A 56,781-nucleotide genomic window follows, 5' to 3' on the forward strand; every position below is an offset into this window, starting at 1 on the left:
GCGGCAAGGCCGTGTTCACGCGGAACGAGTTCACGATGCCGCACGTGCCGGAGGGTCACCTGCTGCTGCAGACACTGCGCTCCCACGACCAGTGGAACACCATCTGGTACGCGCCCAATGACCGCTACCGGGGCATCCACAACGCCCGCCGCGTCGTCCTCGTCAACCCGGCGGACCTCGACGAACTCGGCCTCGCCGACCGGCAGTTGGTGGACCTCGTCAGCGTGTGGCACGACGGGCGCGAGCGGCGCGCGGAGAACTTCACCACCGTCGCCTACCCGGCGAGCCGGGGCTCGGCCGCCGCGTACTACCCGGAGACCAACGTCCTGGTGCCCCTCGACAGCGTCGCCGACATCTCCAACTGCCCCACCTCCAAGGGCGTCGTGGTCCGCCTGGAGCCGACCGCCGACGCCGCCTAGCCCCCCGAGGAGAGGAGTTCCCCATGGGACGCGTGACCGCACGGCGGCGCGTACTGCGCATCCGCGACGGCAAGGGCTCGTACCGGCCCGACACGTTGGCCGCCGAGGAGCCGCTGGAGATCCGCGTCGGCGGCCGGCCCCTGACCGTCACGATGCGCACCCCCGGCCACGACTTCGACCTCGCCGCCGGGTTCCTGGTGAGCGAAGGCGTCGTGCACGCGGCCGACGACGTGACCGGCATCCGGTACTGCGCGGGCGCGACCGCAGACGGGAGCAACACGTACAACGTCGTCGACGTCGGCCTCTCCCCCGGCGTGGCCGCACCCGATCCGTCCCTCGAGCGGAACTTCTACACCACGTCCTCGTGCGGCCTGTGCGGCAAGGCCAGCCTCGACGCCGTACGCACCCAGGCCGCGTGGTCGGTCGCCGAGGACCCGCTGCGGATCTCACCCGGTACCGTCGCCGAACTGCCGGAACGGCTCCGCGAGCAGCAGCGGGTCTTCGACACGACGGGCGGGCTGCACGCCGCCGGGCTGTTCGGCGGCGACGGCGAACTGCTCTGCCTGCGCGAGGACGTGGGCCGGCACAACGCCGTCGACAAGGTGATCGGACACGCCCTGCGCAGCGGGCTCCTGCCCCTGCGCGAGACGGTCCTGATGGTGTCGGGCCGGGCGTCCTTCGAGCTCGTGCAGAAGGCGGTGATGGCCGGCATCCCCATGCTCACGGCGGTGTCCGCGCCGTCGTCCCTCGCCGTGGACCTGGCCGACGAGAGCGGCCTCACCCTCGTCGGCTTCCTCCGCGGCGCCTCCATGAACGTCTACACGCACCCCGAACGCCTCCGCCCCGCCCCGGCCTCCTGATCCGGCAACACGGCCGCCCGCTCCGATTGGCAGAACGACCGATGGTCCGGTACACCCGTGGAGTGCTTCTCCGCCAACTCGAGTACCTGCTCGCGCTCTCCCGCGAACGCCACTTCGCGCGGGCCGCCCAGTCCTGCCACGTCTCCCAGCCCGCCCTCTCCGAAGGCCTCCGCAAGCTGGAGGACGAGCTCGGCGTGCCGCTGGTGCGGCGCGGCCACAAGTACGAGGGCCTCACCCCCGAAGGCGAACGCATCGTCGTCTGGGCGCAGCGGATCCTCGCCGACCGGGACGCCATGAAGAGCGAAGTCGGCGCCCTGCGCACCGGGTTGAGCGGCAAGCTCCGCATCGGCGCCGTGCCGACCGCCTCCGGGGCCGTCGCCCAGCTCACCGCGCCGTTCTGCACCGCGCACCCGCTGGTGTTCGTCGAGGTGGCCGCCGACCTGACGTCCGACGAGATCCTCCGCCGGCTGCAGAGCTTCGAGATCGACGCCGGAGTCACCTACCTCCACCAGGAGTTGCCGGCCGCCTTCCGCACGGTCCCGCTGTACGAGGAGCGGTACGTGCTGCTCAGCGACGCCTCGGACCGGCTCGCACACCGGGCGACGGTCGCCTGGGAGGACGCCGCGCAGCTGCCCCTGTGCCTCCTCGGCCCGGAGATGGCGGGACGGCAGGTCCTGGACGCCCAGTTCGCCGAGGCCGGGGTGCTGCCCTCGCCACGCATCGAGACCGACTCGGTCGCCGCGCTCTTCGCCCAGGTCAGGGCCGGACGGTGGGCGAGTATCGTGCCGCAGACCTGGCTGCACGTCTTCGGCGTCCCGTACGGCATGTGTGCCGTGCCCATGGCCGAACCGACGCGGAGTGTGCCCGTCGGGCTCGTCACGCTCGCACGCGAGCCGGAGTCCGCACTCGCGCGTGCGCTCACCGGGATCGCCCGGGACACCGACATCGCGTCCACGCTGGAACGCCTGCCGCACGGCCCCGGCCTGGCCTAGGCCGGCGGAGGCGGAGGCGGTAGCGGTAGCGGTGGCGGTTGTCGGCGTGCGCGAGGCGCGGCCTCGTTGATCGCCCTCGCCTATCGCATGTTCGGAACTACCACTTTGACCGTTTCTGCGAATGCGGTGAAGCTGACCACACCTCGGCGGCGACCTTCAGACCGCCGATCCGCACTGCCACCACCGCCACTGCCACGCCACCGCCAGGAACCGCTCATCACGAATGGTGATCCCGACCATGCCTCCCCTGAACCGCTCCTCGTCCGCCCGGTCCAAGGGTGGTTGGCGGCCTGCCGTGGCGGGCGCCACGCGCGTGCTCGCGCCCCGCGGGGTCTTCACGGTGCACCGGGTGGACGGTGCGCTGTTCTTCGCCGTACGGGCCGCTCTGGCGATGGGCGTGGTGGCGTTGCCGGTGGCGCAGGCGGGGCGGCCCGATCTCGCGGTGTACGCGATGTTGGGGTCGTTCACGACCACGTTCGGGCGGAACCTGCCGTATCCGCGCCGTGCCCGCGTGCTCGCGCTGGTGGCCGTGGCCATGACCGCGAGCGTCGGCTGCGGCTCGGCGTTCGCGGTGTGGGCACGGCCCTGGGAGGGCGGGGCCGGTGAGATCGCCGTGGTCGCGGGGACGGCGCTCGTCGCCGGGCTGTCGAAGTTCGCGTGCGACGCGGCACGGCTGAGCGGGCTCGGCGCGGTGCTGCTGCTGTTCTCGTTCGCCGTGGCGGCCAACAGCCCGGCGGCCTGGTCCGAGGTGCCGGTGCAGACGGGGCTGGCCGCTGCGGGTGCCGCTGCCGCGTGGGTGTTCGGCGTGTCCGGGTGGCTCGTGCATCCGGACCGTCCCCAGCGGTTCGCCGTGGCCAACGCGCTCCAGGAACTCGCCGTACTCCTGGAGGCGACGGCCGCCGGGGGAGGCGTCCAGCAGGTGCGGCAGGTCCGGCAGCGGACGACCGTCGCGGTCCTGCAGGCCTACCACTCGCTCGGGCTCAGGCCGCCCACCGAGCCCCGGCAGGCGGACCGCACCGGACTGTTCGTACGTCTCACCGACCTGTCGTGGGCGTTGCTGATCGGTTCGGGGCACGACTCGCCGCGTCATCTCCTCGACACGGCACACCACTTGCGGCGTCAGGCTCGGCTGCTCACGCGGCGGCGCAGGAAGCTTCCCCCGCTGCTGACCGAGCTGCCGTTCCTGCACCAGGAGCACCGCGGCAGCACCGATCCCCTGCACCCGTCGCAGGCGGCCCGGGTCACGCATCGCGCCGCGGACCTCCTCGTGGGCCGGTACCACGGCGAACCGCACCGGAAGGCCGCCGTCCTCGCCGTGCCCGCCCTGCGGATGGTGCTGGGCACGGGCGCGGCGGGCGGTCTGGCCGCGGCCCTCGACCTGGAACACGGCTACTGGGCTTCGGTGTCGGCGGCGGCCGTGCTGCACTCCGTCAATCTGCGGACCACGGTCGAGCGGGCTGTCCAGCGGACGTTGGGCACGCTCGTCGGGTTGCTCATCGCCCTCGGTGTCCTGGCCGTGGACCTCGCGCCGGTGACGCTCGCTCTGGTCGTCGTACTCCTGGAGTTCCTCCTCGAGTACTACGTCGCCCGCAACTACGGACTCGGCGTCGTCTTCCTCACACCGCTGGCGCTGCTCCTCAGCGACCTGGCCGCGCCGGCCCCGGCGGGACAACTCGTGTACGCCCGCGTCGTCGGCAGCGTCGACGGGATCGTCGTCGGACTGCTCTGCGCGCTGCTGGTCGTGCACGGCCACTCGGCGGTCAGGGCCGCCCGCGCGCTGGCCGCGTGCACGGAGGCGGCCGCGGCGGCGGAGCGTTGGCTGGCGGACCGCTCGGGCCCCGGCCTGCCCACGGTCCAACTGCGCCTGGTGGCCGCCGTGGTGGAGCTGCGCGAGGCCGACGACGCGGCGGCGGGCGAGCTGTGGCCCGCGGGCGTCGACCCCACCGAGCTGGCAGCCGCCGAGCAACACGCGTACGCGCTGCTCGAACGGCTGCACGTGGCCCGCTAGCTCGTGGTGTCCGCCGACTTGTCCTCGCCGCGCTCCACCGCCCGGTCGACGGCGGCCTGCGCCTCCTCGTACTGGGCTTCCGCGCTCGGTCCGGCGTCGGGGTTCAGTCCGAGGTCGCGTCGGTCCTCCTGGGTGCGCCGTTCGAGTTCGACCTCGTCGGGTCGTCGGGGCATCCCGCCGCCGTGCCGGGTGTCGGGGTTTCCTTCGACTTCGCGGTTGGTCTTGTGGTGTCCCATCACTTCTCCTCGGTGTCGGACGTGTCCCCGTCGTCCGCGGCCTGCTCGGGCTGGGGTGTCTCGTCCTTGTCCGGTCGGCGGATGGTGCAGTGCAGGGTGTCGTCCTTGACGTCCGCGACGATCGTGTCGCCCGGGTCGGCCTCTCCGCCGAGGAGGAGGGACGCGATGCGGTTGTCGAGTTCGGTCTGGATGGTGCGGCGCAGGGGGCGTGCGCCGAACTCGGGCTGGTAGCCGTGCGCCACGAGGAGTTTCTTCGCGGCCTCCGTGACCTCCAGCTTCAACCCCTGTGCGTGGACGCGCCGTTCACTGCGCTGCAGCAGGTGGTCGACGATCTCGGTGAGGTCGTCCTCGGTGAGGCTGTGGAAGACGATGATGTCGTCGATCCGGTTGAGGAACTCCGGCAGGAACCTGCCCCGCAGGTCCTCCATCAGCTCGTCCTTCAGCTCGGCGGCGTCGCCTTCGTGGGCGAGGATGCGGTGCGCGCCGATGTTGGACGTCATGATGACGACGCAGTGCCGGAAGTCGACCGTGCGCCCCTGCCCGTCGGTGAGCCGACCGTCGTCGAGGATCTGCAGGAGCGTGTTGAACACGTCCGGGTGGGCCTTCTCGACCTCGTCGAACAGCACCACGCTGTACGGGTGCCGCCGCACCTTCTCGGTGAGCTGGCCGGCCTCCTCGTAGCCGACGTATCCGGGAGGCGCACCGACCAGCCGGGCGACGGTGTGCTTCTCCTGGAACTCGCTCATGTCGAAGCGGACCATGCGGTCCTCGTCGCCGAACAGCAACTCCGCGAGCGTCTTGGCCAGTTCGGTCTTGCCGACGCCGGTCGGGCCGAGGAACAGGAACGAGCCGACGGGCCGGTTCGGGTCGCCCATGCCCGCGCGGTTGCGCCGTACGGCCTCGGAGACCGCGGTGACCGCCTCGTCCTGCCCGACGATGCGGGCGTGCATCTCCTCCTCCAGCTTCAGCAGCCGCTCTTTCTCGCTGGTGGTGAGCTGCGCGACCGGGATGCCCGTACGACGGGACACGACGTCGGCGATGTCCTTCGCCGTGACCGACACGACCCCTTCGCGGCGCTCCTCGATGCCCGCCAACTCGCCCTCGACTTCGGCGATTTCCTGCTTCAGCTGCCCCGCCTTGTCGTAGTCCTCGGCCGCGATGGCCTGGTCCTTCTCCCGCTTGAGCTTGGCGATACGGTCCTCGCGCGAGACGACTTCGGTGGAGCGGCCCGCGCTGCGCAGCCGGACCCTCGCGCCCGCCTGGTCCATGAGGTCGATGGCCTTGTCCGGCAGGAACCGGTCGCTCACGTACCGGTCGGAGAGTTCGGCCGCGGCCGCCAACGCCCCGTCCTCGAAACGGACTTGGTGGTGCGCCTCGTACGCGTCCCGGAGTCCTTCGAGGATCTGGATCGTCTCCTCGACGGTCGGCTCGGGGATCAGGACGGGCTGGAAGCGGCGTTCCAGGGCGGCGTCCTTCTCGATGTGCTTGCGGTACTCGTCGATCGTCGTCGCCCCGACCACATGCAACTCACCGCGCGCCAGGGCGGGTTTGAGCATGTTGCCCGCGTCCATCGAGCCCTCGCCGGTCGCGCCCGCGCCGACGACGGTGTGCAGCTCGTCGATGAACAGGATGATGTCCCCGCCCGCCTCCTGCACGTCCTCGATGACCTTCTTCAACCGCTCCTCGAACTGCCCCCGGTACTGGGCCCCGGCCACCATCCCGGACAGGTCGAGGGACACGACCCGCTTGTCCTTCAGCGTCTCCGGCACCTCGCCCGCCACGATCCGCTGCGCGAGGCCTTCGACGATCGCGGTCTTGCCGACGCCGGGTTCCCCGATCAGGACGGGGTTGTTCTTCGAGCGCCGGGAGAGGATCTCGACGGTCTGCTCGATCTCCTCCGACCGGCCCACCACCGGGTCGAGCTTGCCCGCCTTCGCCTCCTCGGTCAGGTCACGCCCGTACTCGTCCAGCGTCGTCGCGGCCGGCTTGGCCCCCGCCTGGGCTCCTCCCTCGGCTCGGGCCGCCTGCTCCGCCACGCCTCGCAGCTTCCGCGGGTCCACGTCCTCGGCGCTCAGGAACCGGCCCGCTCCCGAATCCGCGTCCCCGACGAGCGCGCCCAGGATGTGCTCGGGCCCGATGTACGAGACGCCCGCCTGCTGCGACAGCGCGTACGCGTTGCCGAGCGTGCGCTTCGCGGCGGGCGTCAGGCCGGGTTCCGCCGAGGGCAGCCCGGACTCGCGCGGCAACACCTTCGCGATCCGCTCGCCCAGCGCCTGCGGGTCCACCCCGGCCTGGGCGAGCAGGGACCGCGCCGGGTCCACCTGCGTGCAGGCCCACAGGAGGTGTTCCGTATCGAGGTCCGACGTACCGTCGTCCGCCGCGCGCTGCGCCGCCAGGTTCAGCAGCTCCTGCGACGACTCCGTCAGCAACCGCCCGATCGGCACCCGCTGCACCGCCGGCGGCGACGACTGCGGCGACATCCCGAAGAACCGGTTGAACATCTCACTGAACGGGTCGGAGGAACCGAAACCGAAGGAAGACATCGACATGACAGCTCCAGGTGCAGAGGCTCGTTTTCCTCACTGAATCCCGACACCCCTGCCCCCGCAACCTCAGCAAACGATCACTTCAGTCGAGCCCTCCGAGACGGCGGGCGTTCTTGATCTCGCTGATCCTGGCAGCCGTCATCGGCGTCCACTCCCTGCTCTCTCCAGCGGCAAGGAGGGCTGCTTCGACCTCGCTGAGCTTCCCGGAGGACAACACGCCCGCCCGCTCGATCAGGTCGTCCCGGGCCACGGTGGTCAGCCATGTGCACGGGGTGAGGCCGGGACGCGGGAACGCGAACCGCAGCACGCCGTCGAAAGGCAGTCCTTCCGGGGCTCCTACGGCCACTTCGACGCCCAGGCCGCTCATGTCGACGCCCGCCGGCGCGACGACCTGCATCGCCTGGAACCCGGACGACTCCTCGTCGGAGAGCAGCACGACCGGGCGTCGCTCGTCGAAATCGACCCACCAGACTTCACCGCGTTGCATGTGCCCTCCCGGCATGAGACAGCGGTGTGACGGCCGCGAGCCACAGCGTAGACCCCGCCTGCCGACAGGAGGCCTGCGGCTGCCGGAGCATCGCCGAGCGGGCCGGGCCTCGGGATACGTCCAGTCGTAGGCGCCACCAGGATGTGACACCTTCGATTCATGAATCCAGCACACACAAATGGAATTGACGGAACCACCGTGTACTACGGGGATCCGAACCACCCGCACACACTGGAGTTCTTTCTCGACCTGCGTGACAGATCGAGCCACAACGTGGCGGTGGGGCTTTTGAACACGATGCGTAAAGGCGCGGACGAAGGCCGTTACGTCATCGAATTCCATTTCGCCGCGTTGATGGACGACACGGTCGGAGGTTCCGGTTCGGTGCGTGGACTCGCCGCGCTGGGTGCGGCGAGCGACATGGGCCAAAGGCAGTTCGTCGAATATCTGGCCGTGCTGCTCGAAGCACAGCCGTATCCGCCGGGGTTCGACCGGTTCTCCGAGACCTCGGTCCTGCTTGACCTGGCGAGCAAGGTCGACGGCCTCAGGTCGGAGGAGTTCGACGGCAAGGTCACGGACGACACGTACATGGATTGGGCCGGAACCACCGTCGCCGCCTTTCCCTCCCTGAAGGTTCTGGAGACGCCCGTCGTGCGCTTCGACGGAAAGGACATCCGCGTCGCCGAGGCGGTGGAGGGGTTCGCGCGGGGACCTGCCGTCTCCGTGGCGGAGTTTCTGCAGCAACTCCCCCACTGAACGACGCGTGCGTGCGCACAAAACCGGCCGCGAAGATCCATACGTACGGAATTCTGGCCGGGAGAACAACGCTCCTTGTGCGGGCCGACAAGGGGGCCGGAGGCCCGGGCCCGACGCCCCCCCCGGGCGCGGGCCCGCATGCAGGAACTGGCCCTGCAATTGCGTGCCGAATCGGCGTCCGTGACCGACTCCCGGGAGAGAACGCTTTTCGCGACGACGGCCGACTTGTTGGTCGCACTCGACGAGGCGTTCGCCGACGCGGCTCGGCAGTCGAGGCGCGATCGCCGAGCATGAGCTGCCGCGACGGACGCTCGTACGTCAGGAACGCCTCGGCCGCGAGGAACGGCCCCACGTCAGGAACGACCAGACGGTCCCAAGGTCAAGGCGTCCACCGCGGCGACCAGTTCGGCGAGTTCTCTCGGCTCGGTGAGTGAGCGGCCGGTGAGTTCGCGGATGCGGTTGAGGCGGTACCGCACCGTGTTGGGGTGGCAGTGCAGCACCGCGGCGGCGCGGTCCGTGGAGCCGGAGTGGTCGACGAAGGCCCGGAGTGTGCGCACCAGAGGGTCGCGGTCCTCCTGAGGCAGGTCCAGCACCCGGCCGAGGACTTCCCGCGCGAGTCGACGGCCCTCGTCCCGGTCGTACGCGATGAGCGCGGCGAGCGGGCTCAGGCTGAAGCTGCGTACCTCGACCTCGCCCACGGGGATCTCGGCGAGCGCCGAACGGGCGAGGTGCAGGGCGCGGGGCGTCTCCGAGAGGGACGAGTACAGCGGGCTCACGCCGGTGCGGGCGGCGGCTGTCGCGTCGAGCAGCGTGAGCACCATGTCGCGCTGGTCCTCGCGCAGGGCGACAACTCCCGCCTGGAGGTGGGGAGTCAGCTGCCAGGCCGACACGATGCCCACCTGCCCCAGGACGCGTTCGACGCCGACGAGGCTCTCCTCGGCCAAGCCGGCGGTCTCGGCGGCCACCACCATCAGGTCGGTGTCGAGTGGCAGGCCGAGGAGCTTGCCGACCTCCCAAGCGCTTGCCTCGGGCACCAGTCCGCCCGTGAACAGGGCCTCGACCAGGGCGGAACGCCGTCGCTGCTGCGCGGTCAGCATGTCCGCCGTGGCCGCGCGGTACGCCTCGGTGAGCGCCAGGGCGTGTTCGTCGGACAGCCGCCACAGGGTGCTCGACGAGTCCACCAGCGCGTCGAGGACCTCCGGGCGGCCGTCGGCGCGTGCGCGGTCGAGGAGGAGGTCCCAGAGCATGGCGCAGGCGATGCGGTAGCAGCGCAGCACTTCGGGCAGGGGGGCGCTTTGGTGGGCGCGGCGTCGGCCGGTCTCGGAAGGCGCCGTCACGTCCGGGGTGGCGTCCGGCGCGGCGAGCCCGCGGACGACGAAGCGGAGATTCAGTGCGATGGAACGATGAAGGTCGTCCGGCGGCACAATGTCGTCGTCGCGGTAGAGCTGGATCCGCTCGCGGACCGTAGCGTCCACGTCGTCGGTCAGCTGCGGAAGCTGCGTCTCGACCCACGCGATCAGCTTGCCGAGAGCGGTGCTCCCCGTGTGCCCCGGCCTGCCGCCCGCTGCGTTTCGATCAGCCATGTGAACCCCGTCCGGCGCTGGAAAGGCGCCCTGGCCCGGCCCGTACTAACTGCCGCTCGGGGACTCGCCGATCGACACGACGACGGCTTCGGCCCGGCCGCCCGGAGTCCTGTACTCGACGCTGTCGCCGGGGCGGCTGCCGAGCAGGGCCTTGCCCAGCGGGCTGTCGGCCGTGACCATGTCGGGGTCCAGGGCTTCGGCGACTTCACCGATGTGCATGGTCTGCGTCGCGCCGTCCGCGAACCTCACGGTGACGGTGCTCCCGACGCCGACCTCCTCGGTGTCCGCGGCGCCCGCGAGGTCCGCCTGCTGCAGCCGTACGGTGATCTCGTCGATGCGCGCGTCGAGGTGCTTCAGGTCGTTCGAGCGCTGCAACTCGTCCGCCTCGTCGGCACGGTCGCCGACCTCCTGCGGCGTCTGCAGGGTCTTCGCGACCAACTCCCGCTCGGCGCGCAGGCCGGCCCTCTCCTCTTCGAGGGCGCGGCGGGCCTCGGCGCTGATCGGCTCGGGGTTTCCGTTCACTTCCGCTCCTGACGGTAGGGGTTCAGCCGGTGACGATGCCCATGACGAGGTTGATGGCGGTCGCCAGAATGCCGGTCCCGAACACGTACGACAGGACCGAGTGCCGGAGCACCACGGCGCGGATCCTGGTCGTCGAGACGTTCGTGTCGGAGACCTGGTAGGTCATGCCGAGGTTGTAGCTGAAGTACAGGAAGTCCCGGTACGTGGGCGGCTCCTTCGAGTTGAAGTCGATGCCGCCGCCGGAGTCGTAGTAGATGTACGCGTACCGCGTCGCGTACATGAGGTGCAGCGCGGCCCAGGACATGAACACGCCGGCCAGCGCGACGGCCGCCGCGGCGTGGCTGTCGCCGGAATCGCCGAGCAGCAGAAGCAGCACGATCGCGACGAGTCCGCTCGACGCCGTTCCGACGACCACCAGCTCGTCGGTGACCGGGCGGAAGTCCTCGCGCCGCGCGTTGGCCCGGGTGGCGTGCGCGTCCATCGGCCACAGCACGGTCCAGCCCGCCGCCGCGAACACCAGCTCGGTCGCGGCGATCGCGGCTAGTACCGCGAGCAGAGGCCCGGTCGTCACGCCGACGACCACGCCCACCACCACTCCGACGGCCACCGCGACACCGAGCCGCGGCACCGCGGAGACAGGCAGCCAGGTACTCATACGGACCACGCTATGCGGCAAGCCGCGGCTCAGCGCGTCGAGCGGACGGAGGGCGGTGGGGAACTCGCGACTACGACGTGACACGAGGTGACGTGCCGGGCGTCTGCTGTACGCACTGCACGCCCTGCCCCTGCTCACCGGCTGGCGATCAACGCCCGGTCCAGCGAGCCTGGGGGTGCGGAACTCTGCCCCCTGCTGCCGAGCCGAACAAGGGCACGCAATGGCTCAGAAAACCCAGAACGTCGCGTACCGCAGAATCTACGAGGATCCGTCGCCGCAGGACGGCAAGCGCATTCTGGTGGACCGCCTCTGGCCACGCGGAGTGAGCAAGGAGAAGGCCGACCTGGACGACTGGGCCAAGGGCGTCGCGCCGTCCACCGAGTTGCGCCGCTGGTACCACCACGACCCCGAGCGCTTCGAGGAGTTCCGTCGCCGCTACGTCGCCGAACTGGAGGACCCGGCGGATCCCGACGCCGTAGACGAACTGCGCACCCTGGCCGCCCAGGGAAAGGTCACCCTCCTCACGGCCACCAAGGACGCGAGTCACAGCGAAGCGGCCGTTCTCGCTCAGTGGCTCAACGGTCAGGGCTGAGCCGCAGGCGGGGACGCGACCGTCGACGGCCCGCTGCGGCGTGGGGCGGCGCATCGGGACAACTCCGGCTACCCCGAAGGGAGTTGGGGTGATGGTGCGGCCGTCCACCTGCGTCGGTGCCCCCATGAGGTAAGAAGACCCCGTGACCGCACCGCACGACGAGGCCCCCACCCAGCACGCCTTCATCGCCCTCGCGCCGCCCGACGAGGCGAAGAACGAGCTGGCGCAGGCGCTGAGCCCGGCCTACGCCGCCCACCCCGAGCTGCGTTGGAACCGCATCGAGGACTGGCACATCACCCTGGCCTTCCTCGGCGAGCTGCCGGTGCACACCGTCCAGCGGCTCCGGGCACCCCTCGCCGACCTCGCCGCTGCCCGCCCCTCCCTCGAACTGGCCCTGCTCGGGGGCGGGCACTTCGACGAGCGCGTGCTGTGGAGCGGCATCGGAGGCGACCTCGACCGACTGCACGAGCTGGCCGAAGCCGTACGAGCCCGGGTCAGGCACTGCGGCGTCACGTTCGTCGAGCGCCCGCTCCGCCCCCACCTCACGCTGGCCCGCGCCCGCCGCAACGACACCACGTCCGTCACCGCGGTGGCCGCCGCCCTCGACGGCTTCACCGGACGCCCGTGGCAGACGGAACGCCTCCACCTGGTCGGCAGCACCGTAAGAGGCCACGCGGGCCCGCGGCGCTATCGGGACATCGACGCATGGACCCTGGTCACACGGCCCTTGGTCACGCGGCCCTTGGTCACGGGGCCCTCGGTCACGCGGCCCCTGGTCAGCGGGCGGAGCCACCCCGGTCCACAGCCGCCACAGCCCGAATCAGCCGACTGCGGCTGAGCATCAGGACAAGCTCGCCTCTGCGTTGATCAGACCGTGCGCGACAGAGAGACTGTCCAGGACGGCACCGCTGCCGTGATCGGACCAGCCACCCGGTGTCATTCCAGCTCTCCTGTCGTCGCGGGCCCCAGTTCCTCGGCCCAGCGTCGACTCCAGGCGTCCAGCGGGCTCAGCGCCTCGCAGAGATCCTGGCCGAGCGGGGTGAGGTGGTAGCCGTCGCTGCCCAGGGCGAGCAGGCGGGCGCCGGACAGTTCCTCGATCCGGGTACTGAGCACGCTGGAGGACATGCGCTCGCATCGGCGCTGCAACTCGCGGAAGCCGGCCGGAGCTTGACGGAGTTCCCACAGGATCCGCATCGTCCAACGCCGTCCGAGCAGGTCGAGTGCGGCCATCACCGGACGACCCGATTCGGAACCCCGTACCGGCACACCCGGGCGTGGCGCTCTGGCTTCCATACTCACTCCTTGCGCTTCGATTCTCGAAGCAGCATAGTGATGCGAAAGTCGAAGCAGGAGGTGCCGGGACGCCACGCATCGAACCACTCACCACGCCTGCACCGCCGACGCCGACCGGGCGCTCCGCCGATGAAGCCGCCGGGTGTGCCGCACGAGCCACTCGCGCCGACGCTCGCCTGCGGCCAACCCGTAAACCGGATGCACTCCCCCCGACACTGGAGGTTCCATGCCCAAGGGCTACTGGGTCAGCTCCTACCGCACCATTTCCGACCCCGAGAAGCTGGCCGCCTACGACAAGCTGGCCGGTCCGGCCGTCGAGGCCGCGGGCGGTCGACTCCTCGCCGCCCGCGACAGTCGAGTCGTGGCACATGACGCCGGGATCGCCGAGCGCACCATCCTGATCGAGTTCGACAGCTTCGAGCAGGCCGTCGCAGCGCGCGAGAGTGCGGCCTACCAGGAGGCGCTGGCCGCCCTCTCCGACGGCGTCGAGCGCGACTTCCGCATCGTCGAAGGCACTGACTGACCGGGCGTCGTCGAACTCGCCGCCAGCAGCCGCAAGTTGAGCCGTGCGGTGCGGTCGCCTCGCCCGCCCGCCCCGAGAACCACGCACCCCCAAGCGCAAGAACGAACACCGCAGATCAGCGGTCGGATACCACGACTTGCAGCGGCGCGCGGAAGGACAGCAGGCCGAGCATCGGCGGCTCAGGGGCGTGGGCCGCCGGTCCCACCCGGGGCAGGACGCGGGCCGCCGTCCGGAGAGCCACCGCCGCTTCCGCTCGGGCGAGGGATGCGCCCGGGCAAAGGTGGTTGCCGATGCCGAAGGCGAGGTGACGGCGGGCGTTCGGCCGGTGCGGACACATCTGGTCCGGCTCGTCGAAGACCTCCGGGTCCGAGCCGGTGCCCATGAGCATCAGGAGGAGCTGTGCCCCCGCGGGCAGCCGCACCCCGCCCACGTCCACCGGCTGCGCCGTCACCCGCCGCCAGGTGGTCACCGGAGGTTCGCGCCGCAGCACCTCCTCCACCCACCGCTCCGCCCCGCCTGCCTCGTGGGCTGCGCGCGGCCACAGGCCAGGCTCGGCGAGCGCACGGCGCAGCACGGTGGCGATGAGCTGGCCGGTGGTCGACTGCCCGGCGATGAAGACGAAGAAGCACGCGCTGACGACCGTCTTCGGATCCAGGCGCTCTCCGTCGGGCAGACGATGGCGGACGAGTTCTCCGATCAGCGAGTCGGACGCGGCCGGGGTGGACCGTACGGTCTCAGTCAGCCAGGCGTGGAACTCGCCGACCAGTTCCGCCAGTTCGAGCTGCCGTTGGGCCCTGGGGCTGCCCCAGAACAACTCCAGGGCGGCATCGCTCCAGCGGATCAGCGTGGCCGGTTCGATGCCCTCGATACCGAGCAGGTCCATCAGGACCCGGCAGGGCAGGACCTGCGCGTAGGACGGGAACAGGTCGCACGTACCGCCGGCGTCGAGCTGCGCCCGGGCCGTACGCAGCAGCTCCTCGGCGATCCGCTCCATCGTCGGTACGGCCGCGGCGACGCGACGGGGGCCGAAGAAGCGCGCGACCACCTGGCGCAGCTGCGGATGGCTGTCGGTGCCGTTGTTGGCGAGCGCGGGCGGAAGCTGGAAACCGGCCCTGGCCAGCACCCGCAGCGCGGCCACCGGCAACGGGGTGACGGCGTCCTGGGCGTTGTCGGGCAGGAAGAGCTCGGGGTCGAGGAGGACCCGGCGTACGTCCCGATGGCGGCTGACGAGCCACAGGCCCGTGCCTGCGTCGTGGTGGACCGGCGCTTCGGCGCGCAGCAGGTCGAGCCACGGGTGCGGATCGCGTACGAAGGCGTCGCCGAACAAGTCGAGACGGTCGAGCAGGCCACCGCCGCCGGCTGGGGCGACGCGTGCATCAGGTTGAGGTAGGCCCACGGCCGGGGAGATCACGCGCGGACGCTAACACGCGCACCTCGGCCACGGGCCGCCCCTGTGCGAGGCATCACTTTCCCGCCGGACTGCCACGTCTCCGCCCGTCAGCGGTGCCTCTGCGGCGCCCCGCTCCTGCCGTCGGACGCCATCACCTGGCGTACTCCCACTGGCCTTCCCCGGGCGCCTAATCGAAGCTGCTCAGTACTTCGCCCCGTACCCGGAAGGGCCGAGATACGCATGGACGAGCCGTCCTCCATGGGCGACCCGCGCTCCCGTCTCGGGCTGCAGGCGATCCAGGAGTTGCTGGAGGCGCAGCGGCGACGGGTCAGGGCGTACGCGGAGCTCCAACGCGATGCCCGGCCTGCCCGGCCTGCCCGGCCCGCGGGTCCGGCCGCGTCGGCCGCACCCATGCCGTCGCCGTCGCCGTCGCCGTCCGCGCAGGAGGTGCTCGACGCCTTCCCCGTGGCCGCCCTGCTGGTGACCCCGGTGTTCGACGGCGACGGCGGCCTGCGGGACGCGGTGTACGTCACCCAGAACGCGGCCGCCCGCAAGATCGCGAGCACGCTGATCCCGCCGGGTGCCGTGCCCAGGTGGACCGGTCCCGTTTCGCTGTTCGAGCGGTTTCCCACGCTGACCCGCACGGCGATCCCCCGCATGCTGACCCGGGCGTTCCACGAGGGCACGCCTCAAGGCCCGGAAACGGTGGAATGGTTCCTCGACACCGACGCCGGGCCCGTACGGGTCAACGACGAGGTACGCATCGCCCCGTGCGGTGAGCAGTTCCTGCTCACCTGGGAGCGCGGCAGCCGCCTGGGCATGGCGGCCGCGGCGCAGCAACTGGTGCACACCTGCTGGGCGGAGTGGAACCTCGGCGACCACGGCGTGACACCGTCCCGCGGATTCCGACGGGTGCTGCGCCTGGCGGACGACGCCCCGGTGCCCAGCCTGTCCGACCTGGCCGCCGAGGTCGCGCCCGACAGCCTGCCGGACCTGTACCAGACCCTGTACGACGTCATCCTGCGCAAGCGGACCACCGAGTGCGAGCTGCGCCTGCGCCGCAGCAAGCGCGTGTTCCGCCTGGTCGCCGAACCCGTACGCATCGCTCCGGGCAGCCTCGTGTGGGCGCTGCGCGCGGTCCTCACCGACGTCACCGCGGACCGGCGGCGCCGCGAGGCGGCCGAGCGTGCCGAGCGCGAGGCGCGCCGCCAACGGGAGCGGGCCGAAGCCGTCGCGGAGGTCGCCGACGTCCTACGCGAGGCCGTACTGCCGCATTTCCAGGACGAGTTGGAGTCCTTCGGCCTCGAAGCGGCAGCGGTGTACCGTCCCGACGCCCGCGAGGCGGGCGTCGGCGGCGACTGGTACAAGGCCCGCAAACTGCCCGACGGCCGCCTCCTCGTCGCCCTGGGCGACGCGCGCGGGCACGGCCTGGAAGCGGCCACCCTCATGGCGAAGCTGCGGTACGCGCTCGCGGGCCTGGCCTACACCGAGGAGCCCGTCGAGCACCTGACGCAGTGGCTCAACGAGGTGGCGTGCGCCGACGGCACCGAGTCGACCGCCACCGCGATCATCGCCCGCTACCACCCCGAGCGCGGGCTGCTGCGCTGGACCTGCGCCGGCCACCCCCGCCCCGTCCTCGTACGGAACGGGCGCGCCGTGCAACTCCCGGATCCCGAGGACGGCCCGGGCCTGCCGCTCGGCGTGCTGCCCGGCTCGGCCTACACCGCTACGGAGGCCGAACTCCAGGTCGGCGACATCGTGTTGATGTACTCGGACGGGCTGACCGAACGCCGCGCCGGCGATCCCGAGCTGGACACGAACCGTTTCCTCGCCACGGCCGAACACTGCCTGCGCGAAGCTTCCCCGGGCGCCGGGCACCAGGCGCTCCAGGAGTACGTCGAATGCCTCGTCGCCGAACTGGACGGCTCCCACCGCACGGACGACGCGACACTCCTCGCACTGCGCCGCATCTCCTCGGAGCCCACGTAGCCCCCGCCCCGGGCCTCGCCCCTCCCGGCCGGGGAACTGCGCTCCGTCAAGGGGAGGTTCGCGCCAGTGGTCGCACGTCTTCCGGCTCTCCCTTTGGAGTTCAGGCGGAGTTGAAGAGCGAGGGTGGGTGAAAGGCGGGAGGCACGGATGGCGGGGTAGAGGCCGGCGATGGTGCCGATGACGAGGGTGGCCCCGAAGCCTACGGCGACGGCCCGCAGAGGGAAGGCCCAGGGGATGTCGCTGCTGAGCGTGGACACGGCAGTGGCGATGCCGAGCGCGGCCTGGGCCGACCGCCGGGGCAAAGGCGTCGGCAGCCGGGCGACGGCACCACCGATCTCCCGCGTCAGCCGGACTTCTCCGCCGCCGGTACGGGCGTGCCGGCGGCGGAGATCGACGCGTACAGGCGGTCCAGGTAGGCGCGCAGGCGCTCCGCCATGTCGACGTCGTCCGGCGCGATGGCCCACTGGAGCTGGATGCCGTCCATGACGGCGAAGACCTCGCGGGCCGTGGCGTCGCACGGGGCGTCCGGGCGGAGTTCACCGGCTTCGACCGATTCGCCGAGTACGGCGGCGAGTTGGGCGATGAAGCGCTCGTAGCGGCGGGAGAAGAAGGCGTGGGCGGGGTGGCCGGGTTCGGAGGACTCGCCGAGCAGGACGTTGAACATCCTGGTGCGGCCGGGGCGGCGGCTGTTGTAGTCGGCGAGGGCGATCAGGCTCCGGAAGGCGTCCGCGGTCGAGGTGAACTCCGCGGCGAAGAACTCCTCGACGTCCTGTTCCTCGCTGCGTTCGAGCACGCGGACGAGCAGGTCCTCCTTGCTGCGGAAGTGGTGCAGCAGACCGCCCTGGGTGACGCCGACGTCCTTGGCGATGCGGGCGAGCGAGGACGCGTGGAAGCCCCACTGTGCGAAGTGCTCGACGGCCGCGTCGAGGATGCGGCGGCGGCGCTCGTCGCCGACCGCGTAAGTACCGCGCGCCTTGGCCGTGTTCCGGCGAGGGGTGCTCGGGCTGCGGCGGCTGTTCGTGCGGTCCATGCAGGTCACAGTAGCCAAGCGACACCACCGCACACCGTCGCGTGACGCACGTCACATTTTGAAAACCTACTACCTACTCGGGTTTCGTGGTTGCCTGTGCGCGCCGACACGGCGGGGGAAGGGCCGCCCTCGTCGTGGGGCCCTCGACACGCACCTGTGCTGGTCCCGTCCGCGCGGTGTCTTCGCGACCGCCGTCCAGCTTCCGCCGCCGACGGCACCTCTCCCCCGCTCGTCCGTTCGTTCCGCCTGCCCGCCGGCGAGAGCCGCCGCCTCGAGGAGTTTGGCCATGAGCGCGTCCAGATCCGAGACCGAGCACATATCCGCCGTCCCCGAAAAGGAACCGCGACCACGCGCCGCAGTCACGACGGGCCGCCTCCTGTCGCTGCTTGCCGTCGGCCATACGGCGATGTACATGGTCTACATGGGCGTGGGCCAGGTGCTGTTGCCCGTACAGGTGGAAGCGCTCGACCCGGCGGACAAGGTCGCCAACCTGGGGCTGGTCTCCGGTACGGCCGCCGTCTTCGCGACGCTGTTCAACCCGCTCGCCGGGCTGCTCTCCGACCGGTCCCGGCGCCGCAACCCCTGGATTCTGGGCGGCGGGATCGCCGCCCTGGGCGCGCTTGCCCTGTTGGGGGCCGTGCGCAGCATCCTGCTGGTGACGATCGGCTGGTGTCTGGTGCAGGCGATGATGAACGTCTACCAGGCCGCGATCACGGCCGTCGTACCCGACCGGGTGCCCCAGGAGCGTCGCGGTCTCGCCTCCGCCATGGTCGGCGTGGGGGTGCCGGTCGGCACGATCGCCGGAGTCACGGTCGCGTCGTCGTTCGTGCCGAAGGAGGTGCGTACGGGCTATCTCGTGCTGGGCGCGGTCATCGCGCTCGTGGCCCTGCTGTTCACGTCGCTCGTACGGGAGCGGAGGCTGCCGGCCGTCGGGGCGGTGTCGTTCGGGCGGCAGCTCGCGGCGTTCGGTTCCGCGCTGAAGGCGGCCGACTTCCGCTGGGCGTTCATCGGCAGGTTCCTGATGATGCTCGGCTACTTCGCGGTCGTCCTCTACCAGCTGTACATCCTGCAGGACCACATCGAGCTGCCCGCCGGCCTCTCCCCGGCCGACGCCGTCGCGATCATCTCCCCCGTCAACTCCGTGTGCATGCTGGTCTCGACGGTGGTCGGCGGAGTTCTGTCCGACCGCATCGGCCGCCGTAAGCCGTTCATCGCGGTTTCCTGTGCGTTCACTGCGGTCGGCATGCTGATTCCGGTCGTCAGCCCCAGCTGGGCGAGCATGCTGGTCTTCAGCGTGCTTGCCGGGCTGTCCTTCGGCTGCTTCATGGCCGTGGACACCGCCCTGGTCACCCTCGTTCTGCCCAGCGCGGACGATGCGGCGCGCGACATGGGCGTCCTCAACATCGCCAACGCAGGGCCGCAGATCATCGCGCCGTTCATGGCCTCCCTGGTCGTCGGCTCGCTCGGCGGCTACGGCGCGCTGTTCGTCGTCGGCGCCGTGATCACCGTCCTGGGCGCACTCTCCGTCGCCTTGATCCGCGGCGTCCGCTGAACCTCCCGCCCCCTCGCCCCCTGCTCACCAACTCACCTTGCTCCACGAGGAGTTGTGCATGCCTCCCGCACCCCGTAACGAAGGCCACCCGTACCAGGACGCCTCTCGCGCAGTGGAGGACCGCGTCGCGGACCTGCTCGCCCGGATGACCCTGGAGGAGAAGGCCGGGCTGCTGTTCCACACCATGCTGGCGCTGCACCCGGACGGCAGTCCCGTCGAGGCCGGTGACGCGGCGTTCGCGCCCACCGACACCAGCGGCGCGATCGGTACGAAGCTGCTCAGCCACTTCAACCTGCTCGGCTCGGCCCGGCCCCGGCAGCTGGCTCAATGGCACAACGCGCTCCAGGAGTCGGCGGCCGGGACCCGGCTCGGCATCCCCGTCACCGTGTCCACCGATCCCCGGCACTCGTTCACCACCAACATCGGGGCGTCGTTCAGTGCCGGGGCGTTCTCTGCGTGGCCCGAGCCGACCGGTCTTGCCGCGACCCGCGACCCCGAACTCGTGCACCGCTTCGCCGACATCGTCCGCCGCGAGTACCTGGCCGTGGGGCTGCGCGTCGCCCTGCACCCGCAGGTCGACCTGGCGACCGAGCCCCGCTGGTCCCGCCAGGCCGGCACGTTCGGCGCCGACGCCGCGCTCACCGGCGAGCTCGTCCAGGCGTACGTGAAGGGCCTGCAGGGCGACGGGCTCGGGCCGGACGGCGTGGCCGCCATGGTCAAGCACTTCCCCGGCGGCGGCCCGCAGAAGGACGGCGAGGACCCGCACTTCCCGCACGGCAAGGACCAGATCTACCCGGGCGGCCTGCGCGAGCTGCACCTGGAGCCGTTCAGGGCCGCCGTCGCCGCCGGGGCCAGGCAGATGATGCCGTACTACGGCCGGCCGGTCGGCACCGGCTGGGAAGAGGTCGGCTTCGGTTTCAACAAGGGCGTGATCACCGGGCTGTTGCGGGACGAGCTCGGCTTCGACGGCATCGTCTGCACCGACTGGGGTCTGCTCACCGACCAGCCCGTTCTCGGAGAGCTGCACCGGGCCCGCGCCTGGGGCGTCGAGCACCTCTCCGTCGCCGAACGCGCGGCGAAGGCCCTCGACGCGGGCGTGGACCAGTTCGGCGGGGAGGCCTGCCCCGAGGTCGTGGTCGAGCTGGTCCGCTCCGGCCGGATCTCCGAGGACCGCATCGACACGTCCGTACGCCGTCTGCTGCGCGAGAAGTTCGTCCTCGGCCTCTTCGACCGCCCGTACGTGGACCCCGGTCTCGCCGAGGAGATCGTCGGCAGCAGCGAGTTCCGCGCCGTCGGCGACGCTGCGCAGCGCCGCTCGCTCACCGTCCTCGTCAACCGCGACCAGACCCTTCCCGTGGGCGCGGAACGCCCGAAGCTGTACGTCGAGGGGGTGGGTGCCGTCGCCGCCGGCGGGTACGGAGAAGTCGTCGGCGACCCGGCCGACGCCGATCTCGCCGTGCTGCGCCTGCACACCCCGTACGAGGAGCGGGGGAACCGCTTCGAGGCGCTCTTCCACTCCGGCCGGCTCGACTTCACCCCCGAAGAGCTCGACCCGATCCTGAAGTTGCTCGACACGGTGCCGACGGTGGTGTTCCTGAACCTCGAACGCGCCGCTGTCGTCCCGGAGGTCGCCGAGCGGGCCGCCGCGCTCGTCGCCGACTACGGAGCGAGCGACGAAGCCCTGCTCGACGTGGCCTTCGGCCGCGCCCGGCCGGAGGGTCGGCTGCCGTTCGAACTGCCGCGCTCCATGACCGCGGTCGAGGCCTCACGCCCGGACGTTCCGCACGACACCGCGGACCCGCTCTTCCCCTACGGGGCCGGCCTGCACCTCTGAACGACCGGCCCACCCCCATTCCCCGGGGGCGGAGCACCCAACCCTGCCCCGCTGTCTCCGCCCCCGGTCCCACCCGCAAGCGAAGGAACCCGCACATGCCGTCCCTCCTGCGCACCCGCCTCACGGCCACCGGTGCCACCGGTGCCGTCCTGACGCCGTTCGGAGCGGCCGCCGTGGTCGAGACCGCGACGACAGCCCACGGCACCGTCACCCACGACAACCCGCACGCCTGACCCCGGAGCCCCCATGCCCGACCCGTCCGCCCACGTCACCGTCCACACGCCCTACGGCCCCGTACGCGGCGAGCGCCGGCCCACCGGCGTCCGCTTCCTCGGTGTCCCGTACGCTCAACCGCCGGTCGGCGAGCTCCGGTTCGCGGCGCCCGTGCCGCCCGCGCCCTGGGCCGACGTCCTCGATGCCACCGCGTACGGGCCGACCGCGCAGCGCAGGCCGTTCGCCGAGGTCACCACCATCCCGGAGCCGACGATCCCGGGCAGCTGCACGCTCAACCTCAACGTCTTCACCCCCGACCCGGCCCCGGCGGCGCGCCTGCCGGTCCTCGTGTGGATCCACGGCGGCGGCTATGTCGCCGGTTCGGCGGCGAGCCCGTGGTACGACGGCCGCGCGTTCAACCGGGACGGCGTCGTCCTCGTCTCACTCGGCTACCGGCTCGGCATCGAGGGCTTCCTGCACCTGCCGGACGCGCCCGACAACCGGGGCGTACGCGACTGGATCGCCGCCCTCGAATGGGTCCGCGACAGCATCTCCCGCTTCGGCGGCGACCCCGGCCAGGTGACCGTCGCCGGCCAGTCGGCGGGCGGCGGCGCCGTGCAGACGCTGCTCGCCACGCCCGCCGCGCGAGGACTCTTCCGGGCGGCGATCTCCGTGTCCGGCGCCGTGATGGACCCGCAGGACCGCGAAACCGCCCTGGCCGTCAGCCGGTTGTTCACCGACCGCACCGGCGTCCCGGCGACGGCGGCCGCGCTCCGGGGCCTGTCCGACGCCGAGCTGCTCGCCCACCAGGACACGCTCGGCGCGCCCGGAGCGGACCGGGGAGCGCTGCCGCTGCTCGCCCTCGCACCTTTCGCCGACGGCGAGTTGGTCCCGCGGCCGGTCCCCGAGGCGCTGGCCAACGGTGACGCGGGAGCGGACGTACCGCTGATGGCCGGTTTCACGGCCCACGAATTCAACGCCCTGCCCACGCCCGGCGCCACCGAGGCCGACCTGCACGGCATGCTGGCCGCCCGCGGCCTGGACGCGCAGCGCACCCGCCTCTTCCTCGACACGCACGCGGACCGCGCGGGCGATCCGGCCGCACTGATGGGCCAGGCCGTCACCGACACCACGTTCCGCGCGCCCGCCCTCGCCCTCGCCGAAGCACGCGCCCGACGCGGACGCCCCACCTGGCTCTACCAGTTCGACCGCGGCAGCACCGCCCCGGAGTTCAGGGGCTCGGCGTTCCACTGCACGGATCTGCCGTTCGCGTTCGACCTCCTCGACGCCGAAGGCGTCACCGCGGCCGTCGGCGAGGACCCGCCCCAGCACCTGGCCGACGCCCTGCACGCCGCGTGGGTCGCCTTCGTACGCGACCAGGATCCCGGGCCGTCCTGGCCCCGCTACAGCCGCGCGGGCCGCGAAACGATGCTGTGGGGCGACACGGCCCGCGTCGAGAGGGACCCGCTGCGCCGGGTACGGGACATCTGGGCCCCCGCCCGCACCTGACAGCCATCCGTCCCCAAGACTCCCGACACCCCAACGTCCCCAACGCCCCCAACGCCCCCAACGCCCCCAACGCCCCCAACGCCCCCAACGCCCCAGCATCCCAACGCCCCTCTGCACTATCGGAGTTGATGCATGACCACCGATGTCCGGCGTCTCGACATCCCCGCCCTGCTCGCCGCGCTCACCCGCGAGGAGAAGCTCTCCCTCCTCGACGGCTCCGACTTCTGGCACACCCAGCCCGTGGAACGGCTCGGCATCCCCGCCGTGATGGTGTCCGACGGGCCGCACGGCCTGCGCAAACAGCCCGACGACGGCGACCACCTGGGCCTGTTCGGCAGCGTCCCCGCGACCTGCTTCCCGCCCGCGGCGGGCCTGGCGTCCAGTTGGGACACCGAACTCCTCGGCCGGGTCGGTGAGGCGCTCGGCCGGGAGTGCCGTGCCGAACGGGTCTCCGTACTGCTCGGGCCCGGCGTCAACATGAAGCGCTCGCCGCTGTGCGGCCGGAACTTCGAGTACTTCTCCGAGGACCCGTACCTCGCGGGCGAGCTCGGCGCGGCCTGGGTGAACGGGCTGCAGAGCCAGGGCGTCGGCGCCTCCCTGAAGCACTTCGCCGCCAACAACCAGGAGACCGACCGTATGACGGTCTCCGCCGAGATCGACGAGCGCACCCTGCGCGAGATCTACCTGCCGGCCTTCGAGGCGGTCGTCACCCAGGCGCAGCCGTGGACCGTGATGTCCTCGTACAACAAGGTCAACGGCACGTACGCCGCCGAGAGCCGCAAGCTCCTCACCGAGATCCTGCGCGACGAGTGGGGCTTCGAGGGCCTCGTCGTGTCCGACTGGGGCGGTGTCGACGACCGTGCGGCGACCGTCACGGCGGGCCTCGACCTGGAGATGCCCGCGTCGGGCGGTGCGGGCGCCGACGCGATCCGGGCCGGGCTCGGCTCCGGTCGACTCACCGACGCCGAGCTCGACTCGGCCGTCACGCGGCTCCTCACCCTCGTCGACCGCTCGCTGCCCGCGCTCGCCGAACCACCCGCGGGCTTCGACGCCGACGCCCACCACGCCCTCGCCCGCGAGGCCGCCGCGGCGAGCGCCGTCCTGCTCAAGAACGAGGGCGCGCTGCTCCCCCTGGACCCCGGTTCCGGCGGCACCGTCGCGGTCATCGGCGAGTTCGCCCGCACACCCCGCTACCAGGGATCCGGCTCGTCGCAGGTGAACCCCACCCGCCTCGACAGCGCCCTGGACGCGCTGCGTACCGCGCTCGACGGCCGCCGGGAGGTGTCCTTCGCGCCGGGCTACGTCATCGAGTCCGAGCAGGCCGCCCCCGCACTCGTCGCGGAGGCCGAACGGGCCGCGGCCGACGCCGAGGTCGTCGTGCTGTTCCTCGGCCTGCCCCCGTCGTACGAGTCGGAGGGCTTCGACCGCGCCCACATGGATCTGCCCGCGCACCAGGTCGAACTGCTCCACACCGTCGCGGACGCCAACCCCCGGGTGGTCGTGGTGCTGTCCAACGGGTCCGCCGTCACGCTCGCGCCCTGGCAGGACCGGGCGCCGGCACTCCTCGAAGGCTGGCTGCTCGGCCAGGCGGGCGGTGCGGCGGTGGCGGACCTGCTGCTGGGCGCGGTGTCCCCGTCGGGCAAGCTCGCCGAGACCCTCCCGATCCGGTACGAGAACAACCCGACGGTGGGCGCGTTCCCCGGCGAATTCGGCCGCGTCCGCTACACGGAGGGGCTGCACATCGGGTACCGCTGGTACGACGCGCACCGCCTGCCGGTGGCCTACCCGTTCGGGCACGGCCTGTCGTACACGACGTTCGCGTACCGCGACCTGACCGCCACCGTGCGGGCCGACGGCGCGGACCCGCAGGTCGAGGTCGCCCTGACCGTCACCAACACCGGCGACCGGGCGGGCACGGAAACCGTTCAGCTGTACGTCACCGACCCCGAGGCGTCCGTGCACCGCCCGGAGCAGGAACTGCGCGCGTTCGCACGCGTCACGCTCGAACCCGGGCAGAGCGCACCGGTGACACTGACGCTGGGCCGCCGGGCCTTCGCGTACTGGCACGAGCAGGCAGGCCGATGGACGGTCGAGGGCGGCGAGTTCGGCCTGCGCGTCGGCGCGTCCTCACGTGACATCCGCCTGGAGCAGACGGTCGAGCTGACGGGCGACGCACCCGCTGCCCCGCTCCACGCCCACTCGACGGCAGAACAGTGGCTGGCCCACCCCGAGGCAGGCCCCTGGCTGCGCACGGCGCTCGGGACCGAGGGGTTCGCGGCACTCCTCGACGACCCCCGCAACGGCCCGATGATGCGCGCCATCCCGCTGTCCCGACTCGCACGTTTCCCGGGCTTCCCGCTCACCCACGAACAGGTGACGGAGGCCGTGGAGACGTACGCGACCCCTTGACCCTCCTCACGCTGCGTGGCGCCCCCCGTTCGCACCGGCGGGTGGGGGCGGCCCGACCACTGGGCAGCCGCCTCACATGGGGCATCCGGAGAGGGACGTCGGGGATGGCTCGGCCAGCGGTTCGGGCGACCGGCTTGTCGCTGCACACGTAGCGAGCGGCTGCTCGACGCGTGGGAGCTGTTCGCCGCCGAGCGCGGCCTCGGGGCAGGTGGACGCCGGGGTGAACCTGGGCCGCCCTGACGTGTACCGGCGCGACATCGGCCGCGTCTGTCCGGGCGCCTACGGGATCGACCATTGGCGCTCACCGGGCTGCGGTGCGGCGGGGCTCATCACACGGCGGGGGTACTGCCGCTCGTGCGCTGCCATCCCGCGATCAGTGCGCTCAGCGCGTCGGTCCAGATCGGCGCGCTGTCCGGCTGGGATCCGGAGGTCGCGAGTCGGAGGTCCATCGCGGCGAGTCCTTCGCACAGGCTGCTGAACTGCCAGGCGGCTTCCTGAACCGTTCGCCCCCCGATGCCCCCGGCGCCGTGCAGCCGGCGGATCAGACCGAGGAGCACCTCAAGTGCCTCTTTCCTGGCCGGTTCGAAGCGCAGGCGGACCTCTGGTGAAGCCGTGGCCCGCTGTTGGAAAGTGACCTGGAACAGGGCGGGATGTGCCAGGGCCCAGTTCCGGAATCCCGACACTGCGGCCGCGATCAGGTCTGCGGCGGGGTCGTCCGTCGTGGGCAGCGCCGCGACCTCCGCCGCGAGCAGCGCGAACCCCCGTACTCCCAGACCGGTGATCAGGGCGTCCTTGGAACCGAGGCTGGTGTAGACGGCGCGCGTCGTGGTCCCCACCTCTTCGGCGACCCGTCGTACGGTCAGCGCCTCCAGGCCCTCGGCCTCCAGGATCCGCTCCGCCGCGTCCAGCAGGGCCTCGGCTGTCTCCTCGCCGTGCACACGTTTGCGTCCCACATTGCGAGCATAACGGAACGGCGTTACGTTACAGAGATACGAAACACTCGCGCGCAACATCGAGGCGGGCCACGCCCCATCGCGACGAGTCGCCTCCGAGGAGGTGCGTCATGACAACCGTGACCGATCCGGCGACCGGCCTCTCCTACGACATCGAGGGTGCGGGCACGCCCGTCGTCCTGCTGCACGGGATGACCTTCGACCGGCGCACATGGCGGCCGATCATCGACATGTGGGACGGCGCCGTCACGAGCATCGCCATCGACCTGCCGGGACACGGCGGCAGCGGCGGTGAACCGACCCGGCTGCAGGACGTGGCCGAGCAGATCCACCGACTCCTCGAGTCACTGGCCGTCGAACGCCCGGTCGTCGTCGGGCACTCCATGGGCGCCTCGGTGGCAGCGCTCTACGCCTCCGCGTACCCGACGCGCGGCATCGCCCTGGTGGACCAGGCGACGGAGGTGCTCCCCTTCGCCCGGATGCTCCACCAGATCGCGCCGATGCTGCGCGGCCCCGCCTTCCACCAGGTCTGGCCGAACATCGAGAACAGCCTCGGGCTCGACCGCACCCCCGACCCGACCCGCGCACTCGTCCTCGGCACGCACCGGGTCGAGCAGGACGTCGTACTCGGATACTGGGATCAGATCCTGACCACTGACCCGGTCGAGCTGCAGGCGTGGATCGACGCTCAGGCGGCCTTGATACAGGTCCCCTGCCTGGCGGTGTTCGGTCGGCCCGCCACCGTCGGGGAGCGCGAGCGGTTCGACGGCATGCCGGACGTGCAGATCGAGGAGTGGGTGGGTGACGGGCACTTCGTCCACCTCGTCGAACCCGGACGGTTCGCGACCAGGCTTCTCAACTTCCTCGCGTACTGCGGCAGTTGCGCGGTCGCCTCCGGCCAGGTGGCCACCTGACGACCGCCCTCCGTCGAGTCGCCGCACGTCCGGCTCCGTCAGGGCTTCGGCTCGCCGAGCACCCCGGGGTTGGCGCAGTGGGCGGGACGCTCGCCGCGCAGGTAGCGGCCGACCTCCGCGGCCGCGAGGCGGGCCGCTTTGTGCGCGACCTGTTGGCTGCCCCCGGCGATGTGCGGGGTGAGCACGACGCCGGGTGCGGTGAGCAGCCGGGAACCGGCGGGCAGCGGCTCCTCGGGGAAGACGTCGAAGCCCGCGCCGGCCAACTGGCCGGATTCCAGGGCGTCGCAGGCGGCGTCGTAGTCCAGAAGGGCGCCGCGTGCGCAGTTGACCAGGACCGAGCCGCGGGGCATGGCCGCGATCTGGTCCCGGCCGATCATTCCCTTGGTCTCCTCGGTGACCCGGGCGTGCAGGGAGACGATGCGGGAGCGGCTCAACAACTCGTCGAGGGTGACCTGTCGGGCGATTCCGGTGAGCGCGTCGGGTGCTACGTACGGGTCGTGGACCAGGACGTGGGCGCCCATCGCGGCCAGCGTCCTGGCGACGCGGCTGCCGATGGCGCCGTAGCCGACGAGGCCGACGGTGGTGCCCTCGATCTCGATGCCGCAGTTGTCGTAGTCGTAGTAGTCGCCGCGCCACACTCCCTTGCGCAGGTCGGTGTGGGTGTCGCCGACGCCCCGCGCGGCGGCCAGCAGCAGGGTGAGGGTGTGTTCGGCGGTGGCGGTGGCGTTGCGGCCCGGGGCGTAGCAGACGGTGACGCCGTGGGCCGTGGCGGCTTCGAGGTTGACGTTGACCGGGCCGCCGCGGCTGGTGCAGAACAGCTTCAGGTCGGGGCTGTGGGCCAGGATGCGTTCGGTGAGCGGACCGTGCTCGGTGACGCAGACCTCGACTCCGCGGAGCGCGTCGATCATCTCGTCCTCGCTGCCGGACGCCTCGACGACCTCGCCGACCGGGCCGAACGGCGTGTGCGGCCAAGGGAATCGGAGTTCACGGACGGTCAGTGGGGCGTCGCCTGCGGCCTCGCGTACGGCGTCGGCGAACAGCTTCGGGTGGATGAAGTGGTTGCCCGCTGCGAGGACGGTGGTGGTCATGGGGAGGTGCCTCCGGTGGTGCCGGGATAGGTGCTGTGGGTGGGCGGTCAGGGGACTGCGGGGGTGAGGGACAGGACGGGCGCGTTCAGGCGCAGCAGCGCGGCTCGCCCGTCGGTCAGGCGCAGGTGGGTCAGGGCGCCGTTGTGGAGTTGGGGGAAGACCTGCCGGTAGCGGGAGAGGGGAATGCCCAGTTCCCGGCAGAGCAGGACACGTACGAGGGTGGAATGGGCGACCGTCAGGACGCGGCCCTCGGGATGGGCTCGGGCGATGTCCGCCAGGCAGTCGGCGGCGCGCCGGGCCGCCAGCCGTGGGTCCTCTCCCCCGGGCAGGTGGTGGCCGACCGGATCGGTCAGGAACGCGTCGAGCTCCTCCGGGAAACGCCGGCGCATCTCGTCGCGGGTGAGTCCGTCGCCCTGGCCGAAGTCGACCTCGTAGAGCCGCTCGTCGACCTGGAGCGGCAGGCCGCAGGCGTGCGCGGCGGGGGCCGCGGTGAGTCGGGCACGGGAGAGCGGCGAACTCCACACGGCGGTGAGGTCCGCGGTGACGGCCCAGTCGGCGAGCGCGTGGGCCTGGTCGTGTCCGCGGGCTGTGAGCGGGATGTCGGTGCGTCCCGCGTAGCGGTTCTCGGCGTGCCACACGGTCTCGCCGTGGCGTACCAGGAAGATGTCGGTCACTGCAGGGCCTTTCTGCGGGCGTGGTCGGCCACTTCGGCGTCGAGCCTGCCCTGGCGGTCGAGTGCGTCGACGAGGGCCAGGTAGGCGGGGAGGAAGCGGGCGGTGCGCTCGGGCTCGGGGGTCAGACGCCTGCGGATGCGCACCCGGTCCGCGGCGGCCTTCTCCAGCGGGGTGCCGTCGTGGGTGGCGGCGAGGACGGCCATGCCGACGGCGGCCTCGGCCTGCTCCGGCAGGGCGACCTCGCGGCCCAGGACGTCCGCCCGCAGCTGGTTCCAGTACGCGTTGCGGGCGCCGCCGCCGGTCAGGGTGAGAGGGCCGCCGACCGGGGCGCCCAGGTGGTCGAGGTAGTCGAAGCAGAGCCGCTCCAGGCAGGCGACGCCGAGGAGTTGGGCGTGGAAGAGCTCGGCCTGCCCGTGCGGTTCGCCCAGCAGGAACGGGCGGGCGTCCGGGGAGCGGAACGGGAAGCGCTCGCCGCCGGTGCCGACGAGCGGGTAGGCGACCGGGGCGTGTCCCGCCCGCCCCGCGCGCGCCGTGCGTGCGGCCGCCTCGGTCAGGGCGGGGAGGTCCGCACCGGGGAACTCCCGGCTGATCACGCCGGCCCCGCTGCTGGAGGCCCCGCCGGGCAGCCACAGCCCGCCGGGCCCCCGGTGGCAGTAGACGACGCCCGCCGGGTCGCGTACGAGATGAGGGCTTGCCCCCTTGAGGACGAGGGTGGTGCCGAGGACCGAGTTCCAGGCGCCCGGGGTGAGTGCGCCGGCCCCGATCTGCGCGGCGCAGCCGTCCGTCGTGCCTGCGACGATCACCGTGCCTTCGGGGATGCCGGTCGTACCGGCCGCCTCGGCGCACACCGTGCCGAGGACGGTGCCCGGCCGTGCCACCTCGGGCAGCAGGGCGGCCGGGACGTCGAGCGCGGCGAACTCGGCGTACGGCCAGCGCTCGTGCAGCAGGTCGTAGCCGGTCTTCAGGGCGTGGCCTGCGTCGGTCGGCCGCTGTTGTCCGGCCAGTCGCCAGGTGATCAGGTCGGCCTGGTGCAGCAGCCGGGTGCCGGGGGTGGCGGCCGCGGCTGTGTGCCGCAGCAGCCACAGCAGTTTCGGCAGGGCCCAGGACGGCTGCATGCTGCGGTAGCCGAGGCGTTCGAAGAGGGCGGCCCCTGCCGCGTTGGCCCGGGCGGCTTCGGCGGCGGCGCGCCCGTCGTCGTACATGAGGCCGGGCGTGAGGGGCGTGCCGGCGGCGTCGGCGAGGAGCACGGTGCCGGAGGTGGTGTCGAGGGCGAGCGCGGTCACCCGCCGCGGGTCGACGGCACGGAGGGCTTCCCGGGAGGCCTCGGCGAGGGCCTGCCACCACTGCTCGGGGTCCTGCTCGTGGCGGTGTCCCTCGCGTCGGCTGTGCAGGGGCCGGGACGCGGCGGAGACGACGGTGCCGTGGGCGTCGACGGCGACGGCACGGGCGCTCTGCGTGCCCAGGTCGAGGCCGAGGGTCACGCCGTCGGAGGGGGTGCTGCTCATCGGGCGGCCTCCTCGCCGGGGGCGGGTGCGGGGTGCGGCTGCCAGCCCGAACTGCGGGCCATTTCACGCCAGTTCACGAAGGAGTCGTAGCGGTCGGCGTACAGCGCGGATCGTTCCGGGTCGGGCTCCCAGTGCCCGCTCATGTGCACGTACGTGTCGGCGGCCCGGTGCATGCTCGACTCGGCGCCGGTGAGGACCAGACCGGTCAGGAAGGCGCCCTTGGCGCCGAGTTCGGTGTCGGTGGAACGGGCGGTGGGCACGCCGGTGACGTCGGCGATCAGCCGGCACCAGTCGTCGCTGTTGGCGCCGCCGCCGCAGAGCCTGAGCTCTCCCACTTCGGTACGGGAGGCGGTGAGCGAGTCGCGCACGGCGAGCGAGAGGCCTTCGAGGACGGAGCGGGCGACATGGGCCCGGCTGTGTTCCAGGGAGAGGCCCCAGAAGGTGCCGCGGGCCCGCGGGTCGAGGAAGGGGGCGCGCTCTCCGGCGGGTGAGAGGTAGGGCAGGAAGCCCAGGTCCGCGGCGCCGGGCGGGGCTTGCATGGCGAGGTCCACCAGTTCCTTGGGGCCGGGCAGGCCGAGGGTGTCGGCGGTCCAGTTGAGCACCTCCGTACCGGACAGGGTGGGGAAGGCGCGCAGGACGCGTTCGCGGCCCCGGTAGGCGATGTTGACGCCGCTGGGCTCGCCGCTGGTGTCGACGGCAGTGCGGACCGCCTCGACGCAGAGGGTGGTGCCGAGGACGGCGCAGGCCTGGCCCGGGTTGACGACGCCGATGCCGCGGGCGGTGGCGGCGATGTCGTAGGGCGCCATGACGACCGGGAGGCCGGCCGGGACGCCGAGTTGTTCGGACGCCTCGGCGGTGATCTCGGCGATGCGCCGGTCGTCGCCGACGACGCGGGGCAGAAGCCGTTGCGCCTTGGCGAGTCCGAACAGGTCGATGATGCGCTGGTCGTAGTCGCCGGTGGCGTGGTCGAGGAACGGGGCGGAGGCGTCCGACTCGTCGATGACTCTGCGGCCGGTGAATCGGAGGAAGAGCCAGCCCGCGGCGGTGAGGGCGGCGTCGGAGCGGGCCAGCCGGTCGGGGTCGTGCTGCTCGAACCAGGTCAGCAGGGCGTTGGGCAGTCCGGCGAACGTGAGGGAGCCGTTGCGGCGGAACGCTTCCTCCAGCACGCCGGTGTGCTTCCACGTGTCGACGATGCCGGCGGCGCGGCCGTCGGACCACAGCACGGCCGGGCCGGTGGGCCGTCCTTGCGGGTCGACCAGCCAGCAGCCGTCCCCCTGGGCGGTGAACGTGATCAGCCACAGCGGGGCGGCGCCCGTCTCGCGCAGGCGGGCGACGACCTGGCGCACGGTGCGGGCGACCGCGTCCCAGACGGCGTCCATGTCCTGCTCGGCCCAGCCCGGATGCGGCCGGTGGACCTGCGTGGCGACGCGGGCCACGGCGATCTCGCGGCCGTGGGCGTCGAAGACGACGGACTTGATCATCGAGGTGCCGACGTCGATGGAGAGTACGGACATGGTCGGTGCGTCCTTCAGCTGTCCGAAGTGGCGGGGGCGGTGTCGTGACGGGGTGTGCCGTCTCCCAGGCTGGCGGTTGCCGGGCCGGAAAGTGAACCGACGGCGGGCGTGGCGTTGTGGACGGGCGTACGCAGGGTGAGGGCGAGCACCGCGCTGAGCGCGTAGGCCGCGGCGAAGATCCAGATGACGCCCTGGGCGCCGAGCGGGCCGAGGAACAGGGCGACGATCGCCGGGCCGACGAACGTGGACGCCCCGGCGCCGAGGTTGAGGGCGGCCATGGCCTGGCCCTTGTGCTGCGGCGCGAGGGTGGGCATCAGGGCCGACAGGGGTACGTAGCCGGCGAGGGTGGCGCCGAAGAGGCCGGCCACCAGCAGGCACAGCGCGTACTGCCCGCCCAGGGCGGTCGGCACGTAGTAGAGCAGCAGCGAGGTGACGGTGCAGCCGACTCCGCCGAACCAGGCGACGGTCCGGCGCCAGCCGAAGCGGTCCCCGAGGACGCCGAAGAGCAGGTTGAAGACGATGTTGACGGCGAACATCACGGACAGCAGCCGCAGCCACTGCGACAGGCTCAGGCCGACGGTGTCGGTGAAGAACGCCGGCAGGAACACGAGGAAGCCGAACTGCGGGGCGGTGTTGACGGTGCGCACGATCGCGCCGACGCCGATCCGCGGGTTGCGCCACAGCAGTGTCAGGCTGTCGAGGAGGGTGGCGAGCGGACGCTCACCGGCGGGGGCCAGACGGGAGCGGCCGGTGGGTTCGCGTACGAGCAGCAGCGCTGTCAGACCGCCCGCGGCGACCAGGCCGAGCGACAGCCACAGCGTGGCGTACGCGCCGATGCGCGGGACGAGGAAGCTGGCAAGGAGCGAGCCGAGCGTGGGCAGCCCGCCGGTGAAGGCGAACCAGAACCAGCCGACGGCGGTGCCCAGCCTCCGCTGCGGCGCGGTCGCCGCGATCCACACCAGGAAGCCGTACGCGAACAGCGGATAGCCGATGCCGCGCAAGCCGTAACTGGCAAGCAGCAGCGGGTAGTTCAACGACGGTACCGCGACCGAGAGCATCAGCACCTGGAACACCGCCCAGGCCGCGAGGCCCGCCGCCATCACGCGGCGCGGCCCCCACAGGTCCGAGAGCGGACCGGAGAACCAGGCCGCGACGGCGACGGTGACGCCGTAGACGGTGAAGAGCATCGCGACGCGCTGCGCCGACAGGCCCTGGTCGACGAGGTACGGAGCGAGGAAGCCGGACTCCACACCGTCGCCGACCATGAAGACCAGGACGCCCGCGTAGCCCCACGCCAGAGGGCGCGGAATGCCGAGCCGTTCAGCCCAGTTCTGCCGTTGCACGAGGCCACCTCCATAGCTGTCTTCGCTGGTCAGGACGATGCAACTGCGGTGGCGCGCCGAGGGTCAACGACTGCGCGGGGACCTCTCGCGGCTTGGCCGCCCGGCGTTGTGAAGACGCTCGCCCTTAACATGGACGCCATCCGGGCTGAGCTCGGCCTTCCCCGGCCGACCTGCCGGGAATGGGTGCACAGGCCATGAGAAATGGCCGTGAAGTTAACATCCGCCGAGCCGTGGAGAGCGGGCTCGGTGGCGGAGGCGACAGTGGCTACGACGCAGGACGGCGACGCCCGGCCCGGACGGCAGCAGCGCATCCGCGAACGGGTCGCCGCAGAGGGCTTCGTACGCACCGCGGATCTGGCCGCCGAGCACGGCGTGAGCATCATGACCGTCCACCGGGACCTGGACGTGCTGCAGGCGCAGGGCTGGCTGCGCAAGGTCCGCGGGGGCGCCTCGTCGCTGCCCTCGCTGCTCTTCCACGGCGACATCAGCGAGCGCATGGCCGCCATGCACGCCACCAAGAACCGGCTCGCCCGTGCCGCGCTGCAGACCATCAGCCCGGGTCAGACGGTGATGATCGACGAGTCGACGACCTGCCTGGCGCTGGCCCAACGCCTGGCGGAGCGCGGACCGTTGACGGTCATCACCAACTTCCTGCCGGTGATCAAACTCCTCGCGGGCGAGCCGGGCATCACCCTGCTGGCACTCGGCGGTACGTACTACCCGGCCTACGACGCGTTCCTCGGCCCGCACACCGCGGAGTCGGTCAACTCCTTCGGCGCCGATGTGCTGTTCATGTCCACCACCGCGGTCACCGGCACCACCTGCTACCACCAGTCCCAGGAGACCGTGCAGGTCAAGCGGGCCCTGATGGAGCGTGCCGGGCGCCGCGTCCTGCTCGTCGACCACACCAAGTTCACGCGGCGGGGCGTCTACGCCCTGGCCCCGCTCACGGACTTCGACCTGATCCTCGTCGACGACGCCGTCCCGCCCGCCACCCTGCGCCGCATCCGGGATCTCGGCATCCCCGTCACCGTCGTGCGGACCGGCTGACGGCCACGACGTACGGCTGCCGTACGGCTGGGCGAGGCAGCCGGCTGCTGCAAGGCTCGGCTGCCGGACGCCGACGACGACTGCGTCCACAGCTTTCACGAAGCCCGCGTGCTTCGACAGGCGGGGTGCCGCACACTCTGATATACGGGCCGGTGCACCGCGCGCGGTCCTTGGTGAGGGTTGCTGACGTGCTTGCTGTCCCGCTCTGGCTGTGGGGGGCTTTCGCCGCGACCGTGGTCGTGTCGCTGGCGGTCGATCTGCTGTCCCACCGCACCGCGCACGTCATCCGGTTCAAGGAGGCCGCCGCCTGGAGCGGCCTGTGGGTGGGCCTCGCCCTGACCTTCGGCGCCGTGATCTTCCTCGTCCTCGGCGCGACCGCGGGCACCGAATACACGACGGCGTGGCTGCTGGAGAAGAGCCTGTCCGTCGACAACCTCTTCGTCTTCGCCGTGATCTTCGCGTACTTCAGGGTGCCCCGGGAGTACCAGCACCGGGTGCTGTTCTTCGGCGTCATCGGGGCGCTGGTGTTCCGCGGCATCTTCCTCTCCCTCGGCGTCGCCGTGGTCAGCCGCTTCACCGCCGTCCTGTTCGCCTTCGCCGCGGTCCTCCTCTACAGCACCTACAAGCTCCTCAAGGGCGAGGAGGAGAGCTTCGACCCCGGCAAGAGCTTCGCCGTACGGACGCTCCGCAAGGTCGTCCCGGTCCGGGACGAGTACGCCGGGGCGAGGTTCTTCGTCAAGGAGGCCGGGAAGCGGGTGGCGACGCCGCTGCTCGCGGTGGTGGCCGCGATCGAGGCGGCCGACCTGATCTTCGCCGTGGACAGCGTGCCCGCGGTCCTCGCCGTCAGCGACGACGCGTTCATCGTCTACACCAGCAACGCCTTCGCCATCCTCGGACTACGCGCCCTGTACTTCCTGCTCGCCGGACTCCTCGACCGCTTCCACTACCTGAGCAAGGGCCTGGCGATCATCCTCGCCTTCATCGCCGTAAAACTCGCCCTGCAGGCGTCCCACAAGATGATCAGCCCCGACATCCCGGAGATCCCCTCCCCGATCAGCCTCGCCGTCATCGTCGCCGTCCTCGCCGGAGCCGTCCTCCTCAGCCTCGCCAAACCCGCCCCACCGGAGCTTCCCCAGCTACCGGCCACGGATGAGGAACGCGCCGACAGTCCGGACGCCGACGGGGAAGGCGGCTCCAGCTCCGAGCGAGGCTGAGCCCAGGGACATCTACCCCGCCACGCGTTTCGGGCATATCGTAAAGAAATGGTCAAAGAGAAGCGTGCGGGCGACGCCTACAAGTGCCCGACCTGCCACCACCCCGTGCCACCCGTGGCCCACCGCCACAAGTCGCTCGGGGTGTACGTCCCCGAGTGGGGGCCAGGCCCCTGCGAGAACCCCGAGTGCCCGGACTACCGGCTGGACCCCAGGCACAAACACGCGACGGACCGAAGGTGACCGGCTGCACCTCGGTGAGCCGCATGCGAGGGAGGTGGGACGGGATCACGTTCTCCCGGCGCGTGCCGCGCCGGCGTTCTCCGCTCGTTGTGTGGTGAACGGGTGGCCCGGAGCCGCCAACACCTCGTGGGCCGGGCCCTGTTGGAGCAGTTCGCCGTCGTCCAGGACGACGATCCGGGTGGCCAGGGCCGCCGTGTCGAGGTCATGGGTGATCAGGACCAGGGAGAGGTCGTCGCGGTCCCGCAGCAAAGCCGCGAGCAGGTCCAGAAGTCCTCGGCGGCTGACGGCGTCCAGGCCCGAGGTGATCTCGTCGCACACCAGGACCCGTGGACGGGCGAGCAGGGCGCGGGCGAGGGCGGCGCGTTGGAGTTCGCCGCCGGAGAGGCGGTCGGGCCTGCGGCGTACGAGTTCCTCGGTGAGTCCGAGACCGGTCAGGGTGGCCAGCGCCTCGGTGCGTGCTTCCGCCTCGGTCAGGGCGCGGAGCCGTACGGCCGTGCGGGCCACCTGGTCCAGGACCGGGCGGTGTTCGTCGAAGGCGGACTTCGCGTCCTGGAAGACGTACTGCACCGCGGCGAGTTGCGCTCGCGTACGGGCGCGCACGCTGCGCGGCAGCGGGGTGCCGTCCAGGGTGAGGGCGCCGTCGTGGTCGCGGTGGAGTCCGGCCAGGCAGCGGCCGAGTGTGGTCTTGCCGCTGCCGGAGCGGCCGACGACGGCCAGGCACTCGCCCGCCCGCAGCGTGAGTTCCGGCATGCGCAGCACGACTGAGCGGCCGTGGCGGGCCTGGAGTCCGGGAGCGGGGAGATGCAGGACCGTGTCACCCCGGCCGCCGCGCTCCTCGGGCTCGAACTCGCCCTGTTGAGTGAGGAGTTCACGCGTCCAGGGGTGGCTCGGCGCGAGCCAGATGCGCTCTGCTGGGCCGGATTCCACCACCCGGCCGTCGCGCAGGACGAGGATCTCGTCGGCGAGGGCCCGTACGACGTCCAGGTCGTGGCTGAGCAGGACCACGGCGATGCCCTGCCGGGCGACGGCCCTCAGCTGGTCGGCCACGTGGTGCTTCGTCAGCGGGTCGAGGCCGGTGGTGGGCTCGTCCGCGACGACGACCCTGGCCCCGAGGAGCAACGCCTGCGCGAGCACGACGCGTTGCTGCTGGCCGCCCGACAGCTGGTGCGGATAGCGGCGCAACAGGGCTTCACCGTCGGCGAGTCGGGCGTCGGCGAGGGCCCTGAGGACGCGTTCGTTCGCGACCACGCGTCGCTCCCGCCGCGGCAGGTGTCGCACCTGGGTGCGGGCGATGTCCCTGAGCAGGGCGTCGACGCGGCGGGCCGGGTTGAGGACGGCTCCCGGGTGCTGGGGGACGTATCCGACCAGGCCGTCGGGGACACGTACTTCGCCGGTCACGCGAGCGCCGTCCGGGTACTCGCCGAGCAGGGCGAGCCCCGTGGTCGTCTTTCCGCTGCCGGACGCGCCGACCAGAGCGGTGACCGTGCCCGGCCGTACGCGCAGGCTCACCCCGTCCACGATCGTCCGGCCGTCGATGTCGACGCACAGGCCGTCGACCTCCGCGACGGTCTCCGGTTCCGCGTTCATGAGGGCCGCCCCTTCGACCGGTGCTTCATGCCTTGCTTCGTCCCGTACTTGATCCCGTACTTCTTCCTGTGCTCCAGTGCCGAGTCGACGAGCAGGTTGCCGCCCATGGTCAGCGCGACGATGAGCAGCGCGGGCACCACCACGGCCCAGGGCTGGACGAACAGGCCGGTGCGGTTGCGGTCGACCATCACCGCCCAGTCGGAGGCGTCCGGTTCGACGCCGACGCCGAGGAACGCGGCGGTGGCCACGAGGTAGAGCACGCCGGTGAAGCGGACGCCCGCGTCGGCGGCGAGGACCCGGGTGGTGGAGCGGCCGACGTAGCCGACGGCGGTGCGCCACCAGGTCTCGCCCTGCATGCGCAGCGCCTCCACGGCCGGCCGGGACGCGGCCTCCGCCGCGCCGGCGCGGACGATCCGGGCGGCGTCCGGGATGTTGACGAGCGCCACCAGGAGCGCGAGGCCCACGGCCCCGGGCGTGAACACGGCGGCGACAAGCAGCACCATGAGCAGCGAGGGCACCGCAAGGAGCACGTCGAGGGGCCGCATGAGCAGCTCCTCCAGCCAGGTGCGGTGGGTGAGCGCGCTGACGAGGCCGAGAGGCAGCGCCACCAGGTAGGCGAGGGCGGTCGCGGTGAGGGCGACGAGGACGACGGAGCGCCCGCCGAGCAGCACCTCCCGCCACACGTCCCGGCCGACGAAGTCGGTGCCCAGCCAGTGCCCGCCGCCCGCGGTGAACGACGCGGCGCGCGGCCCGGGTTCGCCCGCGAGCAGCGGTCCGAGCAGGGCGAGGAGAAGCGGTACGCCGACGAGGAGAGCGCCGAGAACGTAGCGCGAGCGCGTACCGCGGGTCCCGTCGGCGGGCTGCGTGCCGGCAGTCCGTTCGTCTCGTTCGGTGACGGTCTTCACGCGGCGACCTCCCCTCGTGGTGCGAACCGCCGGGCGACCAGGTCGGCGCCGGTGTTGAGGACGACGGTGAGGACACCGAACACGACGGCGAGGCCCTGCACGACGGGGATGTCACGTTCGGCGACTGCGTTGATCAGTACGGTGCCGAGTCCGGGGATCACGAAGAGCGCCTCCACGACGATGACCCCGCTGAGCAACCAGTCCACGGTGCGGGCGAGTTGCTGGGTGGCGGGGGTGATGGCGTTGGGCAGGGCGTGGGCGTAGCGGATGCGGGCGCCGGGGATGCCGTAGCGGCGGGCCTGCGCGGTGTACGGCGCGGCGAGGGCGTCGATCATTCCGGCGCGGACCAGACGGGCGAGGGTGCACACCGGGCGCGACAGGAGCACCACGACCGGCAGGACGAGTGCCGCAGGGTGGGCGAGGAGATCCGTGCCGTAGCCGACGGCGGTCGGCGGCAGCCAGCCGAGCCGGATCGCGAACACCGTGATGAGGAGCACTCCGCAGGCGAACTCCGGTACGGCGTACAGCCCGAGGGTGGCGGAGCTGACGAGCCGGTCCGCGAGCCTCCCCTCGTGGCGGGCGGCGAGCACACCGAGGCCCACGGCGAGCGGCACGAGCAGCAGGACGGTGAGCGCGGCGAGCAGCAGCGTCGGTCCGAAGCCGTCCGCGATGTACGTGCTCACCGGCCGGCCCGAGGCCAGGGACGTGCCGAAGTCCCCGTGCAGCAGGCCCGCCGACCAGTCCGCGAGGCGTTCCACGGCGGGCCGGTCCAGGCCCATCGACTCGCGGATGGCGGCGATCCGCGCCGGGTCCGGCTGGTCCCCGGCGAGCGCGACGGCGGCGTCGCCCGGCAGCGCCTCGGTGAGGGCGAAGACGAGCAGCACGACCGCTGCCGTCTGCACCGCGCCGAGGAGCAGCCGCCGGGCGACCCAGGACGTGAGTCCGCTCACGCGAGCCACACCTTGTCGAACCGGGCCCAGTCCAGGGAGTTGGCGGGCGCGTCCGTCTGGACGCCCCGCACGTTCTTCGCCGTGCCGAGGATCCAGTCCGCGAAGCCCCAGATGAGGAAGCCGCCCTCGGCGTACAGGCGGCGCTGCATCCGCTGGTAGACGTCCGCGCGGGCCTTCTTGTCCTTGGTGGACTGGGCCTGCTGGTAGAGCGCGTCGAAGTCCTTGTGCTGCCAGTGCGTGGCGTTGGTGCTGGAATCGGTGAGCAGGCGCTGCGAGATGTGCGTCGTGATGGGCATGGCGCCGGAGCGGTACGAGCAGAGGGTGCCGCCGTCGAGGATGTCCGTCCAGTAGCTGTCCTTGCTGCCGGTCTTGACCTTGATGGTGACGCCCGCCTTGGCGGCCTGGTCGCGGAAGATCGCGGCGGCCTCGGGGAATCCCGCGGCGACCGGTGAGGTGTCAAGCGTGACGGTCAGGTCCTCGGCGCCGGCCTTCTTCAGCAGGGACTTGGCGCGGTCCAGGTCCTGCTCGCGCTGCGGGAGCCCGTCGGCGTAGTACTCGTAGCCCTTGCCGAACAGGTCGTTGCCGATCTCGCCCGCGCCCGACAGCGCGCCGTCGACCAGCTCCTTGCGGTCGGCGATGAGGAAGAACGCCTCGCGGACCCGCTTGTCGTCGAAGGGCTTGCGGTCGGTCTTCATCGCGAACGACTGCATGGCGCTGTTGCGGAGCCGTACGATCTCGATCTGCCCCTTCCCCTCGTGCGCGCGGCCGGTGGTGGGGTTGAGCTCGTGCGCGTACTCGACCTGGCCGCCGAGGAGGGCGTTGACCCGCGCGGACTCCTCGTTGGCGATGACGATCTCCAGCTCGTCGAGGTGCGGGGCGCCGTCCCAGTAGTCCGCGTTCCGCTTGAAGACGGCGGACTTGCCGGGGGCGAAGGAGACGAAGCGGAACGGGCCGCTGCCGACCGGCTTCTGGTCGAAGTCCTGGGCACCCTCGGGGACGATGTACGCGCCGAACGCGGCGAGCACGCTGGGGAATTCGGCGGTGGGCCGCTTGAGCACGAACTCGACGGTCCGCTCGTCCAGGGCGCGGCTGGCCTTGAGGTCGATGGGCTCCAGGTCGGCCTTGGCGCGGAACGCCTTCTTCGGGTCGGCGATGCGGCGGTAGCTGTAGAGCACGTCCTTGGCGGTGACGGGTGCGCCGTTGTGGAACGTGGCCTTGCGGAGGGTGACCTTCCAGCGGTCGAGCTTGCCGTTCGGCTCCCAGCCGGAGGCGAGACGCGGCTCGGCGGACAGGTCGGCGCCGTAGTCGGCGAGCTTGTCGAAGAGGGCCTTGGCGCGGGCCACGTCGGCGAACAGGTTGCTCAGGTGCGGGTCGAGGGTCTCGCTCGCCCCGCCGCCCGCGAACGCCGCGCGCAGCCGGCCGCCCCGCTGCGGCTTGCCGCCTTTGGCGGAGGTGTTGGTGGAGCCGGAGGACCCGCATCCGGCGAGGGCGAGCGCGCCGAGTCCGACGGCGCCCGAGGTGGCGGCGAGGAAACCGCGACGGCGCAGTCCGGGGAAGCGGTCGCCGTTGCCGGGTACGCCGTTGCCGGGTGCGTCGTTACCGGGTGCGTCGTTACGGGGTACGTCGTTCATGTCGGAGTCCTTGCGTCGGGAGCGGTGGAAGTCGTGGGGGGCGGGGCTCAGTTGGGGTGCCGACCGTGCGTGCGGCGGGCGACGAGGTGCAGTCGGTCGGCCTCCGTGGCGGAGCCGGGTGCGTCGCCCTCACGCCAGGGCGGTTCGGTGCGCGGGCCCGGGCCGTCGTACAGGGCGAGCACCTCGAAGCCGTGAGCGGCAAGGACGTAGCGGAGTTCCTGTGGGAAGAGCAGCCGCCAGGCCGAGCGCTGCTCGACGGGTGCGGACCCGTCGTCGGCGGTCCACACCCGGGTACGGCGCAGGAGTTGCGCGGTGCGGTCGACGTACAGGGTGGTGGTGGAGCGGTAGGCGGTGCCCTGCCAGGTGAAGGTGTTGACGCGCGGGGCGTCGAGGAGTTCGGTGCGGCCCAGGAAGAAGGCTCCGTTGCGCATCTCCGCGACGAGCAGCCCGCCGGGCGCGAGGCAGCGCCGGACGGAGGAGAGGAATCCGTCGAGTTCGGCGTTGGTGTGGCAGTAGAGGAGGGCGCTGTCCAGGCAGACCACGGCGTCGAACTCCCGCCCGGGGAGCGTGAATTCGCGGAGGTCGGCGCTGACGTAGTCGGGTCCCGGGTGGTGGGTGCGGGCGTGCGTCAGCATCGCCTCGGAGACGTCGGCGCCGGTGACGGTGCGGCCCGCGCCGTGCAGATGGGCGGCGTCCCGGCCGGTGCCGCAGCCGAGGTCGAGGACGCGCGTTCCGGCCCCGTATCGGCTGAGGCAGTCCTCCGCCCAGCGTCCGGCGAGCCGTTCGGGGTCGGGGAAGCGGGCCTCGTACAGCTCGGGGTTGTCGGTGAGGAGGTTCTCGGCCGTCGCGGGGGCCGCCCCGTTGGTCTCGGTGGTGGTGGTCATGCGTCGCTCGCTCATGCTGTCGCCGGTACGGGTTCGGGCTGGGCGGGCAGGACGTGGCGCCGGTGCAGCCAGGCCACGCCGCCCGCGGAGGCGAGGCCGAAGGACAGGCAGCACAGCCAGGGCAGCCAGGGCAGGCCGGTGTGCGCGCCCGTGTCCATGGCCCAGCCGACGACGGTGTTGCCGACGGCGGCGGCGATGCCCGACACGACGTAGAACAGGCCGAAGTAGGTGCCGGTGAGCTCGGGGCGCCCGAAGCCGGGGATCAGCTCCATCACGAACGGCTGGGCGATCATCACGCCGAGGTAGAGCAGCAGGGCTCCGGCCAGGACGGGCAGGGCGCGCAGGGCCGCGTCCGTGAGGCCGTCGGGGGCGCCGTCGTAGAGCCCGACCGCCATCGGCGGCAGGAAGGAGAGACCCATCAGGGCGAGCCCGATGCTGATCCAACGCGCCCTGCTCCCCCGCCGTTTCAGCGCACGGGTCACGCGCAGCTGCAGCGCGAGGTTCGTGAGCGTGCCGACCAGGAAGACGATCCCCGCGGCGCCGTCCCAGCCGGTGGCGCGGCGGGCGCCGTCCGGGAGCAGCAGATACAGCTGGTTCTCCATGGTGAACAGGCCGACCATGGCCAGGGCGAACGCCACGAAGCCCCGGTTCGCGACGACTTCACGCCAGTCCGCGACGACACTGTTGCCGCTGGACTCGACCTTCCGCGCCGGGAGCACCAGCGCCTGGGCGACGGTGAGGACCGCGAAGATGCCTGCGGCGGTGAGCGCGGACGTCCGGAAGTCGACGAGGAGCAGGGCGCTGCCGAGCAGCGGCCCGATCAGGGCACCGGTGGTGGCGAAGACGTTGAACAGGGCGAACGCCTCGGCCTTGCGCTCCCCCGCCTCCAGCGCGAGATAGGCGCGTACGGCCGGGTTGAACAGGGCCCCGGCGAGCCCGCTGAGCACCGACGCGGCCAGGAGCACGGGCAGTCCGTCGCCGAGCGCGAACAGGCCGAAGCCGACCGTCCGCAGGGCGCATCCGGCGATGATGACGCCGCGCGCGCCGAGCCGGTCCGAGGCCGAGCCGCCGATGAGGAAAAGCCCCTGCTGGCTGAGGTTGCGCACGCCGAGCACGATCCCGACGACCGCCGCCGACAGCCCGAGGTCGTCGCTCAGGTGCAGGGCGAGATAGGGGACGAGGAGGTAGAAGCCGGTGTTGACGCCGAGCTGGTTGACCAGGAGCAGCCGGATGGCGAGCGGGAAGCCGCGCATTTCACGCCAGGTGTTCAGCACGCGTCCGCCTCCTCCGGCACGTCGCGCGGACGCACACCGAGCCCCGGTTCCCGGCCGGCGGTCACGGTTCCGTCGGTGCCGCCGATGCCGGTCCACGGGTCGTCGGCGAGCAGCAGATGCCCGTCGAGGTCGACCCAGCGGGCGCGGTCGACGAGGTGGACGGCGGGGGCGATGCCGAGCGTGCTCGCGGTCAGGCAGCCGAGCATCAGCGCGGTGTCCGTGTCCGCGATCAGCTCGGCGATGCGCAGGGCCGCGGTCACGCCCCCGCACTTGGCGAGCTTGACGTTGATGCCGTGGACGCGTCCGGCGAGGCGCCGGGCGTCGTCGAAGTCGACGGCGTCCTCGTCGGCGATGATCGGCAGCGGCGACCGCTCGGCGAGCCGTGCGAGCTCGTCGGGTGTGCCGGGCGGCAGCGGCTGCTCGACGGCCTCGACATCCAACTCGGCGTAGTGCGGCAGGAGTTGAAGGGCCGCGTCGAAACTCCAGGCCCCGTTGGGGTCGAGCAGCAGGCGGGCGTGCGGGGCGGCGGCTCGGACGGCCCGTACCCGCGTCAGGTCGTCGGCGGGGTCGGGGCTACCGGCCTTGATCTTCAGCACGGAGAATCCGGCCCGGGCCAACGCGGCGGCCTGGGCTTCGGCGTTCTCGGGCGAGGTGATGCCGATGGTGCGGGCGGTCGCGGCGGACGGGGCGTCCAACGGGGCGCCGGGGCCGAGGAGTTGGTGGACGGGGCGGCCCGCCCGCTTGCCCGCCAGGTCGAGCAGCGCGGACTCCACGGCCGCGGTCACGCTCGGCGGGACACCGGGGCGGCCCTCGTGCCGCACCGCGTCGAGGGCGTGCTCGGGGTCGGCGAAGCCCGCCAACCACCGTCCCTCGTCGAGCAGGTGAAGCCCGAGGGCCGAGGCGTCGAGGCCGTAGTACACGCTGCTGACGGCCTCGCCGTGACCGTGCAGCCCGTCGTGCTCGACGGTCAGCCACACCGCGTCGCGGGCGGCCATGGTGGAGCGGGATATTCGCAGGGGTTCGGTGAGTCGGAGACGTACGGTGCGGAGGCTGGCCTTCACTGATGCTCTTCCGTGGGAGTGCCGAGGGGGTGGTCGGCCGGGGCGTCGAGGGGGTCGGTGACAGTGGTGCACCGGGCCCAGCCGGTCGCCTCCACCGCGCGGGGGTGCGGGATCTCGACGGGGCGTACGGCAGGGGTGGCGCGGTCGATGCCGTGGGCGGCGGCGAAGTCGTCGTCGTACACGCTGTTCAGGTAGCGGTGCGGGCCGTCGGGGAAGACCGTGGCGACCACCGCGCCCGGGTGCACGCGGGCGGCCCAGGCGGCTACGAGGGCGGCGGCGCCGGTGCTCCAGCCACCGCTGACGAAGGCCCCGGAGGCGAGGCGGCGGCAGGCGTCGGCGGACTCGGCGGGGCCCACCCAGTGGACCTCGTCGAACGCGTCGTAGGCGACGTTGCGCGGGTGGATGCTGCTGCCCAGGCCGCGCATCAGGCGGGGCCGCGCGGGCTGACCGAAGATCGTCGAACCGGTGGCGTCCACACCGATGAGCCGCAGGTCCGGCCAGTGCCGCCGCAGCGGCCCGATGACGCCCGCACTGTGTCCGCCGGTGCCGACGCTGCACACCAGGACGTCCAAGTGGTCGAGCTGGACGGCCAGTTCGGCGGCGAGCGAGGCGTATCCGGTGGTGTTGTCGGGGTTGTTGTACTGGTCGGGCCAGTACGCGTCCGGAAGTTCCGTGAGCAGTTCGCGCAGCCGCGCCAGGCGCGCGGCCTGCCAGCCGCCCTCGGCGGCCGGGCGGTCGACGACTTCCAGGCGGGCGCCGTGCGCACGCAGCAACTGCCGCATGGACGGCTCGAGTTCGCTGTCGCCGACCAGGACGATGGGGTGGCCGAGGGCCTGCCCGGCGAAGGCCAGGCCGATGCCGAGCGTGCCCGAGGTCGACTCCACCACCGGCGCGCCGGGCCGCAGTTCGCCGCGCTCGCGGGCGCCGAGCAGCATGGACACGGCGGCCCTCGCCTTCATGCCGCCGGCGCCGAGCCCTTCGAGCTTGGCCCAGAAGCCGGGCTGCGGGCAGGGCAGGTCGACGGTGACGCGGGCGAGCGGGGTGCCGCCGAGCAGGCCGAGCAGATCACGGTTGGCGCGCGGGCAGTTCGCGGTGGCGGTCGTCGCGGTGGTGGTCAGGGTCACCGGGCCGCTCCGTAGCGGTGAATGGTCCCCGCGCCGCCGTCCAGCCAGAAGAAGGGGTACGGCTCGGCGCAGACCGCGGTGACTCCGGCGCCGATCAGCGGGGGCAGCACCGCGCTGCCGGTCTGCGCGAACATCACGAGCGGCTTGTCGTGGCGCCGTGCGTGTTCCCGCAGCGGCTCGAAGCTGCCGTTGCCGAGGGTCATGCCGGAGGCGAGCACGGCGTCGCAGCCGCCCAACTCGGCCAGGGCGTCCGTGCGTACGGGCTCGCCCCACTCGGTCGTGCCGCCCTTGAGGTCGCAGGGCACGTACCGCAGGCCGCGCGCCCGCAGCGCCTCAAGCAGCGAGTTGACCACGCCCACGACGAGCACCGTGGCCCCGGGCTCCGCGTCGATCAGCTCCACGACGGCCCGGGCCCGTGCCCGCGACTTCTCGAGCGACGTACCGGCGGGCAGCGGGCAGGGCTGCGCCCCGTTCTCCGGACGGTGCGGGCGCACCCGCATCAGATACGCGTCCAGAGCCGCCACCCGCACCGAAAGCCGCTCATGGCCGAGGAGCCCGGCGACGTCCGCGCCGACGCACTCCTCGACGGCGCCGTCCGGCAGCTCGCCGGGCTCGACCGCGCAGGAGCCGACGGCCTCGCCGAGACGCAGGCTGAGGACCTCGTTGCGATAGCCGCCGCTGCGCCCCTCGTGCCGTACCGCCTGCCGGGTGGTGAACGCCACCGAGATCCGCTCACCGCGCGGGTCGGGGCCGAACTCCCCGGCCAGGACCGCCCGGACGAGGTCGTCGTACGACGAGGCGGTGGTGCGTACGGCAGGTGCGGCCAGGTCCGTGAGGGCGGTCACCGGGCGGCCTCCACGCGGGGACAGAGGGCGGCGAGCAGGGCCTCGACGCGGTCGCGGGCGCCGGGCCCGTCCGCGTCGCCGGCCATGACGTGGCCGAGGTATTCGTTGTTGCTGCCCGCGGCCTTCACGGCCTTGCCGGGCTCGGCGAGCTGAAGCTCCAACAGGCCGTCGGCAGCACGCACTTGGTCGGCGCCGTCGACGGCTGTCAGCGTTCCGCCGGTGTCCGGTACGAGGAAGCCGATGGCGGCGCTGGCCAGTCCTGTGGCCCGGCGGCTCAGGTCGGGCTGCCGTCCCAGGGCGACGTCCACCGCGGCGGCGGCGAGGTCGATGCCGGTGACGTGCCGGACGAGCTCGGTGATGCGGTTGCCGGCGGGCCGGGGGTTGACCTCGACGACGCGCGGCCCGTCGGCGGTCAGCTTGATCTCGGTGTGGGTCACGACCTCGTCCAGGCCGAGCGCCTTGACCGCCCGCACCGCGGTGTCCACGGCGGCCTCGGTGTCCGCCGCCGGGAGCGCTGCGGGGAACATGTGGCCGGTCTCGATGAAGGCGGGTGCCCCGCCCACGCTCTTGTCGGTGACGCCGACGACCTGCGCGCTCCCGGCGTACGACACGGTCTCGACGCTGACCTCCGGCCCGTCGAGGAGCTCTTCGAGCAGGACGACGGGGTCGCGGCGCTGCCCGCGGGCGTTGACGGGGAAGTCGGCGAGCGCCCGGAAGGCGGCGGTGAGTTCGGACTCGTCGTCGACGCGGCGCACGAACATGCCGGCGCACAGGTCCACGGGCTTGAGCACCAGCGGGTAGCCGATGTCGCGGGCCGCCTGGGCGGCGGCGGCCAGGCTGTCGCAGACGGCGAAGCGCGGTCCGGGCACCCCGGCCTCGGCGAGCACCCGCCGGGTGGCGTCCTTGCGGCAGGCGGTCTCGACGGCCTCGGCCGTGGGTCCGGGCAGCCCGAGGAGGTCGGCGATGCGCGCGGCCGTCGGCAGGTAGTAGTCGCAGGACGTGATGACCCCGTCGAAGCGCAGCGCCTCGTGGGCCCGCTCGACGAAAGGCAGCAGCGTCTCGATGTCGTTGGTCTCGGCGGTGAGCACGTGGCGCGCCCCGAGCAGCGGGTGCGCGGCGCCCTCGGGTGCGGAGCGGAGGTAGTGGTGCAGGTCACGGGTGAGGAAGGTGAACTCGTGCCCGGCCTCCCGGATGGCCCGTGGCAGCAGTCTGCTCATGGACCCGACCCAGCTCTCGACCATCAGCAGATGTGCCACAACTTCCCCTTTTTTCAGCGTGTTTGAGCGGTCCGGTCCGGCCGGCGGTGGCGCTTGGCATGCGCGTCGGCTTGACCGAGAGGGACCTTATCGACAATCGTTTTCATTGTCATCTGGCGGTCCGCCAGAAACGCCGACTCCTGGAAACCTCCGGGAACACCGCCTCTGGAAACGCGAGACCCGTGCCTCCTGCCGTACGCCCCAGCCGCTCCCGCCGTGTGCTGTGCGCCCTCACCGCCGCCCTTGCCTCCCCTGCCGCCCTCGCCTCGCCGACGACGGCCGCACCCGCCCGGGCCGAGCCCCACGCCGCGGCCTCGCTCCGCTTCGGTGCCTGCCCGGAGTCGGTGCCCACGCCGCCCGCGCCCGACCGCGTCGAATGCGGCACGCTCCAGGTGCCGCTCGACCGGGACCAGCCGGGCGGCGAACGGATAGGCATCGCGGTCTCACGGGTGCCGGCCTCCGGTACGCCCGAGGAGCGGCGCGGCATCCTCCTCGTCAACCCCGGCGGGCCGGGCGGCTCCGGACTCCCGTACGCCGTCACCAAGCGGGCCAAGCTGCCCGCGAGCGTGCGTCGCGCGTACGACGTGATCGGCTTCGACCCGCGCGGCACCGGTCGCAGCGCGCCCGCGGACTGCGGCCCGATGGGCGGGCTCTTCGACAGCCCGGGGGCCGACCCCGTGCCCGTCGGCGAGGCCGCGGAGCAGGCGTATCTCGACTCCCTGGACCGTATGGCGGACGACTGCGCCGCCGGCGTCGGTGCCGCCCTTCCGCACCTGTCGACCGCCGCGACCGTCCGCGACATGGACGCCGTCCGCGCTGCGCTCGGCGAGCCGCGGACGAGCTTCCTCGGCGTCTCGTACGGCAGTTACCTGGGGGCCGCGTACGCCGCCCGCTTCCCGCACCGTGTCGGCCGCATGGTGCTCGACAGCGTGGTGGGCCCGTGGGACTGGCACGACTTCGACGTCCGGCAGAGCCGTGAACTCCGGCGCCAGCGCGACGTGTTCTTCGCCTGGGCCGCCCGGCACGAGAGCCGCTTCGGCCTCGGGGACGACGCGACCGAGGTACGGACCGCCTACGAGCGGACCCGTCGCGGGCTCGCCGCCCGGCCGCAGGACGGCTTCGGGCCCGCCGAGTTCGACCGCGCCGTGTACCGGGCCCTGGGCCGCACCGAGCGCTGGGCGCCGCTCGCCGACGGCATCCGCGCGTATCTGCGGGACGGCGACGCCGCCGGGCTGCGCCCCGCGGAACCCTTCGGCAATCCCGCCTCACGCGTGTTCGAGGCCGCCAACCGCTCCGTGAAGTGCGCGGACGGCCCCGGCCCCACGCCCTCCCGCGTCCTCGCCGACCTGCGCCGCATCCGCCGCGCGGACCCGCAGCCGATCCTCACCGGCCTGGAGGCCGCCGCCTGCGCCTACTGGCACCACGAGCCCCGCCGGCGCACCCCGCTCGGCAGCCCCGCAGCGCCGCCCGTCCTCCTGATCGCCTCCGAGCACGACCCCGTCACGCCGATCGAAGGTGCACGCCGACTCCAGGACCGGCTGCCGGGCTCCCGCCTGATCACCCTCCACGACGACTACTCGCACGGCGTGTTCGCCAGCCGCGGCAACGCGTGCGTGGACCGGGCGACGGCCGCGTACCTGGTCGACGGGACGGTACCGCCGACGGACCTGCACTGCACCGGCCCGGGGCTGCCAACTCCCTGACGCCGCACGCCACTCACCGTTCAAGCACACGAACCAGGAGCCACCCATGGACCACACCCCGTACACGATCCGCCCCGCAACCCCGGCCGACGTCCCCGGCGCGCGCCGCCTGATGCTGGACACCTTCTACCGGGACTTCGGATACGGCTACGTCCCCGCCTGGCACGCCGACGTCATCGCCCTCGAGGACACCTACCTCGACGACCCCCGCCACCTACTCCTCGTCGCCCTGCACGACGGCGACGTGGTGGCCACGACGGGCGTACGGTCGACGGGACCCGCCCATCCCCCGCACCCCCGCTGGCTCGCCGAGCGCTACCCCTCGGGCAGCACCGCCCAGCTCGTCCGCGTCTACGTCCGGCCGGAGCACCGGCGCGCCGGCCTCGCCCGGACACTGGTGCGCCGGGCCTGCGACTTCGCCGCGACCACACCCGGCTACGACAGCATCTACCTCCACACCAACACCAACGCCCCCGGCGCGGAAGGCTTCTGGCGCAGCCAGGCCAAGGAGATCTTCGACGCCCGCACCACCGGAGAACACGGCCCCGGGGTGGGGACGGTGCACTTCGAGATCCCGATGCCGTAGGCGATGCGTCGAGCCCATCGACAGCCAGGCCCCGCCCCTCAGGGGCAGGGCCTTGTCCACTGCAGATGGATCAGCACTCCTGGGGCCCTTGCCCGGCTTTGGTTCAACGGGCTGGATGCTGTGGGTCGTTGGGGCGGCTGACGCGCCGAGTGCACGTCCCTGAGTAGGACGCAGGACTCTGTGAAGGTGACGGGCTCCAAGGCCGGTTGGTGGGCGCCGGGCGGAGCGAGTTGCAGGGCGCATCGGGGCCGACGAGGAGGCCCTTCATGCGCCACGCCCCCGTGAACACGAAGCGGTCGAAGATGCGTCGGGCGCGCTGCCGGCTGACGATGAGTAGGCGGTAGCGGGCTGCTGCCGACAAGTGATCAACGCCGTCTGTCAGCCGACGCGACCTGAGAGACAGCCATACATGTAAACTCGAACACGATTCGAGATCTACAACCTGACGGCTCGTCCTCCGCTGCACACGGGGGAACGGGAGGCGAGGAACTCCATGGCGAAACATGCGCCCACCGGGGGCGTGACCTACTCGGCGTTCACGGGGTGGACCGATCGGCCCGCCGATTTCGCGCCGGCGTTGGAAGGCGAGATCCGGTGCGATGTCGCAGTCGTCGGCGGTGGTCTCGCCGGCATGGCGACGGCCCTCCGGCTCGCGGAGCGCGGGGCTGACGTGGTGCTGCTCGAGGCCGGGTACTGCGGCTGGGGTGCGAGTTCACGCAACGCGGGCTACTTGTCCAACGCCCTGGCCGGGGACCCGCAACTCCTGCGCCTGCTGTACCGGCGCCGACTCCGCGACCTCGTGCGGTACGGCGAGAATGCGGCGGAGTTCACCGCAGGGCTGATCGACCGCCTCGCCCTCGACTGCGAGTACGACGCCACGGGCAACGTCATCGCGGGGGTGTCCACCGGCCAAGTCCGGCGCTTGAAGAAGAACATGCGGATCCTCCGCGACGCGGGGGCAGACGTGGAGTTCGTCGACGGCCGTGACTTCGGCCTCCCGGCAACGTTCCTGGGCGGCATCTTCGAGCGGGCCGGGGGTCTGCTGAACCCCGGAAAGCTCGCACTCGGACTCCGGGCCGCGCTCCTGGCGTCGAGCACGAAGGTGTTCGAACGGACGGCCGCGCAAGCCGTCGAACCCGATGGCGCAGACGTCGTGGTCGGCGTGCCCGGCGGGCGCGTCCGTGCCGAGCGGGTCGTGCTCGCGACCAACGCCGACTCCCGCGACCTCGAGATCGCCCCGAGCGGTATCACGCCTGTCTGGACCAGCCTGGTGGAGACCGAACCGGTCGATCCCGACCGGCTGGCGGCGATCGGCTGGACGAGCCGTACCGGCATCATCACCCCGCACACGATTCTCGAGAACTACCGGCGCACCGCCCGCGGCACGATCATGTTCGGCACCCGCCGACTCCAGGCGGCACCCCCGGTGTTGGGCGCCCGCGAACCGGATCGCGCAGTGGTGGCGGATCTCGTCCGAGGTTTCCACGAGCGATTCCCGTCCCTCGGCTACGTCGCTCCCCAGCGGGCCTGGGGCGGCTGGGTCGCCATGACGTCGTTCCTCCCGGTCGCCGGGGAGGCCGCGAAGAACGTCTTCTACGCCGTCAGCTGCAACGGCCACGGCTTGTCGCAATCGCCCTACATCGGCACCCTGCTGGCCGACCGGCTGGTCGGCGACGAGATCCACGACGACCTGCGGGTCATCTGGCGTCCGCGGCCTCCCTACATGCCCTCCTTCGCTCTCGGCGCGGCGGCACTGAAGGCGGGGTGGGCTCTCGACCGCATGTCGGACCGCCTGAGCCGCCGCCGCTGAGGGGCCACGCTCGACTCCGGCTCCGACTCCGACTCCGACACTGAGGGCGACGGCGACGGCGACGCGCCCCTCGCCACTCACATGCCCTGCAGCGCAGAGACCAGACTCGCCACGGTGATCGTGTTGAAGACGAACGCGATGCACGAGTTGACCGTCACGGTCCGGCGCATCTCCCGGGACGTGACGTCGACATCGGTCGTGCCGAACGTCGTCATGACGGAGAAGGCGAAATAGACGTAGTCGATCCACAACGCGGTTTCCTGGCCCGGGAATTCGAGCGCGCCCTCGTTCTCCACGAGGTTGTCCGCCTGGAACGCGACCGCGAAGGAGACGGCCACGCAGACCCAGGCGATGGCGACCAGGACCAGTGCCACCGCCGCGCGGGGCGCCGGATCGAGTACGGAGCCGATGTGGCCGGGGAGCCACACCATCGCCACGACCAGCGCGGCCGCCGCGATGAAGATCGACACCCCCGGCCCGGGCGCCGTCCCGAACACGTACCGCTGAAGCGTCGTGCCCCGCGTCTCGCGCTGCGCCCAGGTGCGTACGCGTTCCGGGGACGCGGTCGAGAAGGCGACCGTGGTGAGCATGAGGTACGGGAAGAGGTACGCGAGCAGGATCAGCACGCACCCGTCCGCCGTCGAGAGCTTGGCCCAACTGCCGTCGAGCCCAAGGAGGAACGCCGTCGTGGCTGCCGCGATGGCGGTGCTCACCGCGGACCGGCGGCGCTCGGAGAGCCACCGGTTCCGTCGGCGTTGGGTGTCTGGCTGATGCACGGGCGAACTCCTCGGGACGATGCGCTGCCAACCCGGTTGAGCCCGAAGTTATGCCAGCGCGCCCGTCGGCAGGCGGCGTCGGGGAACGTGTCGTCCCCTGCCTGCGCCGGTCCCGCTCACCGCTGCCTGCGTCGTAAGGAGGGCGGCGGACGCCCTCACCCCCCGAACTCCGTCAGGCGTACGACTCCAGGTACGCGGTGACGAGGCGGCGCGCTTCGTCGATCGTCGCGTCGTCGCCCTCGGGGGCGCGGCGGAAGGCCACGTCGAAGAGGCGGTTGCCGACCTCGAAGGAGAGCTGGACGGCGAGCAGCGGCGTGTCGGCGGAGGCGAGGCCGCGGTCCATGAGGTGGCCCCAGAGGCGCTCGGCCTGCACCTCGTCGAAGGCCTGCACCAGCTCGACGAGGGTCTGGTGCCGCCCCTTGAACCACAGCTCGGCACAGCTCGGGTTGGCGCGGAAGTAGTCGCGGAGGAGGTCGACCAGCACGTCGACCGCCTCGCGCAGCGTCTGCGCCTTCGGCTTGTCCAGGGCGGCGGCGATCAGGGCGTCCAGTTCGCTCATGTGCCGCCGCAGCAGCTCGGCCTCGACCTGGTGGCGGTCGGGGAAGTAGTGGTACATCGACGCCGTCGGGATGCCCGCGCGCTCGCCGACGGCCTTGAGCGTGGCGGCCTCGTAGCCCTGCTCGGCGAGCAGCGTCTCGGCCGCGTCGAGGATCGCGCGCCGCCGCTCCTGGCCACGGCGCTGGACGCCGGTCGTACGCTTCTGTTGCCGGTTTGCCGGGCTGCTCTCGAACACGATTCGGGATCGTAGCAGTCCCTGCTCCAACGCCCCTGTTCCTACACCCCTGCCTCTACGCCGTCCCGCGGCGGGCGTTCCCGCCGCTGCCGTTGATCAGGTCGTTGAAACGGTCGACGGCCCAGACGGTGCGCAGGCCCAGCGGTCCCATCATCAACGGGGGCGGGAATTTCGGCTTCTGCGCCCAGATGCTCCTCAAGTCCTCGTGCTGTTCCCCGTCCACGATCAGGTCGGCGATGAGGGAACCGACGTACGGCGCCTGGGCCAGGCCGTGGCCGACGCAGGCGGCCGAGTAGAAGACGTTGTCCCCGACCTTGCCGGCGACGGGAAGCCACGACGAGGTGATCGCGACCCAGCCGCCCCAGGCCCGCGCGGCGGCGACGTCGGCGAGTGCCGGGAAGCGCCGTTCGAAGGCCCGTGCCAGGTCGGCGACGACGGCCTCGTCCGGCTGCCTCGGGGGAAGCGGGTGGGCCCTCGCCCGCTGGAGCCGGCGGACGCCGAACACGATGGTGTCGCGTGAGGTCAGCCGGTAGTTCTCCATGACGTTGTGCTGTGTCACCACACCCGACCGGCTGGTCCATCCCAGTGCGGCCAGGCGGGCGGGGTCGATGGGCTCGGTCTCCACCTCGGTGACCCAGATGGGCGCGGAGAGCCGCTTCGGCGCGATGGCCAGTTCGCCGCCGTACGCGTTCGTCGCGAGCACGACCTGCTGCGCGCGCACCTCTCCGCCGGGTGTACGGACGACGACCTGATCGCCGTTCTGCCGTACGTCGGTGACGCGGGTCTGCTCGAAGACCCGGGCGCCCGACGCGAGGACGGCGCGGCGGATGCCCAGGCTGAACTTGCCGGGGTTCATCAACCCGCCGACGGACTCGCGCAGGCCGCCGAGGAATCCGCGAGGGATGCCGAGCTCCTCGCTCGTGCCCAGCTCGACCTTCGCACCGGCCTTCTCAAGCAGCCTCGCCACGCGACGTACGCGGCCCATCTGCCCGCGGGACACGGCGGTCAGGACGTTGCCCGTCGCCTCGTAGTCGCAGTCGATGTCCAGTCGTTCGATCAGCCCTTCCACGTGGTGGGCGGCGTTCTCGGCGACCCGTACGACGCGCGGGAAACGCTTCGGGTAGAGCAGGCCGAGCAGCTGCATGTCGCCGCCCGGGGCTCCGGCCACCTGTCCGGCGTTGCGCGAGGCGGAGCCGTGGCCGCAGAACTCGGCGTCGAGCAGCACCACGTCCCGGCCACGCTCGGCAAGGCGCAGCGCGGTCGACATGCCCGCCAACCCGCCGCCCACGACGGCGACTTCACAGGTGACGTCTGCGCCCAGGGCGGGCCGGACATCGCCGGGCGGGTCGATCCACCCGCTGAAGGGGGTGTAGGCGACGTTGTCGGTCTTCATCTCGCGGTTCCTCGTTTCGCGTCGTACGTGGGAGGGCTGCCGTTCAACTCCGCCGTGTGTCAGGAAAGTTGGCGCTTGAGGATCTTTCCGCTGCCGGTCATGGGCAGGCTCGACACCAGGTCGACGATGCGGGGGTACTTGTAGGAGGCCATCTGCTCCTTTCCCCAGGCGACGAGCTCCTCGGCGGTGACGGCGGCGCCCTGACGGGGGATCACGAAGGCCTTGATCTCCTCGCCGTGGCTGTCGTGCGGCACCCCGATGACCGCCGCGAGGCTCACCGCGGGGTGGGTGTGCAGCACCTCTTCGATCTCGCGGGGGTAGACGTTGAACCCGCCGCGGATGATGAGGTCCTTCGCGCGGTCGACGATGTAGTAGAAGCCGTCGTCGTCGCGTCGTGCGAGGTCTCCGGTGCGGAACCAGCCGTCGCGGATCGCCTCGGCGGTCTCCTCGGGGCGGTTGTGGTAGCCCTTCATGACGTTGTGGCCCTTGACGGCGATCTCGCCGACCTCCCCGGCCGCGGTGACCTCGGTCCAGTCGGGCCGGATCAGCTTCAGCTCCACACCCCAGATCGGTACGCCGATCGAGCCCGGGCGCGGTGCGAGCCGGGGATCGCTGAACGTGGCGACGGGCGACGTCTCGGACAGCCCGTACCCTTCGAGCACGGTGATGCCGAGGCGCTCCTCGACCTGGCTGATGATCTCGACCGGCAGGGCGGCACCACCGGAGATCCCGATCCTCAGGTTCGCGGCGATCCGGTCGACGTCGATGTCCTCGGTGAGGGCGTCGAGCAGGCCCCACCACATGGTCGGCACACCGGCGAAGAACGTGATGTGCTCGCGGTTCATCAGGTCGACCACGTCACGGGCGGCGAAGCGCGGTACGAGGTGCAGGGTCGCGGCCGTCGAGAAGCCCGCGTGCATCTGCACGGTCGCGCCGAAGGTGTGGAACAGCGGCAGACACACCAGCTGGCTGTCGGCGGCCGGTTCGCTGCGGAACAGGCGGTTGCAGGCCAGCACGTTCATCATCGTGTTGGCGTGGGAGAGTTCGGCGCCCTTGGGCCGGCCGGTCGTACCCGACGTGTAGAGGATGATCGCGGTGTCGGTGGGCTCCCTGACCACCGACTCGAACTCGGTGCTCATACCGGCGAGCGCCTGCCCCAGCGTCTCCGTACCGGCGATCGGGGCGGTGCCCTCCGGGTCGGCGGTGATCACGAAGAAGTGCTCCACCGCCCCGGCCGCACGGAATCCGGCGTGCCCCTCCGCGGCCATGGGCAGCTCCGGCGTCCCCTCGAAGCAGAAGTACGCCGACACGTCCGCGTCGTCCAAGTGGTACGCGATCTCACGGGACTTGAGCAGGACGTTGAGCGGCACCACGACCGCCCCGGCCTTCAGGGCGCCGTAGTAGACGATCGGGAAGGCGGGGAGGTTGGGGCAGCTCAGCGCGACCTTGTCGCCGGGCCGGATGCCGCGGGACACCAGCAGGTTGGCGACCTGGTTGGCCGCCGCGTCCACCTGGCGGTAGGTCAGCCGGTGCGGGCCGAGGACGAGGGCGTCCCGGTCCGGGTGGCTGCGGGCGGAGTCCTCCAGGAGGATCGAGAGGTTCAGCATGGTGGTGCTCCCACGGTGGTTCCATGACGTCGGACGGGTTTCACAGCGGCAGGTCCGGCGAGTCGACGCCGACCACTCGGTCGCCGCAGAACACCCGCACCGACTCGGCCGGGCCGTGACCGCCGATGCCGGCCGGGCCCCAGAAGCTCTGCGCGGAGTCGTCGCCGAGGTCCGCGACCTTCGCGCCGTTGACGCGCACCTCCCCGGACAGCACCCGCGAGCCGACCTCGATCGCCCGCTCGACATCGCGCCCGAAGACGTACGCGTCGAGCCCGGACGGGTGGGCGTTGGCGAGGCGCAGCGCCTCCTCGTCGGAGTCGACGGCGTGCACGGACACGACGGGCCCGAAGAGTTCCGCGGTGGCCTTCGCCGGGTCGGCCCCGGTGGCGACGGTCGGCGGGAGGAAGAACCCGTCGAGGTCCGGCAGTCGGGCCGGCTGGTGGACGGTGGCTCCCAGGGCGCGCAGCTCCGCGATCCGGCTCTGCAGCGTCGCGAAGTGCGGGGCGTTCGAGATCGGGCCCAACTCGGTGCTCTCGTCCAGCGAATGGCCCACCACGGTCTGGGCGATGCGCTCGCTCAGCGCCTCGACCAGCGGCCCCACCAGGCTCCGGTGGGCGAGCACCTTCCCGGGCCCCTCGCACCACTGGCCGTTCAGTTTGGTCATGCCCTCGAAGATCCCGTCGGCGGCCACCTCCACCTCGGC

The 56,781-nt window shown here is 72.0% G+C and carries 49 protein-coding genes and 2 pseudogenes (1 of these 51 only partly in view); 20 read left to right on the forward strand and 31 right to left on the reverse strand.

Annotated features, from left to right (window positions below):
• The 4 genes from ACIDOF_RS32915 to ACIDOF_RS32930 form a co-directional block, all read left to right on the forward strand.
• Positions 1-419 (forward strand): molybdopterin dinucleotide binding domain-containing protein (locus ACIDOF_RS32915; RefSeq protein ID WP_409009862.1); only part of this gene is annotated, 419 nt, incomplete at its 5' end.
• A gap of 23 nt (positions 420-442) precedes the next feature.
• Entirely contained in the window at positions 443-1,279 is an 837-nt protein-coding gene (fdhD, locus tag ACIDOF_RS32920; RefSeq protein WP_409009863.1) for a formate dehydrogenase accessory sulfurtransferase FdhD, read from the forward strand.
• A gap of 62 nt (positions 1,280-1,341) precedes the next feature.
• Positions 1,342-2,271, forward strand: a complete 930-nt coding sequence (locus ACIDOF_RS32925; RefSeq protein WP_409009864.1) for a LysR family transcriptional regulator — start codon at positions 1,342-1,344, stop codon at positions 2,269-2,271.
• Between the two features lie 238 nt (positions 2,272-2,509).
• Positions 2,510-4,279 (forward strand): FUSC family protein, encoded by a 1,770-nt coding sequence (locus tag ACIDOF_RS32930; RefSeq protein ID WP_409009865.1) that lies wholly within the window; start codon positions 2,510-2,512, stop codon positions 4,277-4,279.
• Here the strand turns inward: ACIDOF_RS32930 and ACIDOF_RS32935 are convergent.
• The 3 genes from ACIDOF_RS32935 to ACIDOF_RS32945 form a co-directional block, all read right to left on the reverse strand.
• A complete protein-coding gene (locus ACIDOF_RS32935) occupies positions 4,276-4,515 on the reverse strand; it encodes a hypothetical protein (RefSeq protein ID WP_409009866.1) in 240 nt (79 codons plus the stop codon). The genes ACIDOF_RS32930 and ACIDOF_RS32935 overlap by 4 nt on opposite strands.
• On the reverse strand, positions 4,515-7,064 hold the full coding sequence (locus ACIDOF_RS32940; RefSeq protein ID WP_409009867.1) for an ATP-dependent Clp protease ATP-binding subunit: 2,550 nt from the start codon (positions 7,062-7,064) through the stop codon (positions 4,515-4,517). The genes ACIDOF_RS32935 and ACIDOF_RS32940 overlap by 1 nt, the downstream gene beginning before the upstream one ends.
• A gap of 79 nt (positions 7,065-7,143) precedes the next feature.
• Positions 7,144-7,548 carry a type II toxin-antitoxin system PemK/MazF family toxin gene (locus ACIDOF_RS32945; RefSeq protein WP_409009868.1) on the reverse strand — a complete coding sequence of 135 codons (405 nt, stop codon included), beginning with the start codon at positions 7,546-7,548 and terminating at the stop codon, positions 7,144-7,146.
• A gap of 159 nt (positions 7,549-7,707) precedes the next feature.
• On the opposite strand from ACIDOF_RS32945, the gene ACIDOF_RS32950 reads away from it, so the two are divergent.
• Positions 7,708-8,304, forward strand: coding sequence for a thioredoxin domain-containing protein (locus tag ACIDOF_RS32950; protein WP_409009869.1), 597 nt, complete (start codon positions 7,708-7,710; stop codon positions 8,302-8,304).
• A 353-nt stretch (positions 8,305-8,657) separates the two neighbouring features.
• Here the strand turns inward: ACIDOF_RS32950 and ACIDOF_RS32955 are convergent, their stop codons facing one another.
• From ACIDOF_RS32955 to ACIDOF_RS32965, 3 genes are read right to left on the reverse strand one after another with little or no spacing between them, the layout of a single operon-like run.
• Positions 8,658-9,887 (reverse strand): PucR family transcriptional regulator, encoded by a 1,230-nt coding sequence (locus tag ACIDOF_RS32955; protein ID WP_409009870.1) that lies wholly within the window; start codon positions 9,885-9,887, stop codon positions 8,658-8,660.
• A 45-nt stretch (positions 9,888-9,932) separates the two neighbouring features.
• Entirely contained in the window at positions 9,933-10,409 is a 477-nt protein-coding gene (locus tag ACIDOF_RS32960) for a GreA/GreB family elongation factor (RefSeq protein WP_409009871.1), read from the reverse strand.
• Positions 10,410-10,431: 22 nt separating this feature from the next.
• On the reverse strand, positions 10,432-11,064 hold the full coding sequence (locus ACIDOF_RS32965) for a DUF1345 domain-containing protein (RefSeq protein WP_409009872.1): 633 nt from the start codon (positions 11,062-11,064) through the stop codon (positions 10,432-10,434).
• A gap of 220 nt (positions 11,065-11,284) precedes the next feature.
• On the opposite strand from ACIDOF_RS32965, the gene ACIDOF_RS32970 reads away from it, so the two are divergent.
• Both ACIDOF_RS32970 and thpR read left to right on the forward strand, forming a co-directional pair.
• Positions 11,285-11,656: a DUF488 domain-containing protein gene (locus tag ACIDOF_RS32970; protein ID WP_409009873.1), complete on the forward strand. Its 372-nt coding sequence runs from the start codon at positions 11,285-11,287 to the stop codon at positions 11,654-11,656.
• 142 nt (positions 11,657-11,798) lie between these two features.
• Positions 11,799-12,365 (forward strand): annotated as a pseudogene (gene thpR, locus ACIDOF_RS32975) (RNA 2',3'-cyclic phosphodiesterase); the annotation flags it as partial.
• A gap of 227 nt (positions 12,366-12,592) precedes the next feature.
• Here the strand turns inward: thpR and ACIDOF_RS32980 are convergent.
• A complete protein-coding gene (locus ACIDOF_RS32980) occupies positions 12,593-12,949 on the reverse strand; it encodes a winged helix-turn-helix transcriptional regulator (protein ID WP_409009874.1) in 357 nt (118 codons plus the stop codon).
• 226 nt (positions 12,950-13,175) lie between these two features.
• On the opposite strand from ACIDOF_RS32980, the gene ACIDOF_RS32985 reads away from it, so the two are divergent.
• Entirely contained in the window at positions 13,176-13,472 is a 297-nt protein-coding gene (locus ACIDOF_RS32985) for a DUF1330 domain-containing protein (protein WP_409009875.1), read from the forward strand.
• Positions 13,473-13,587: 115 nt separating this feature from the next.
• On the opposite strand, the gene ACIDOF_RS32990 is transcribed toward ACIDOF_RS32985, so the two are convergent.
• Positions 13,588-14,799 carry a cytochrome P450 gene (locus tag ACIDOF_RS32990; RefSeq protein ID WP_409009876.1) on the reverse strand — a complete coding sequence of 404 codons (1,212 nt, stop codon included), beginning with the start codon at positions 14,797-14,799 and terminating at the stop codon, positions 13,588-13,590.
• 303 nt (positions 14,800-15,102) lie between these two features.
• Between ACIDOF_RS32990 and ACIDOF_RS32995 the strand changes: the two genes are divergently transcribed.
• The gene (locus ACIDOF_RS32995; RefSeq protein WP_409009877.1) at positions 15,103-16,851 is read left to right on the forward strand and encodes a PP2C family protein-serine/threonine phosphatase; all 1,749 of its coding nucleotides are present in this window, start codon (positions 15,103-15,105) and stop codon (positions 16,849-16,851) included.
• Between the two features lie 113 nt (positions 16,852-16,964).
• Here ACIDOF_RS32995 and ACIDOF_RS33000 read toward each other — a convergent pair.
• Together ACIDOF_RS33000 and ACIDOF_RS33005 are read right to left on the reverse strand one after the other, a co-directional pair.
• A pseudogene (locus ACIDOF_RS33000) lies at positions 16,965-17,138 on the reverse strand (ABC transporter permease); the annotation flags it as partial.
• A 56-nt stretch (positions 17,139-17,194) separates the two neighbouring features.
• Positions 17,195-17,881 (reverse strand): TetR/AcrR family transcriptional regulator, encoded by a 687-nt coding sequence (locus ACIDOF_RS33005; RefSeq protein ID WP_409009878.1) that lies wholly within the window; start codon positions 17,879-17,881, stop codon positions 17,195-17,197.
• Positions 17,882-18,167: 286 nt separating this feature from the next.
• Here ACIDOF_RS33005 and ACIDOF_RS33010 point away from each other — a divergent pair, with 286 nt between their 5' ends.
• From ACIDOF_RS33010 to ACIDOF_RS33030, 5 genes are all read left to right on the forward strand, one after another.
• Positions 18,168-19,433 carry an MFS transporter gene (locus ACIDOF_RS33010; RefSeq protein ID WP_409009879.1) on the forward strand — a complete coding sequence of 422 codons (1,266 nt, stop codon included), beginning with the start codon at positions 18,168-18,170 and terminating at the stop codon, positions 19,431-19,433.
• A 58-nt stretch (positions 19,434-19,491) separates the two neighbouring features.
• The gene (locus ACIDOF_RS33015; protein ID WP_409009880.1) at positions 19,492-21,267 is read left to right on the forward strand and encodes a glycoside hydrolase family 3 protein; all 1,776 of its coding nucleotides are present in this window, start codon (positions 19,492-19,494) and stop codon (positions 21,265-21,267) included.
• 95 nt (positions 21,268-21,362) lie between these two features.
• Positions 21,363-21,500, forward strand: coding sequence for a hypothetical protein (locus ACIDOF_RS33020; protein WP_409009881.1), 138 nt, complete (start codon positions 21,363-21,365; stop codon positions 21,498-21,500).
• A gap of 13 nt (positions 21,501-21,513) precedes the next feature.
• Positions 21,514-22,989, forward strand: coding sequence for a carboxylesterase/lipase family protein (locus tag ACIDOF_RS33025; protein ID WP_409009882.1), 1,476 nt, complete (start codon positions 21,514-21,516; stop codon positions 22,987-22,989).
• Between the two features lie 132 nt (positions 22,990-23,121).
• On the forward strand, positions 23,122-25,398 hold the full coding sequence (locus tag ACIDOF_RS33030; protein WP_409009883.1) for a glycoside hydrolase family 3 C-terminal domain-containing protein: 2,277 nt from the start codon (positions 23,122-23,124) through the stop codon (positions 25,396-25,398).
• 329 nt (positions 25,399-25,727) lie between these two features.
• Here ACIDOF_RS33030 and ACIDOF_RS33035 read toward each other — a convergent pair whose 3' ends face one another.
• A complete protein-coding gene (locus ACIDOF_RS33035) occupies positions 25,728-26,351 on the reverse strand; it encodes a TetR/AcrR family transcriptional regulator (RefSeq protein ID WP_409009884.1) in 624 nt (207 codons plus the stop codon).
• 110 nt (positions 26,352-26,461) lie between these two features.
• Between ACIDOF_RS33035 and ACIDOF_RS33040 the strand changes: the two genes are divergently transcribed.
• Entirely contained in the window at positions 26,462-27,265 is an 804-nt protein-coding gene (locus ACIDOF_RS33040; RefSeq protein ID WP_409009885.1) for an alpha/beta fold hydrolase, read from the forward strand.
• 38 nt (positions 27,266-27,303) lie between these two features.
• On the opposite strand, the gene ACIDOF_RS33045 is transcribed toward ACIDOF_RS33040, so the two are convergent.
• The 5 genes from ACIDOF_RS33045 to ACIDOF_RS33065 are packed head-to-tail and all read right to left on the reverse strand — an operon-like array spanning position 27,304 to position 33,389.
• Positions 27,304-28,353, reverse strand: a complete 1,050-nt coding sequence (locus ACIDOF_RS33045) for a 2-hydroxyacid dehydrogenase (protein ID WP_409009886.1) — start codon at positions 28,351-28,353, stop codon at positions 27,304-27,306.
• 47 nt (positions 28,354-28,400) lie between these two features.
• Positions 28,401-29,027: a histidine phosphatase family protein gene (locus ACIDOF_RS33050; protein WP_409009887.1), complete on the reverse strand. Its 627-nt coding sequence runs from the start codon at positions 29,025-29,027 to the stop codon at positions 28,401-28,403.
• Positions 29,024-30,532, reverse strand: coding sequence for an FGGY-family carbohydrate kinase (locus ACIDOF_RS33055; protein WP_409009888.1), 1,509 nt, complete (start codon positions 30,530-30,532; stop codon positions 29,024-29,026). The genes ACIDOF_RS33050 and ACIDOF_RS33055 overlap by 4 nt, the downstream gene beginning before the upstream one ends.
• Complete coding sequence (locus ACIDOF_RS33060; RefSeq protein WP_409009889.1) at positions 30,529-32,046, reverse strand: FGGY family carbohydrate kinase; 1,518 nt, start codon at positions 32,044-32,046, stop codon at positions 30,529-30,531. Before ACIDOF_RS33060 ends, ACIDOF_RS33055 begins: the two co-directional genes overlap by 4 nt.
• 14 nt (positions 32,047-32,060) lie before the next feature.
• Positions 32,061-33,389 (reverse strand): MFS transporter, encoded by a 1,329-nt coding sequence (locus ACIDOF_RS33065; RefSeq protein ID WP_409009890.1) that lies wholly within the window; start codon positions 33,387-33,389, stop codon positions 32,061-32,063.
• A gap of 261 nt (positions 33,390-33,650) precedes the next feature.
• Here ACIDOF_RS33065 and ACIDOF_RS33070 point away from each other — a divergent pair, with 261 nt between their 5' ends.
• Both ACIDOF_RS33070 and ACIDOF_RS33075 read left to right on the forward strand, forming a co-directional pair.
• A complete protein-coding gene (locus tag ACIDOF_RS33070; protein WP_409009891.1) occupies positions 33,651-34,439 on the forward strand; it encodes a DeoR/GlpR family DNA-binding transcription regulator in 789 nt (262 codons plus the stop codon).
• Between the two features lie 188 nt (positions 34,440-34,627).
• Complete coding sequence (locus tag ACIDOF_RS33075) at positions 34,628-35,653, forward strand: TerC family protein (RefSeq protein WP_409009892.1); 1,026 nt, start codon at positions 34,628-34,630, stop codon at positions 35,651-35,653.
• Between the two features lie 285 nt (positions 35,654-35,938).
• Here ACIDOF_RS33075 and ACIDOF_RS33080 read toward each other — a convergent pair whose 3' ends face one another.
• The 10 genes from ACIDOF_RS33080 to ACIDOF_RS33125 all read right to left on the reverse strand — a co-directional run bounded on the left by ACIDOF_RS33080 (position 35,939) and on the right by ACIDOF_RS33125 (position 47,410).
• Positions 35,939-37,480 carry an ABC transporter ATP-binding protein gene (locus ACIDOF_RS33080; protein ID WP_409009893.1) on the reverse strand — a complete coding sequence of 514 codons (1,542 nt, stop codon included), beginning with the start codon at positions 37,478-37,480 and terminating at the stop codon, positions 35,939-35,941.
• Positions 37,477-38,262 (reverse strand): ABC transporter permease, encoded by a 786-nt coding sequence (locus ACIDOF_RS33085; RefSeq protein ID WP_409009962.1) that lies wholly within the window; start codon positions 38,260-38,262, stop codon positions 37,477-37,479. The genes ACIDOF_RS33080 and ACIDOF_RS33085 overlap by 4 nt, the downstream gene beginning before the upstream one ends.
• Before the next feature lie 119 nt (positions 38,263-38,381).
• Positions 38,382-39,335, reverse strand: a complete 954-nt coding sequence (locus ACIDOF_RS33090; protein ID WP_409009894.1) for an ABC transporter permease — start codon at positions 39,333-39,335, stop codon at positions 38,382-38,384.
• Positions 39,332-40,966, reverse strand: coding sequence for an ABC transporter substrate-binding protein (locus ACIDOF_RS33095; RefSeq protein WP_409009895.1), 1,635 nt, complete (start codon positions 40,964-40,966; stop codon positions 39,332-39,334). Before ACIDOF_RS33095 ends, ACIDOF_RS33090 begins: the two co-directional genes overlap by 4 nt.
• 47 nt (positions 40,967-41,013) lie before the next feature.
• Entirely contained in the window at positions 41,014-41,850 is an 837-nt protein-coding gene (locus tag ACIDOF_RS33100) for a class I SAM-dependent DNA methyltransferase (RefSeq protein ID WP_409009963.1), read from the reverse strand.
• Between the two features lie 11 nt (positions 41,851-41,861).
• Entirely contained in the window at positions 41,862-43,121 is a 1,260-nt protein-coding gene (locus tag ACIDOF_RS33105) for an MFS transporter (RefSeq protein ID WP_409009964.1), read from the reverse strand.
• On the reverse strand, positions 43,118-44,185 hold the full coding sequence (locus ACIDOF_RS33110; protein WP_409009896.1) for a mandelate racemase/muconate lactonizing enzyme family protein: 1,068 nt from the start codon (positions 44,183-44,185) through the stop codon (positions 43,118-43,120). The genes ACIDOF_RS33105 and ACIDOF_RS33110 overlap by 4 nt, the downstream gene beginning before the upstream one ends.
• Entirely contained in the window at positions 44,182-45,309 is a 1,128-nt protein-coding gene (locus ACIDOF_RS33115; protein ID WP_409009897.1) for a PLP-dependent cysteine synthase family protein, read from the reverse strand. Before ACIDOF_RS33115 ends, ACIDOF_RS33110 begins: the two co-directional genes overlap by 4 nt.
• Positions 45,306-46,136 (reverse strand): Rossmann-like domain-containing protein, encoded by an 831-nt coding sequence (locus tag ACIDOF_RS33120; protein WP_409009965.1) that lies wholly within the window; start codon positions 46,134-46,136, stop codon positions 45,306-45,308. The genes ACIDOF_RS33115 and ACIDOF_RS33120 overlap by 4 nt, the downstream gene beginning before the upstream one ends.
• A 14-nt stretch (positions 46,137-46,150) precedes the next feature.
• Positions 46,151-47,410 (reverse strand): ATP-grasp domain-containing protein, encoded by a 1,260-nt coding sequence (locus tag ACIDOF_RS33125; protein ID WP_409009898.1) that lies wholly within the window; start codon positions 47,408-47,410, stop codon positions 46,151-46,153.
• A 182-nt stretch (positions 47,411-47,592) separates the two neighbouring features.
• On the opposite strand from ACIDOF_RS33125, the gene ACIDOF_RS33130 reads away from it, so the two are divergent.
• The 3 genes from ACIDOF_RS33130 (at position 47,593) to ACIDOF_RS33140 (ending at position 51,509) form a co-directional block, all read left to right on the forward strand.
• Positions 47,593-49,113, forward strand: a complete 1,521-nt coding sequence (locus tag ACIDOF_RS33130) for an alpha/beta hydrolase (protein WP_409009899.1) — start codon at positions 47,593-47,595, stop codon at positions 49,111-49,113.
• Between the two features lie 46 nt (positions 49,114-49,159).
• Complete coding sequence (locus tag ACIDOF_RS33135) at positions 49,160-49,699, forward strand: GNAT family N-acetyltransferase (RefSeq protein WP_409009900.1); 540 nt, start codon at positions 49,160-49,162, stop codon at positions 49,697-49,699.
• Positions 49,700-50,192: 493 nt separating this feature from the next.
• The gene (locus ACIDOF_RS33140; protein WP_409009901.1) at positions 50,193-51,509 is read left to right on the forward strand and encodes an NAD(P)/FAD-dependent oxidoreductase; all 1,317 of its coding nucleotides are present in this window, start codon (positions 50,193-50,195) and stop codon (positions 51,507-51,509) included.
• 77 nt (positions 51,510-51,586) lie between these two features.
• Here ACIDOF_RS33140 and ACIDOF_RS33145 read toward each other — a convergent pair whose 3' ends face one another.
• The 5 genes from ACIDOF_RS33145 to ACIDOF_RS33165 all read right to left on the reverse strand — a co-directional run.
• The gene (locus ACIDOF_RS33145) at positions 51,587-52,285 is read right to left on the reverse strand and encodes a DUF1345 domain-containing protein (protein ID WP_409009902.1); all 699 of its coding nucleotides are present in this window, start codon (positions 52,283-52,285) and stop codon (positions 51,587-51,589) included.
• A gap of 172 nt (positions 52,286-52,457) precedes the next feature.
• A complete protein-coding gene (locus tag ACIDOF_RS33150) occupies positions 52,458-53,078 on the reverse strand; it encodes a TetR/AcrR family transcriptional regulator (protein ID WP_409009903.1) in 621 nt (206 codons plus the stop codon).
• Between the two features lie 55 nt (positions 53,079-53,133).
• A complete protein-coding gene (locus tag ACIDOF_RS33155) occupies positions 53,134-54,471 on the reverse strand; it encodes an NAD(P)/FAD-dependent oxidoreductase (RefSeq protein ID WP_409009904.1) in 1,338 nt (445 codons plus the stop codon).
• A 59-nt stretch (positions 54,472-54,530) separates the two neighbouring features.
• Positions 54,531-56,078 (reverse strand): long-chain-fatty-acid--CoA ligase, encoded by a 1,548-nt coding sequence (locus ACIDOF_RS33160; protein ID WP_409009905.1) that lies wholly within the window; start codon positions 56,076-56,078, stop codon positions 54,531-54,533.
• 40 nt (positions 56,079-56,118) lie between these two features.
• A protein-coding gene (locus ACIDOF_RS33165; protein WP_409009906.1) for an aldehyde dehydrogenase family protein crosses the window boundary here: on the reverse strand, positions 56,119-56,781 show its end. 828 nt of this gene lie beyond the right edge of the window; 663 of the gene's 1,491 nt are visible here — the last part of the coding sequence; its start codon lies beyond the right edge, outside the window — the gene reads right to left on this strand; the stop codon is at positions 56,119-56,121.

The organism is Streptomyces sp. Da 82-17, assembly GCF_046098215.1.
Lineage (GTDB): Bacteria > Actinomycetota > Actinomycetes > Streptomycetales > Streptomycetaceae > Streptomyces.

Excerpts from the sequence above, each read along its gene's own strand:
- ACIDOF_RS32980 (WP_409009874.1), bottom strand. The coding sequence starts at position 12,949 with ATGGAAGCCAGAGCGCCACGCCCGGGTGTGCCGGTACGGGGTTCCGAA.
- ACIDOF_RS33025 (WP_409009882.1), top strand. The coding sequence starts at position 21,514 with ATGCCCGACCCGTCCGCCCACGTCACCGTCCACACGCCCTACGGCCCC.
- fdhD (WP_409009863.1), top strand. The coding sequence starts at position 443 with ATGGGACGCGTGACCGCACGGCGGCGCGTACTGCGCATCCGCGACGGC.
- ACIDOF_RS33160 (WP_409009905.1), bottom strand. The coding sequence starts at position 56,078 with ATGCTGAACCTCTCGATCCTCCTGGAGGACTCCGCCCGCAGCCACCCG.
- ACIDOF_RS32945 (WP_409009868.1), bottom strand. The coding sequence starts at position 7,548 with ATGCAACGCGGTGAAGTCTGGTGGGTCGATTTCGACGAGCGACGCCCG.
- ACIDOF_RS33155 (WP_409009904.1), bottom strand. The coding sequence starts at position 54,471 with ATGAAGACCGACAACGTCGCCTACACCCCCTTCAGCGGGTGGATCGAC.
- ACIDOF_RS32940 (WP_409009867.1), bottom strand. The coding sequence starts at position 7,064 with ATGTCGATGTCTTCCTTCGGTTTCGGTTCCTCCGACCCGTTCAGTGAG.
- ACIDOF_RS33015 (WP_409009880.1), top strand. The coding sequence starts at position 19,492 with ATGCCTCCCGCACCCCGTAACGAAGGCCACCCGTACCAGGACGCCTCT.
- ACIDOF_RS33095 (WP_409009895.1), bottom strand. The coding sequence starts at position 40,966 with ATGAACGACGTACCCCGTAACGACGCACCCGGTAACGACGCACCCGGC.
- ACIDOF_RS32995 (WP_409009877.1), top strand. The coding sequence starts at position 15,103 with ATGGACGAGCCGTCCTCCATGGGCGACCCGCGCTCCCGTCTCGGGCTG.
- ACIDOF_RS32955 (WP_409009870.1), bottom strand. The coding sequence starts at position 9,887 with ATGGCTGATCGAAACGCAGCGGGCGGCAGGCCGGGGCACACGGGGAGC.
- ACIDOF_RS33045 (WP_409009886.1), bottom strand. The coding sequence starts at position 28,353 with ATGACCACCACCGTCCTCGCAGCGGGCAACCACTTCATCCACCCGAAG.
- ACIDOF_RS33100 (WP_409009963.1), bottom strand. The coding sequence starts at position 41,850 with ATGACCACCACCACCGAGACCAACGGGGCGGCCCCCGCGACGGCCGAG.
- ACIDOF_RS32935 (WP_409009866.1), bottom strand. The coding sequence starts at position 4,515 with ATGGGACACCACAAGACCAACCGCGAAGTCGAAGGAAACCCCGACACC.
- ACIDOF_RS33060 (WP_409009889.1), bottom strand. The coding sequence starts at position 32,046 with ATGTCCGTACTCTCCATCGACGTCGGCACCTCGATGATCAAGTCCGTC.
- ACIDOF_RS33055 (WP_409009888.1), bottom strand. The coding sequence starts at position 30,532 with ATGAGCAGCACCCCCTCCGACGGCGTGACCCTCGGCCTCGACCTGGGC.
- ACIDOF_RS32930 (WP_409009865.1), top strand. The coding sequence starts at position 2,510 with ATGCCTCCCCTGAACCGCTCCTCGTCCGCCCGGTCCAAGGGTGGTTGG.
- ACIDOF_RS32985 (WP_409009875.1), top strand. The coding sequence starts at position 13,176 with ATGCCCAAGGGCTACTGGGTCAGCTCCTACCGCACCATTTCCGACCCC.
- ACIDOF_RS33080 (WP_409009893.1), bottom strand. The coding sequence starts at position 37,480 with ATGAACGCGGAACCGGAGACCGTCGCGGAGGTCGACGGCCTGTGCGTC.
- ACIDOF_RS33010 (WP_409009879.1), top strand. The coding sequence starts at position 18,168 with ATGAGCGCGTCCAGATCCGAGACCGAGCACATATCCGCCGTCCCCGAA.
- ACIDOF_RS32965 (WP_409009872.1), bottom strand. The coding sequence starts at position 11,064 with ATGAGTACCTGGCTGCCTGTCTCCGCGGTGCCGCGGCTCGGTGTCGCG.
- ACIDOF_RS33135 (WP_409009900.1), top strand. The coding sequence starts at position 49,160 with ATGGACCACACCCCGTACACGATCCGCCCCGCAACCCCGGCCGACGTC.
- ACIDOF_RS33005 (WP_409009878.1), bottom strand. The coding sequence starts at position 17,881 with ATGGACCGCACGAACAGCCGCCGCAGCCCGAGCACCCCTCGCCGGAAC.
- ACIDOF_RS32970 (WP_409009873.1), top strand. The coding sequence starts at position 11,285 with ATGGCTCAGAAAACCCAGAACGTCGCGTACCGCAGAATCTACGAGGAT.
- ACIDOF_RS33030 (WP_409009883.1), top strand. The coding sequence starts at position 23,122 with ATGACCACCGATGTCCGGCGTCTCGACATCCCCGCCCTGCTCGCCGCG.
- ACIDOF_RS32950 (WP_409009869.1), top strand. The coding sequence starts at position 7,708 with ATGAATCCAGCACACACAAATGGAATTGACGGAACCACCGTGTACTAC.
- ACIDOF_RS33140 (WP_409009901.1), top strand. The coding sequence starts at position 50,193 with ATGGCGAAACATGCGCCCACCGGGGGCGTGACCTACTCGGCGTTCACG.
- ACIDOF_RS33020 (WP_409009881.1), top strand. The coding sequence starts at position 21,363 with ATGCCGTCCCTCCTGCGCACCCGCCTCACGGCCACCGGTGCCACCGGT.
- ACIDOF_RS33040 (WP_409009885.1), top strand. The coding sequence starts at position 26,462 with ATGACAACCGTGACCGATCCGGCGACCGGCCTCTCCTACGACATCGAG.